Source organism: Deinococcus grandis (genome assembly GCF_001485435.1).
Classification (GTDB): domain Bacteria; phylum Deinococcota; class Deinococci; order Deinococcales; family Deinococcaceae; genus Deinococcus; species Deinococcus grandis.
Genome location: NZ_BCMS01000001.1, coordinates 2145203 through 2201331, shown reverse-complemented (window position 1 = coordinate 2201331; position 56129 = coordinate 2145203). Strand labels below are relative to the sequence as shown.

51 protein-coding genes and 3 pseudogenes (2 of these 54 running past the window's edge) are annotated in these 56129 nt (G+C 68.8%); 25 read left to right on the top strand and 29 right to left on the bottom strand.

The features are described from left to right. Nucleotides 1–442 carry the 5' end (the start) of a branched-chain amino acid ABC transporter substrate-binding protein gene (locus tag DEIGR_RS10775; protein WP_058977151.1) on the bottom strand. It extends 716 nt beyond the left edge of the window, so the window shows 442 of its 1158 coding nt (coding positions 1–442); the start codon lies at nucleotides 440–442; its stop codon lies off the left edge, out of view. 334 nt (nucleotides 443–776) lie between these two features. Here DEIGR_RS10775 and DEIGR_RS10770 point away from each other — a divergent pair, with 334 nt between their 5' ends. Next, on the top strand, nucleotides 777–2312 hold the full coding sequence (locus DEIGR_RS10770) for a M1 family metallopeptidase (RefSeq protein ID WP_083524016.1): 1536 nt from the start codon (nucleotides 777–779) through the stop codon (nucleotides 2310–2312). 66 nt (nucleotides 2313–2378) lie between these two features. After that, nucleotides 2379–3137, top strand: coding sequence for a BON domain-containing protein (locus DEIGR_RS10765; protein ID WP_058977147.1), 759 nt, complete (start codon nucleotides 2379–2381; stop codon nucleotides 3135–3137). A gap of 84 nt (nucleotides 3138–3221) precedes the next feature. Here the strand turns inward: DEIGR_RS10765 and DEIGR_RS10760 are convergent, their stop codons facing one another. Beyond that, nucleotides 3222–4349, bottom strand: a complete 1128-nt coding sequence (locus tag DEIGR_RS10760) for an FtsW/RodA/SpoVE family cell cycle protein (RefSeq protein WP_058977145.1) — start codon at nucleotides 4347–4349, stop codon at nucleotides 3222–3224. Then, nucleotides 4346–5635 (bottom strand): UDP-N-acetylmuramoyl-L-alanine--D-glutamate ligase, encoded by a 1290-nt coding sequence (gene murD / locus DEIGR_RS10755; RefSeq protein WP_058977144.1) that lies wholly within the window; start codon nucleotides 5633–5635, stop codon nucleotides 4346–4348. Before murD ends, DEIGR_RS10760 begins: the two co-directional genes overlap by 4 nt. Before the next feature lie 92 nt (nucleotides 5636–5727). Here murD and DEIGR_RS10750 point away from each other — a divergent pair, with 92 nt between their 5' ends. Both DEIGR_RS10750 and DEIGR_RS19655 read left to right on the top strand, forming a co-directional pair. Next, nucleotides 5728–6903, top strand: a complete 1176-nt coding sequence (locus DEIGR_RS10750; protein ID WP_058977143.1) for a hypothetical protein — start codon at nucleotides 5728–5730, stop codon at nucleotides 6901–6903. 194 nt (nucleotides 6904–7097) lie between these two features. Then, nucleotides 7098–8213: pseudogene (locus DEIGR_RS19655) on the top strand (IS701 family transposase); the annotation flags it as partial. Nucleotides 8214–8222: 9 nt separating this feature from the next. Here the strand turns inward: DEIGR_RS19655 and DEIGR_RS10740 are convergent. Then, nucleotides 8223–9394, bottom strand: a pseudogene (locus tag DEIGR_RS10740) (IS3 family transposase). Nucleotides 9395–9454: 60 nt separating this feature from the next. Here DEIGR_RS10740 and DEIGR_RS21670 point away from each other — a divergent pair. Continuing rightward, nucleotides 9455–9652 (top strand): annotated as a pseudogene (locus DEIGR_RS21670) (IS701 family transposase); the annotation flags it as partial. Nucleotides 9653–9749: 97 nt separating this feature from the next. On the opposite strand, the gene trmFO reads toward DEIGR_RS21670, so the two are convergent. The 3 genes from trmFO to DEIGR_RS10720 all read right to left on the bottom strand — a co-directional run bounded on the left by trmFO (nucleotide 9750) and on the right by DEIGR_RS10720 (nucleotide 12455). Continuing rightward, the gene (trmFO, locus tag DEIGR_RS10730; RefSeq protein ID WP_269083796.1) at nucleotides 9750–11138 is read right to left on the bottom strand and encodes a methylenetetrahydrofolate--tRNA-(uracil(54)-C(5))-methyltransferase (FADH(2)-oxidizing) TrmFO; all 1389 of its coding nucleotides are present in this window, start codon (nucleotides 11136–11138) and stop codon (nucleotides 9750–9752) included. A gap of 80 nt (nucleotides 11139–11218) precedes the next feature. After that, a complete protein-coding gene (locus DEIGR_RS10725) occupies nucleotides 11219–11590 on the bottom strand; it encodes a hypothetical protein (protein ID WP_058977134.1) in 372 nt (123 codons plus the stop codon). A gap of 70 nt (nucleotides 11591–11660) precedes the next feature. Beyond that, entirely contained in the window at nucleotides 11661–12455 is a 795-nt protein-coding gene (locus tag DEIGR_RS10720) for a YdcF family protein (RefSeq protein ID WP_058977132.1), read from the bottom strand. A gap of 67 nt (nucleotides 12456–12522) precedes the next feature. On the opposite strand from DEIGR_RS10720, the gene DEIGR_RS10715 reads away from it, so the two are divergent. Beyond that, complete coding sequence (locus DEIGR_RS10715; protein WP_236704723.1) at nucleotides 12523–13137, top strand: DUF305 domain-containing protein; 615 nt, start codon at nucleotides 12523–12525, stop codon at nucleotides 13135–13137. Between the two features lie 61 nt (nucleotides 13138–13198). Here DEIGR_RS10715 and DEIGR_RS10710 read toward each other — a convergent pair whose 3' ends face one another. The 3 genes from DEIGR_RS10710 to DEIGR_RS10700 form a co-directional block, all read right to left on the bottom strand. Next, entirely contained in the window at nucleotides 13199–13591 is a 393-nt protein-coding gene (locus DEIGR_RS10710; RefSeq protein WP_058977130.1) for a hypothetical protein, read from the bottom strand. Next, nucleotides 13588–15102, bottom strand: a complete 1515-nt coding sequence (locus DEIGR_RS10705) for a glycine--tRNA ligase (protein ID WP_058977128.1) — start codon at nucleotides 15100–15102, stop codon at nucleotides 13588–13590. Before DEIGR_RS10705 ends, DEIGR_RS10710 begins: the two co-directional genes overlap by 4 nt. A gap of 313 nt (nucleotides 15103–15415) precedes the next feature. After that, nucleotides 15416–15871 carry a hypothetical protein gene (locus DEIGR_RS10700; RefSeq protein WP_058977126.1) on the bottom strand — a complete coding sequence of 152 codons (456 nt, stop codon included), beginning with the start codon at nucleotides 15869–15871 and terminating at the stop codon, nucleotides 15416–15418. 84 nt (nucleotides 15872–15955) lie between these two features. Between DEIGR_RS10700 and DEIGR_RS10695 the strand changes: the two genes are divergently transcribed. The 3 genes from DEIGR_RS10695 (at nucleotide 15956) to DEIGR_RS10685 (ending at nucleotide 19103) form a co-directional block, all read left to right on the top strand. Next, on the top strand, nucleotides 15956–16579 hold the full coding sequence (locus DEIGR_RS10695) for a hypothetical protein (protein ID WP_058977124.1): 624 nt from the start codon (nucleotides 15956–15958) through the stop codon (nucleotides 16577–16579). Between the two features lie 66 nt (nucleotides 16580–16645). Next, nucleotides 16646–18808 (top strand): HelD family protein, encoded by a 2163-nt coding sequence (locus DEIGR_RS10690; protein ID WP_058977120.1) that lies wholly within the window; start codon nucleotides 16646–16648, stop codon nucleotides 18806–18808. Nucleotides 18809–18875: 67 nt separating this feature from the next. Further along, nucleotides 18876–19103 (top strand): hypothetical protein, encoded by a 228-nt coding sequence (locus tag DEIGR_RS10685; RefSeq protein WP_058977119.1) that lies wholly within the window; start codon nucleotides 18876–18878, stop codon nucleotides 19101–19103. A gap of 129 nt (nucleotides 19104–19232) precedes the next feature. Here DEIGR_RS10685 and glnA read toward each other — a convergent pair whose 3' ends face one another. Next, nucleotides 19233–20591, bottom strand: coding sequence for a type I glutamate--ammonia ligase (gene glnA, locus DEIGR_RS10680; protein WP_058977117.1), 1359 nt, complete (start codon nucleotides 20589–20591; stop codon nucleotides 19233–19235). A 321-nt stretch (nucleotides 20592–20912) separates the two neighbouring features. Between glnA and DEIGR_RS10675 the strand changes: the two genes are divergently transcribed. Both DEIGR_RS10675 and DEIGR_RS10670 read left to right on the top strand, forming a co-directional pair. Next, nucleotides 20913–23069 carry a glutamine synthetase III family protein gene (locus tag DEIGR_RS10675; RefSeq protein ID WP_058977115.1) on the top strand — a complete coding sequence of 719 codons (2157 nt, stop codon included), beginning with the start codon at nucleotides 20913–20915 and terminating at the stop codon, nucleotides 23067–23069. 263 nt (nucleotides 23070–23332) lie between these two features. Continuing rightward, nucleotides 23333–24145 (top strand): AAC(3) family N-acetyltransferase, encoded by an 813-nt coding sequence (locus DEIGR_RS10670; RefSeq protein ID WP_058977113.1) that lies wholly within the window; start codon nucleotides 23333–23335, stop codon nucleotides 24143–24145. A 54-nt stretch (nucleotides 24146–24199) separates the two neighbouring features. On the opposite strand, the gene DEIGR_RS10665 is transcribed toward DEIGR_RS10670, so the two are convergent. From DEIGR_RS10665 to gyrA, 3 genes are all read right to left on the bottom strand, one after another. After that, nucleotides 24200–25561 carry an FAD-dependent oxidoreductase gene (locus DEIGR_RS10665; RefSeq protein ID WP_058977108.1) on the bottom strand — a complete coding sequence of 454 codons (1362 nt, stop codon included), beginning with the start codon at nucleotides 25559–25561 and terminating at the stop codon, nucleotides 24200–24202. Between the two features lie 147 nt (nucleotides 25562–25708). Further along, nucleotides 25709–26323: a helix-turn-helix domain-containing protein gene (locus DEIGR_RS10660; RefSeq protein WP_046844569.1), complete on the bottom strand. Its 615-nt coding sequence runs from the start codon at nucleotides 26321–26323 to the stop codon at nucleotides 25709–25711. Nucleotides 26324–26637: 314 nt separating this feature from the next. Continuing rightward, the gene (gene gyrA, locus DEIGR_RS10655; RefSeq protein WP_046844570.1) at nucleotides 26638–29073 is read right to left on the bottom strand and encodes a DNA gyrase subunit A; all 2436 of its coding nucleotides are present in this window, start codon (nucleotides 29071–29073) and stop codon (nucleotides 26638–26640) included. A 475-nt stretch (nucleotides 29074–29548) separates the two neighbouring features. On the opposite strand from gyrA, the gene DEIGR_RS10650 reads away from it, so the two are divergent. The 9 genes from DEIGR_RS10650 (at nucleotide 29549) to DEIGR_RS10610 (ending at nucleotide 34039) form a co-directional block, all read left to right on the top strand. Next, entirely contained in the window at nucleotides 29549–30127 is a 579-nt protein-coding gene (locus DEIGR_RS10650; protein ID WP_236704722.1) for a tyrosine-protein phosphatase, read from the top strand. Between the two features lie 93 nt (nucleotides 30128–30220). Further along, nucleotides 30221–30571 (top strand): roadblock/LC7 domain-containing protein, encoded by a 351-nt coding sequence (locus DEIGR_RS10645; protein WP_046844572.1) that lies wholly within the window; start codon nucleotides 30221–30223, stop codon nucleotides 30569–30571. Continuing rightward, on the top strand, nucleotides 30568–30903 hold the full coding sequence (locus tag DEIGR_RS10640; RefSeq protein ID WP_058977100.1) for a roadblock/LC7 domain-containing protein: 336 nt from the start codon (nucleotides 30568–30570) through the stop codon (nucleotides 30901–30903). The genes DEIGR_RS10645 and DEIGR_RS10640 overlap by 4 nt, the downstream gene beginning before the upstream one ends. Further along, nucleotides 30900–31220, top strand: a complete 321-nt coding sequence (locus tag DEIGR_RS10635; protein WP_046844574.1) for a roadblock/LC7 domain-containing protein — start codon at nucleotides 30900–30902, stop codon at nucleotides 31218–31220. Before DEIGR_RS10640 ends, DEIGR_RS10635 begins: the two co-directional genes overlap by 4 nt. A gap of 95 nt (nucleotides 31221–31315) precedes the next feature. Next, nucleotides 31316–32317, top strand: coding sequence for a porphobilinogen synthase (hemB, locus tag DEIGR_RS10630; RefSeq protein ID WP_058977099.1), 1002 nt, complete (start codon nucleotides 31316–31318; stop codon nucleotides 32315–32317). Next, entirely contained in the window at nucleotides 32314–32853 is a 540-nt protein-coding gene (locus DEIGR_RS10625) for a cyclin-dependent kinase inhibitor 3 family protein (protein ID WP_058977097.1), read from the top strand. Before hemB ends, DEIGR_RS10625 begins: the two co-directional genes overlap by 4 nt. Before the next feature lie 13 nt (nucleotides 32854–32866). Next, nucleotides 32867–33169, top strand: coding sequence for an antibiotic biosynthesis monooxygenase family protein (locus DEIGR_RS10620; RefSeq protein ID WP_058977095.1), 303 nt, complete (start codon nucleotides 32867–32869; stop codon nucleotides 33167–33169). Nucleotides 33170–33197: 28 nt separating this feature from the next. Then, nucleotides 33198–33692, top strand: a complete 495-nt coding sequence (locus DEIGR_RS10615) for a hypothetical protein (RefSeq protein WP_058977092.1) — start codon at nucleotides 33198–33200, stop codon at nucleotides 33690–33692. A 26-nt stretch (nucleotides 33693–33718) separates the two neighbouring features. Next, nucleotides 33719–34039 carry a hypothetical protein gene (locus DEIGR_RS10610; RefSeq protein ID WP_236704721.1) on the top strand — a complete coding sequence of 107 codons (321 nt, stop codon included), beginning with the start codon at nucleotides 33719–33721 and terminating at the stop codon, nucleotides 34037–34039. A 4-nt stretch (nucleotides 34040–34043) separates the two neighbouring features. Here the strand turns inward: DEIGR_RS10610 and DEIGR_RS10605 are convergent, their stop codons facing one another. From DEIGR_RS10605 to sdhC, 5 genes are all read right to left on the bottom strand, one after another. Continuing rightward, a complete protein-coding gene (locus DEIGR_RS10605) occupies nucleotides 34044–35426 on the bottom strand; it encodes a cytochrome P450 (protein ID WP_058977089.1) in 1383 nt (460 codons plus the stop codon). 82 nt (nucleotides 35427–35508) lie between these two features. Next, a complete protein-coding gene (locus DEIGR_RS10600; protein ID WP_046844580.1) occupies nucleotides 35509–36273 on the bottom strand; it encodes a succinate dehydrogenase iron-sulfur subunit in 765 nt (254 codons plus the stop codon). Between the two features lie 19 nt (nucleotides 36274–36292). After that, nucleotides 36293–38050, bottom strand: coding sequence for a succinate dehydrogenase flavoprotein subunit (sdhA, locus tag DEIGR_RS10595; protein ID WP_058977086.1), 1758 nt, complete (start codon nucleotides 38048–38050; stop codon nucleotides 36293–36295). A 52-nt stretch (nucleotides 38051–38102) separates the two neighbouring features. Next, a complete protein-coding gene (locus DEIGR_RS10590) occupies nucleotides 38103–38480 on the bottom strand; it encodes a succinate dehydrogenase hydrophobic membrane anchor subunit (RefSeq protein ID WP_058977084.1) in 378 nt (125 codons plus the stop codon). After that, nucleotides 38480–38836, bottom strand: a complete 357-nt coding sequence (sdhC, locus tag DEIGR_RS10585; RefSeq protein WP_058977082.1) for a succinate dehydrogenase, cytochrome b556 subunit — start codon at nucleotides 38834–38836, stop codon at nucleotides 38480–38482. The genes DEIGR_RS10590 and sdhC overlap by 1 nt, the downstream gene beginning before the upstream one ends. Before the next feature lie 199 nt (nucleotides 38837–39035). Between sdhC and DEIGR_RS21490 the strand changes: the two genes are divergently transcribed. Continuing rightward, nucleotides 39036–39437, top strand: a complete 402-nt coding sequence (locus tag DEIGR_RS21490; RefSeq protein WP_058977081.1) for a hypothetical protein — start codon at nucleotides 39036–39038, stop codon at nucleotides 39435–39437. A 62-nt stretch (nucleotides 39438–39499) separates the two neighbouring features. Here the strand turns inward: DEIGR_RS21490 and DEIGR_RS10575 are convergent, their stop codons facing one another. From DEIGR_RS10575 to DEIGR_RS10560, 4 genes are all read right to left on the bottom strand, one after another. Beyond that, the gene (locus DEIGR_RS10575) at nucleotides 39500–42025 is read right to left on the bottom strand and encodes a COG1361 family protein (RefSeq protein WP_058977079.1); all 2526 of its coding nucleotides are present in this window, start codon (nucleotides 42023–42025) and stop codon (nucleotides 39500–39502) included. Nucleotides 42026–42303: 278 nt separating this feature from the next. Next, a complete protein-coding gene (locus tag DEIGR_RS10570) occupies nucleotides 42304–42858 on the bottom strand; it encodes a YcjF family protein (RefSeq protein ID WP_058977078.1) in 555 nt (184 codons plus the stop codon). A 269-nt stretch (nucleotides 42859–43127) separates the two neighbouring features. After that, nucleotides 43128–44606: a cysteine--tRNA ligase gene (gene cysS, locus DEIGR_RS10565; protein WP_058977076.1), complete on the bottom strand. Its 1479-nt coding sequence runs from the start codon at nucleotides 44604–44606 to the stop codon at nucleotides 43128–43130. Between the two features lie 117 nt (nucleotides 44607–44723). Further along, on the bottom strand, nucleotides 44724–45692 hold the full coding sequence (locus tag DEIGR_RS10560) for a LysR family transcriptional regulator (protein ID WP_058977074.1): 969 nt from the start codon (nucleotides 45690–45692) through the stop codon (nucleotides 44724–44726). Nucleotides 45693–45849: 157 nt separating this feature from the next. Between DEIGR_RS10560 and DEIGR_RS20360 the strand changes: the two genes are divergently transcribed. Both DEIGR_RS20360 and DEIGR_RS10550 read left to right on the top strand, forming a co-directional pair. After that, nucleotides 45850–46152, top strand: coding sequence for a hypothetical protein (locus DEIGR_RS20360; protein WP_058977072.1), 303 nt, complete (start codon nucleotides 45850–45852; stop codon nucleotides 46150–46152). A gap of 192 nt (nucleotides 46153–46344) precedes the next feature. Continuing rightward, a complete protein-coding gene (locus DEIGR_RS10550) occupies nucleotides 46345–46932 on the top strand; it encodes a phosphate signaling complex PhoU family protein (RefSeq protein WP_058978663.1) in 588 nt (195 codons plus the stop codon). Between the two features lie 66 nt (nucleotides 46933–46998). Here the strand turns inward: DEIGR_RS10550 and DEIGR_RS10545 are convergent, their stop codons facing one another. The 4 genes from DEIGR_RS10545 to DEIGR_RS10530 form a co-directional block, all read right to left on the bottom strand. Further along, complete coding sequence (locus tag DEIGR_RS10545) at nucleotides 46999–48126, bottom strand: LLM class flavin-dependent oxidoreductase (RefSeq protein ID WP_058977070.1); 1128 nt, start codon at nucleotides 48124–48126, stop codon at nucleotides 46999–47001. A 79-nt stretch (nucleotides 48127–48205) separates the two neighbouring features. Further along, nucleotides 48206–49057 (bottom strand): carbohydrate ABC transporter permease, encoded by an 852-nt coding sequence (locus tag DEIGR_RS10540; protein WP_058977069.1) that lies wholly within the window; start codon nucleotides 49055–49057, stop codon nucleotides 48206–48208. Then, nucleotides 49054–49977, bottom strand: a complete 924-nt coding sequence (locus DEIGR_RS10535; RefSeq protein ID WP_083524010.1) for a carbohydrate ABC transporter permease — start codon at nucleotides 49975–49977, stop codon at nucleotides 49054–49056. Before DEIGR_RS10535 ends, DEIGR_RS10540 begins: the two co-directional genes overlap by 4 nt. Nucleotides 49978–50110: 133 nt before the next feature. After that, nucleotides 50111–51346 (bottom strand): ABC transporter substrate-binding protein, encoded by a 1236-nt coding sequence (locus DEIGR_RS10530; protein WP_058977067.1) that lies wholly within the window; start codon nucleotides 51344–51346, stop codon nucleotides 50111–50113. A gap of 323 nt (nucleotides 51347–51669) precedes the next feature. On the opposite strand from DEIGR_RS10530, the gene DEIGR_RS10525 reads away from it, so the two are divergent. Further along, entirely contained in the window at nucleotides 51670–53439 is a 1770-nt protein-coding gene (locus DEIGR_RS10525; protein ID WP_058978661.1) for a M3 family oligoendopeptidase, read from the top strand. 76 nt (nucleotides 53440–53515) lie between these two features. Here the strand turns inward: DEIGR_RS10525 and DEIGR_RS10520 are convergent, their stop codons facing one another. Both DEIGR_RS10520 and DEIGR_RS10515 read right to left on the bottom strand, forming a co-directional pair. Then, on the bottom strand, nucleotides 53516–55126 hold the full coding sequence (locus tag DEIGR_RS10520; RefSeq protein ID WP_058977066.1) for a S49 family peptidase: 1611 nt from the start codon (nucleotides 55124–55126) through the stop codon (nucleotides 53516–53518). Nucleotides 55127–55178: 52 nt separating this feature from the next. Further along, nucleotides 55179–55535: a hypothetical protein gene (locus DEIGR_RS10515; protein ID WP_058977064.1), complete on the bottom strand. Its 357-nt coding sequence runs from the start codon at nucleotides 55533–55535 to the stop codon at nucleotides 55179–55181. A 330-nt stretch (nucleotides 55536–55865) separates the two neighbouring features. On the opposite strand from DEIGR_RS10515, the gene rbfA reads away from it, so the two are divergent. Further along, nucleotides 55866–56129 carry the 5' portion of a 30S ribosome-binding factor RbfA gene (rbfA, locus tag DEIGR_RS10510; protein ID WP_058977062.1) on the top strand. It continues 27 nt past the right edge of the window, so only the first 264 of its 291 coding nucleotides appear in the window; it begins with the start codon at nucleotides 55866–55868; its stop codon lies beyond the right edge, outside the window.

Below are 56129 nucleotides of genomic sequence, written 5' to 3'. Positions count from 1 at the left end.
CCTGCGCGTCGTCACGGGCGACGATGCGGTTCATGTTGCTCAGGCCGCGGTCGGTCACGCCGTTGGCGGTGTTGGCGGGGGAGACCATGGCGACCTTGCTGGAGACCAGCGCGGCGCTGGCGGGGATGGCCACGCCGCTGTTCAGGGTGCCGACGACCGCGAGGATCTGGCGGTCAGCGGCGATCTTGCGGGCGGCGGCGGTGCCGGTGGCGGGGTCGGCCTGGTCGTCGTAGGGCACGAGGACGAGGTCGAAGCCGAGTTTCTTGAACTGGGCCTTGTACTCGTTGACGGCCAGCTGGGCGCCGTTGCGGATCTGGGTGCCCAGGTCGCTCTGGCCGCCGGACAGCGGGCTGAGGCTGGCGATCTTGATGGTCGTCTGCGCGGAGGCGGTGCCCAGGGCGAGGGCGGCGAGAACGGTCAGGCTGAGCGCGGATTTCTTCATGTGTCCTCCGGATATGGGTCACCCTCAGGCCACGCTGGGCCCGGGGTTAGGTGTAGAGATGCCGCAATTCTAGGGTCGCCTTGATGGTCTGTCAATGCGTTGCTCATGAATGAACTTGAAATCTTTCCCGGAAATCCACGCCCACCTGTCTATATCATTGCTGAAAAGGTGGTCAAAATAGCAATCCGATTGCGCTTTCTTGAAAGTCGCGTGAGAGAAACAGCATGACCCGGCCAGTGCGGCGCAAGCCACTACCCCCCCCATCACGGTCCCTACCGCCCGCACGCTGCCCCCCTGCCGGGCCGCCGCGCCCGCCGCCTATCCTCGGGGGACCATGACCCCATCCCGCCGGACCGCCGCCACCACCCCGGTCCTCCTCGCCAGGACACTGCCCAGACCGATGCTGCCCACACTGACGCTGCCCACACCGATGCTGGCCACACCGATGCTGCCCACACTGACGCTGGCCGCCCTGACGCTGACCACCAGCCCCCCCAGCCACGCGCAGACCCACCCGGCCGCCGTCACCGCGGGGGGCGCGGTGGGTGCGCGGGCGTACGTCCTGCCCGACCCGCTGTACCCCACGCTGGGTCAACCCGGACTGGACGTCCAGCACTACGACGTGCGCCTGACCGTCCCTGCCCCCGGCACCCCCGACCTGCGCAGCGACACCACCCTCAGCGTCCGCGCGGACCGTGACCTGAACGACGTCCGGCTCGACTACAGCGGCCCGCGCGTCCTGAACGTCACCTGGAACGGCCAGCCCGTCCCGTACCGCCACACCACCGGGCAGGACATCACCCCCGACAAGCTGATCGTCCAGCGTGCCCTCCCCGCAGGCCGGGACGCCCGCATCCGCGTCACCGCCGCCGGACCCGCCGGGGGCGTCCCCGACCCCACCCTGAACATCACGCTGGGCTGGCAGAGCGTGCCCGCCACCCCCACCCAGCCCGGCGCGAACTTCACGTTCAGCGAACCCGACGGCACCCACAGCCTCATCCCCTGCAACGACCACCCCTCCGACCCGGCCACGTTCACCACCACCCTCACCTTCCCGCGCGGCGTCACCGCTGTCGCCAGCGGCAGCCGACTCACCGACCGCGCCCACCTGAACGGCACGCACAGCGTCACCTTCACCCTGACCACCCCCGTCCCCACCTACGCGCTGGGCATCGGCGTCGGCACGCTCGACACCGCCGCCCGCCCCGCCGTGGAGACCGCCGGGCAGCGCGTCACGCTGACCGACTACTTCCCCACCAGCGTCCCCGACACCATCCGAGCCCCCTACGCCCGCACCGGCGACATCCTGACCACCCTGAGCGGCTGGTTCGGTCCGTACCCCTTCGGCACGTACGGTTCGGTCGTCGTCACGCCCGACCTCCCCGCGCTGGAAACCGCCACCCTGAGCACCATGCCGGTCCGGTCCAGCCGCGAACGCGTCATCGTGCACGAGATCGCCCACCAGTGGTTCGGGAACGCCGTCCCGCTGGCCAGCTGGACCGACACCTGGCTGAACGAGGGCTTCGCCACCTACGCCGAACTCCTGTGGACACAGGCGCAGGGCCAGGACACAGCCCCGCTCCTGCGCGGCTGGCGCGACCGCCTGCGCCCCGGCACCCGCCCCCTGACCGCCACCACCCGCACCCAGATGTTCGACGCCACCGCCTACGCCAGAGGCGCCCTGGCCCTGCACGCCCTGCGCACCCAGGTCGGCGACGACGCCTTCCGCACCTTCCTGCACACCTACACCCGCACCCGCGCCGGACAGCCCACCCGCCCACAGGACCTGCTGCACCTGACCCGCACGGTCCTCGGCCCACAGGCCGCCGACCTGCTGAACACCTGGATCACGCAGCCCGACCTGCCCTGACCCGCGCACTTCACCAAACCTCAATCCAGCGCACCACGTCCGAGCGCTACAGGGTACGCTCGGCGCATGTGGCCATTCGGAAAGAGCACAGCGGACCGCGTCAAAGACGCGCTGAACGAGCAACCCCGACTGAAGGACCTGGGCCTGCAGGTGCAGGAACGCGGCGGCACCGTCAGCGTGAGCGGCATGGTGCCCAACTCTCGCTACATGAATCTGATCCGCGTGATCGCCGAGGGGATCAACGGCGTCAAGACGGTTGACCTGTCCGGCGTGACCGCCCAGGAAGAGGCCGCCGCCCCCGCCCAGCCTGCACCCGCCGCGCCGCAGGCGACCGTCACCGAGATCGCCCCGACCACCGGCAACATGAACGCCAGCGCGGACAGCACCGATATGGACACCGAGATCAAACAGGCCGAGGACCGCAGCCGCGTCGCCAAGGCCGTCCTGAGCGCCATCCGCAGCAACGGCGAACTGGCCGACGACCCCATCGACGTCCTCCAGAGCGGCAGCAGCGTCATCCTGCGCGGCGTGGTCGACAACGACCACGAGAAGCGCCTGCTGGAACAGGTCGCGCGTGGCGTGGACGGCGTCAGCGGCGTGGACATCAGCGGCGTCCGCGTCGCCCAGGGCGCCAAGGAACTGGCCAAGGAGAAGGACCAGGACTCCGGCGACACCGTGTACACCGTGAAACCCGGCGACAGCCTGTCCGCCATCGCGCAGAAGTTCTACGGCGACCCCATGCAGTACAAGAAGATCGCGCACTACAACAACATCAGCAACCCCGACCTGATCCACCCCGGCGACCGCCTGCGCATCCCGGGCTGACCCCGGAAACGTACAGGGCCCCCTCCAGAGCGAGGGGGCCCTTGTTGTACCTGTGCGTCATACGGGATTCAAGTGAATCCCCTATCAGTCGGTGGCGGGGGCCGGTGCGGGCAGGGGCGCCTGCGCGTCCTGGGCGTCCAGCCCACTCAGTTGCCGCCGCACCTCCCGCATCGCGGAGTGGATCACGGCCAGCGCGACACTCATGGTCAGCATGCTGGAAAAGCCGTAACTGACCAGGGGCAGCGGCACGCCCGTCACCGGGAACAGACCCGCCGCGACGCACAGGTTCACGAACGCCTGCCCGACGATCATGAACATCGCCCCGATCGCCAGGATGCTCGCCCCGTGAATCTCGGGCGTCATGGGCCGCACCCGGCTGGCCAGATGCGCGACGTCCAGCGCCGTCACCACGATCAGCCAGTACGCGAACAGCAGCATCGCCACGCCCAGCAGGCCCGACGAGAAGCCCACCGACGCCACGATCAGGTCGGTGTGATCCCCGAAGTACACGTACCGCAGGCCGTCCGGACCCTGACCGGGAATCCCGCCGAAACTCAGGTCGCGGTGCGCGAGGCCGATCTGCCCCAGGCCCGCCTCGCGGACCTCCTCGGCGGAGTAGTGCTGGTTCCAGCGGGACAGGATGTACGGGTGTTTCTCCAGGTACAGGCCCGCGGCCGGGATGGCCAGCAGCACCAGGGCCAGCAGGAACCCGCTGATGTTGCTGATCCGCACGCCCGCCGCGTACATGAGCACCAGCCCCAGCCCGAACATCAGCACGCTGGTGCCCAGGTCCGGCTCGATGAACACCAGGAACGTCGTGAGCATGATCATGGCCGTCGCGCTGATCAGTTTGTTGTGCACGCCGCGCCGCGCGAAGAACGACGCCAGCATGAGCACCAGCCCCAGCTTGGCCATCTCGGACGGCTGGAACCGCACCGGGCCGAACTGCAGCCAGCGTTTTGTCGCCTCGCTCTCGGCGGTGCCCACCCCGATGAACGGCACGAGCAACAGCAGAAACAGCGTCACGCCCCACACCAGCGGACCGAGTTTCAGGAACGCGCGGGGGCGCAGCCGCGCGATGGCCAGCGTGAACCCCAGCGCCAGCAGCGCCTTCAGACCGTGATCGGCGATCATGCCCGGTTCGGCGGTCGCGACGCCCAGCACGCCCAGGCACAGCAGCATGACCTGCGCGATGATCAGCTGGATGCTCATCCCTGCACCTCCGCGCCCGCCAGGGTCAGTGCTGCGCGGCGGAACGCCTCGCCCCGCGCCCTGTAATCGCGGAACTGATCGAAACTCGTGCCGATCGGGGCGAGCAGCACGGTGCCCTCGCCATTCAGCGCGTCCAGTCCAGCCTGAGCCGCGGCGCGCATGGTCGCCTCACCGTCCGCACCAGCGACCACCCGATAGGGAAGACCCAGAGCCCGGGCGAGCGCCTCGCCGTCCTCCCCGAACGCGATGACCTGCGCCACCCGCCCGGCCGCCGCCTCACGCAGAGGGGCGAGGTCGGCACCCTTGTCCCGGCCGCCCACCAGCCACACGACCGGCGGCACGGCGCGCTCCAGGGCCGCCTGCACGGCGATGGTCCGCGTGGCGATCGAGTCCTCCACGAAACGAACGTTCCCGATCCGCGCGACCGTCTCGAAGCGCCCGGACACCGGCTGCGCCGCGCGCAGCGCCCCGGCCAGCACGCCCGCGTCTACCGGGCGGCCCAGGTGAACCAGCAGGGCCTCGGCCGCCAGCACGGCTGCCGCCGCGTTCGCCGGATGCACCCCCTCGGGCAGCTCGGAGCTGAGCAGCACCGGCGTCCCATCGGCCAGCGCGATCCGGTCCGGCGAGAAGGGCCGCACCTGCGCCCGGGTCGGCACACTCAGCCCTTCCGGCACGACCAGCACGTCCCCAGCCTCCTGACCTGCCGTGATGTTCCGCTTCGCTGCGTGGTACGCCTCCACTGTCCCGTGCCGGTCGAGATGATCCACGCCCAGGTTCGTGACCACCGCCACCGGCAGCCTCAGCCCAGGCACGCGCTCCAGCTGGAAGCTCGACAGTTCCACCACCGCCACCTCGGCGCTGTCCACGACGTCCAGTAGCGGCGGGTCAATGTTGCCGCCCTCGCGGGCGTTCAGGCCCGCCGCGCGCAGCAGCCCCGCCACCAGCACCGTCGTGCTGCCCTTCCCGGCCGTTCCGGTGATCCCCACCATCGGCAGCGCCGGGCGCAGGCGGGCGGCCAGGACCACCTCGCCGATCACCTCCGCGCCGCGCGCCTGCAGGGCCAGCAGGTCCGGATGATCGATCGGCACGCCCGGCGCGGCCACCACCACGTCATACGCGCCGCCCGCGTCCCCACGCGCCCAGCTCAGTTCATCCATGAGCGCTTCGTCCTCCGCGCCCGGACGCGCGTCGAGCCACTCCCCCCGCACGCCCGCGCGCGCCAGGAAACGCGCTGCCCCGCGCCCACTGCGGCCCAACCCGTACACCAGCACCCTGTCAAGCTTCACGCCCACACCATAGAACACCGTCCGCCCCTTGTGGTGCGTGCAGCACGTGAGAAACAATCCGGTCAGCCCACCCCGCCCCCCGGAGGTTCCCCATGACCCGCCCCGCGCGATTCCTGCCTGCCCTGCTCCTCGCCTCCGCCCTGGCCGGGGGTGGCGAGCCCCCCGCCCGGTCCCTCCTGCCGCCGGACACCCGCGCGCCGGTGCGTGAACTCGCGGTCGCCGCGCGGCCGGACGGCACCCTGCTGCTGGCCGCCATCATCGACAACGGCCGCTTCAACAGCGGGCGCGGGACCTCCACCGCCCGCGTGCTGCGCACCTGGGCGGGCGGCCCCGGCGGCTGGACGCCCATCGGCGACATCCTCAACTACCGGCAGCCGCGCCCGATCGCCAGTCTGAACCTCGCCACCGACGCGCAGGGCGGCGCGCTGCTCGCCTGGAACGAGAACTACGGCGACAACGACGTGGTGGAATTCCGCGCCCTGAGCGGCGACACCTGGACCGACTGGGGCGACCGTTACCTGGGCGACGACCTCCCGTACGCCGCCCGCACCCGCGCCGTCGCCCTGTGGAAGGGCCAGCCGCTGCTCGCCTGGGGCGAGTGGCTGCGCGACCCCGGCGGCAGCCAGCTGACCGTCCGCACCTGGAACGACACGCAGGAGAGCTGGGTGCGCGGCCCGCGCTACAACGACCGCACGCAGTTCTCCCGCACGCCCGCCCTGACCGTCACCCGCGCCGGGCAGCCCATCGTCGCGTGGCTGCAGGGCGAGGTCACCGCCAGCCGCGTCCTCGCCGCCCGCTGGAACGGGCAGACGTGGCAGCCGCTCGGCGGACCGCTGAACCGCCACGCGCCCGGGTACGTGGCGGCCACGCGCCTCGTGCTGGACGGGCAGGACCGCCCCATCGCCGCGTGGATCGAGGACCACGCCGGGCAGGACACCCTCTACGCCGCCCGCTGGAACGGGCAGAACTGGCAACCCATGGGCTCGCAGGTCAGCCAGGGCTTCGCCACCGCCCCCAGCCTCAGCACCGACACGACCGGGCACGCCGCCCTCGCCTGGGTGGAGGAAGTGAACGGGACCGGGCAGGTGCACCTCGCCCGCTGGACCGGCCAGTCATGGACCCACAGGGGCGTCCAGAACCGCGACCCGCGCCGCGACGCCCGCAGCCCCAGCCTCACCACCGCGCCCGACGGGACCCTCACGCTCGCATGGCGAGAGGACGAGGCGGGCACGTACCGGATCGAACTGCGGCAGTACCCGGGGCTGTAAGACGGAATCCGTCTGTTTCGTTCACAACCCGGAACCACACCGGGTTGCCAACTCCACGCCCGGAACCCGTTTTTCTCCTGCTCGCTCTGCTGCGCAGCTCTCCGAGTCCGCTCGGGTTGAGAGATTTTGCAAACCTTTCAACCGGAGGCCGTATAATGGTAGTCCGTTGACTGGCCGAAAGCGCACACTGGGTCATGACCCAGGATCGCGTGGTGCCTGATCCACTGGACGCCTACTGCACCCAGTTGGATCATGTGTTTCATCGGCCCACGCAGCGCGAAGCGCTGCGCCTGTACCTGCAAGGACTTCTCCTCGGTACCGAGCGACACACAACAGCGACGGGCATCGCCCATACAGCCCCAGGGAAGGCCGGAAGCCAGCACAAAGCAGCTCAGCGACTGCAATGGTTCCTGTCCGAAAGCACCTGGAATCCGGATGAGCTCCATCACGCTCGTCTGGAGCTCATGCGTCGCGGATCGGCAACGGCACCCTCAGCTGATGCTGTTTTGGTCATCGATGAGACGGGTGACCGGAAGTACGGAACCCACACCGCCCATGTCGGGCGGCAGTATCTGGGCAGCCTGGGCAAAGTCGACTCGGGCATCGTCTCTGTACACGTGCTGTATGACACGCCGCAGGCCTATTTCCCTCTGCAATTGCGTCCCTACACGCCCGCGCATCACTTCCCGCGCAAGACCAATGACCCGGCTTTTCGCACCAAGCCTCAACTGGCGGTGGAGTTGATTGAGGCTGTTCGGCATGATTGGCCGTACCGCGCGGTCGTGGCGGATTGCCTGTATGGGCGGAACGAGCTGTTCGTGAAGTCACTGCTCACCTCTGCGATCCCATTTGTGCTGTCTTTGCCGAGTTCGTATGCGTGGTGGCATGAGCAGGGTCAACCTGGAGGGGTGGAAGACTTGGCGCTGCGGGCAGTGCCAACCGACTGGCAGCCGTTCAAGAGGACGTTCGCTGACGGTACAGAACGCGTGTTCTGGCGGGCAGAAGTGAGCGGTGGGCCGTACGGGCCTGGACGCGCTCTTCGCCTGATTGTGGTGACGCCTGACCCAGTCAAACTGCCGCATGAGACGACGGAATACCTCATCACCAATGTTCGGGAGAGCGAGAAGGACAGGTCACCGGGACGCGTCCCGGTGACTCCGGCGGCCTCACTGGAGGTGGCACTGCTGTATGCCCGGCGCCCCCGGATTGAGCAGGCGTACCGAGAGGTGAAACAGCATCTGGGGTGGACGCACTGTCAGGCCCGGTCAGACATGGCTCTTCGCCGACATTGGATGATCTGTCAAGGGTTTGGTGGAGCCTCAGTTCAGGATGTAAGCCTGCTCCTCGAAGGCCGTCGGTGACTGATACCCCAACGACGAGTGACGACGGCGACGGTTATAGAACACTTCAATCCACTCGAACACCTCTGTCCGTGTCTGGGCACGGTCCCACTGCGCTTCGCCAAGCCCCATCTCCGTCTTCAATGTCGCAAAAAAGCTTTCCTGGACAGCGTTATCCCAGCATTCTCCTGCCTCGCTCATACTCTGAACGGCCTGCAATCTGTCCAGCGCCTGCTGGTACACATCGCTCGTATACTGGCTCCCTCGATCCGAATGATGCAGGAGTCCGCCTGGTGGGTTCCGACGAGCCACCGCCATCTCCAACGCCGCTGTGACCAGCGGCGTCTGAAGTCGCTCATTCAGCGCCCAGCCGACAATTTTCCTCGAGTACAGGTCCATGACCGTCGCCAGGTACAACCAGCCTTCACGGGTGGGGACATACGTGATGTCCGTGACCCACTTCTGATTCGGGCCGTCCGCAGTGAACACCCGATCAAGAATGTTTTCTGCGACTGGGCGCGAAGATTTCGCCTTCGTCGTCGTCCGGAACTTCCGCTTTCCACGCGCGACAAGCTGTGCTTGTCGCATGAGCCGCCTGATCCGCTGACGACTGACCTGCTCTCCCTGTGCCTTCAGGTCGGCTTGGATGCGCAGCGCCCCGTATGTTCCCCGGCTTTCCTCGAAGCTGGTCCTGATTTTCTCGATCAGCACGCGGTCTTTTGAGATCCTCTTGCTCTCCGGCCTTCCCCGCGCAGCGTAGTACCCGCTGATGCTCACGTCCAGAATCCGGCACATCAGCTCGACTGGAAACTCGTCGTGGTGCCGCTCGATGAACCTGAAGATCAGGGTTGCTTGGCGAAGAAGGCCAGCGCTTTTTTCAGGATATCCCGTTCCTGTCGTGCAATTTCCAGCTCCCGCTCCAGTTCCTTAAGGCGAGCCTCCTGTGGTGAAAGGGCGGGGATTCCCCGCCCGGTGAAGGCTGGGCGGCCGGAGGCCGTCTGGGTGTCCTGCTGCTGCTTCCACCGGACGACGTAGTGAGGGGGAACGCCGAGATCGCGGGCAATCTGGGCGCAACTCTTTCCGGTCGTGCGAACCAACCGGACGGCTTCTTGTTTGAACTCAGCGGTGAATTGCTGCTTGGGTACGGACATTCTGTCCTCCAGTGTGGATCACACTGAACTTACCCTCCACCAAACTCTATCCAGTTCAGTGAGACATCTCAGCGGGCGGATGCACGGCATCCGCCCAAGTGGAGCACGCTGCTGCATCAGGTGCGATTGTGGTTGGAGCCGTTCGTCTGGGTGTGGCAAGCCTGGCGGGCCTTTTCCACGGAGCGACCACCTCGGCCACTCTTCCTGTTGCTGGATCGGGTCGGCCAGGGTCGACCACTCCCGATGTATGTAGCCTGAATACCGTCTAGGACAGCAAACTTTGCCCGAGTCAACGGACTACCAATAAGACGCGGAAGCCGGAGCAGTCGCCCCGGCCTCCCTGACGGTCTGGTGATCAGCCCTCTGCGCCCACGACCTCCGCTTCCCGCACCTGGGGAGGCGTGACCGTCAGGCCCGCCTCCGCCTGAGCCCACGTCATGAACGCGTTCAGGCCCCGGCGGAACATCACGGGGCGTTTCTCGCGCTTGCCGAGCTTGCGGGGCTTGCCGGTCTTCTCGTTGATCTCGGCGGGCAGTTCCGGCACGAGCGCCCAGTTCACGTTCATGGGCTGGAAGCCCTTCGGGTTCGCACTCGCCAGATAACGGGTCAGGCCGCCCAGCATGCTCTCGGCGGGCGGCGTGAGGGGCTGGAGGCCCAGCGCGAGGCGCGCCGCGTTCGTCCCCGCCAGCCAGCCGGTCGCTGCCGATTCCAGGTACCCCTCGGTGCCCGCCAGGACGCCCGCGACCAGTTTCGTCGGGTCGGCCTTCAGTTGCAGCGTGGATTCCAGGACCAGCGGGGCGTTCAGGTACGTGTTGCGGTGCATCACGCCGTACCGGACGATCTCCGCGCCCTCCAGGCCCGGGATGAGGTTCACGACCGCCTTCTGATCCCCCCACTTCAGGCCCGTCTGGAAGCCCACCAGCGACCACATGCGGCCCTCGCGGTCCTCCTGACGCAGCTGCGCGACCGCGTACGGCCAGCGCCCGGTCTTCGGATCGTCCAGGCCCTTGGGGGACATCGGCCCGAAGCGGGGCGTGTCGATGCCGCGGCGGGCGATCTCCTCGATGGGCATGCAGCCCTCGAAGAACTCCAGCTTCTCCCAGTCGTGCGGCGTGTGACTGCGCGCCTGCTCCAGCGCCCCGAAGAACGCCAGGTACTCGTCCTTCGTGAACGGGCAGTTGATGTAATCCGCGCTCTGCTCGTACCGCCCCGCGCGCCACGCCACGTCCATGTTGATGCTGTCGAACGCGATCACGGGCGCCGCCGCGTCGTAGAAGCTCAGGCGCTCACTGCCGGTCAGGCGTGCCACGTCCGCTGCCAGCGCGTCCGACGTCAGCGGCCCCGACGCGATCACCACGATCCCGTCCGGCACGGCCTCCACCTCACCCTCCACGACCTCGATCAGTGGATGCTCACGCACCGCCGCCGTCACGCGCGCACTGAACTCGTCCCGTTCCACCGCCAGCGCGTTCCCGGCGGGCAGCTTGGAGGCGTCCGCCGCGCCCACGATCGCGCCGCCCACACTGCGCAGCTCGGCCTGCAGCAGACCCTTGCTCTGCAACTCGCCCTCGCCGCCCAGGGAATTGCTGCACACCAGCTCCGCGAAATTCCCACTGCGGTGCGCCGGCGTCATCTTCACCGGCCGCATCTCGTGCAGGCGCACCCGCACGCCCAGCCGCGCGGCCGCCAGCGCCGCCTCCGACCCCGCCAGACCCCCACCGATCACCGTCACACGCTCACTCACAACCGCGCAGTGTACGGGAAGCAGGGGCGGGCAAGTGTGCGCTGGGGCTTCACGGAGCCAGTCACCTCACGGACGGCCTATCAGTCACGACCCCGGGCCCGGCCCGACCAGAGCAACCCCAGTTCCCACAGGGCGCTTCCCAGCACGCCGAGGGCCGCACCCCCGAGAGGAATCGCGTAGATCCACACCATGAACGACGTGGACGCCGCTCCCTCACCGAACAGGGCCGCACCCCAGATCAACGCGACCCCGCCCAGCGGCGAGAACGGGATCACCACCGCCCCGCCAACGCACAGCAGGACCGTCCGCAGCCACGACTTCAGGATCATCAGCAGAGGATCGTCCTCCACAGGGGCCGCCCCCCGCGCGGCGCGACCTGCACGGAAGAACGGCAGGAGCAGGGCCAGGATCAGTGTCGCCAGTGTGGCGAGATGCGTCGGGGTTGCCACCATGACAGCCGCACCCTACACGTCCCGCTCCGCAGCCGAGACCGCACCTGATGCAGACCCGCCGAACCGAAGGTCAGCGTTCCGGCGTGCCGCCCAGCGCGGCCTTCACGCGCGACAGACTCTCGTACAGCAGGACGCGCAGGGCCACGAGGCGGTCACTGGGTTGTATGAGGGCCTGATCGAAGCGCCACTCCTGGGCGGGCACACTGACGACGGTCACCCCCTGTGCGCGGAACAGCGCGGCAGCGCGGCGCGAGTGACTGGGTGACGTGACGAGCAGCACCCGTGTCCAGCCGCGCGCCCGGGCCAGGTCGCGCACGCGGGCCGCCTCGTCACGGGTGGTCGTGACGTTCCTCAGCGTGACCAGGGTGGGGCCGCCCGAGGGGTACAGCGCGCGGATCATCTCGCGTTCCAGCGCGTCGATTTTCGGGCAGTCGCGCGGCCCGATCAGCCCGGATTGCTCCGAGAGGGTCAGGACGGGGGCGTACCCGGCCCGCCACAGCTCCAGGCCACGGAGCAGGCGTGCCTGACTGCTGACCTCCAGCGTGCGGCTACCGCACTGCACGCCGCCGCCCAGCACCACGATGGCGTCCGCCTTCACCGGGGACTCGCGCAGGGTCAGGGACGCCAGCGGCCCGCGCAGCACGGGCGTGAGCAGGCAGGCGGCGATCAGCACCGCCAGCGCGCCCGCCCCGACCCGCAGGACTGCCCAGCCGGGCCGGAACGCCCCCGCCACGCCGCCCGCCACGATCACGCCCAGCAGCACCCCTGCCGGGGCGCGGACCTCGCCCAGGAACGCGGCCAGCACCGCCAGTCCCGCGCCCACCGCCACGCCGCCCGCCACGTTCCGCCACCGCTCCCCAGTCATCCGGGGCAGTGTAGCGGGCCGCATGGAGAGCACTGGGCCTCATGAACGCGCCCCTATACTCGCGGGCGTGAACCTGCGCCGCGCCCTCCCGTTCATTGCCGTCCTGCTCGCCGCCGTCGCGGCCGCGCTGCTGCTCGCCCCGCGCCTGATCAATCCCGCCGAGGACAGCCGCGAGGTGCGCTTCGTGCGCGAGATGATCCAGCACCACACGCAGGCCATCGACATGGCGACCCGCGTCCGCGACACCACCACAGACCCGGAACTACGCAGCCTGGCGCTGGACATCATGCTGGGCCAGCAGGAGCAGATCGGGCAGATGCGCGGCTGGCTGACCCTCTGGGGCCGCCCCTGGGCCGGGGACGGCATGAGCGCCGAGCACGCCCGCATGATGGGCATGGCCACCCAGGCCGAGGTGGCGACCATCAGCACCCAGCCCGAGAAGCAGGCCGAGGTGACCTTCCTGCAACTCATGACCCGCCACCACCAGGGCGCCCTGGCGATGGTCCCCCCCGCACTGGAAAGCGGCGTGCGGCCCGAGGTACAGGCCCTCGCCCGGCAGATCCAGGCCGCGCAGAGCGCCGAGATCACCCTGATGACCCGCCTGCTGAAGGACCGGGGCGCGCAGCCGCTGCCCGCGCCCGGCGGGATGGGTGGCATGGATATGGGCGACCACCAGCACTGACCCCAGACAGTCAGAAGAGGGGGGGACGGCCAGTGGCGCGTCCCCCTCTCCCGTGCTGCCGTTACTCCTCGTCGTCGACGCTCAGGTCGCCGATCTCCCGCTCCAGGAAGTGCAGGTACCCCTGCCGCCCACCGGCGCGCGTCCAGGTCTTGACGCTGCTGCGCAGGCGACCCACCGCCAGACGCAGTTCCTCCGGGCCCGGATGATCGCCGGGCTGCGACAGGCGCAGCGTCAGGCCGCGCAGCGCCGCGTCGTGCACCTCGGCGCGCAGACCGTCCAGTTTCCCCGGCGTGAAGGGGTAGTTCGTGGCCTCGGCGCGGTAGCGGCGCACCAGTTCCTCGTAGGCGCTGTCCACCATCGCGTCCGTCAGGTCCGGGTGGACGGCGTACACGCCCAGCACCGCCAGTTCCACGGCGCTCAGGTACGGCACGAGGTGATCGGCGGGGACGCTCACCGCAGCTTCGCCTGCAGGTAAGCGCTGAGCTCGCTGATCTTCACGCGTTCCTGCGCCAGCGTGTCGCGGTCGCGGATGGTGACGGTGTCGGTCAGGCTGGCGTCCTCGCCCTTGCCGACGGTGTCGAAGTCCACGGTGACGCAGTAGGGCGTACCGACCTCGTCGTGGCGGCGGTACGCCTTGCCGATGTTCCCACTGTCCTCCAGCAGGATGCGGCCCAGCCCGAGCTTCTGCAGGTCGTTCTTGATGGAGCGGGCCAGGTCGACCAGTTCGGCCTTGTTGCGCGCCAGCGGAATCACGGCCACCTTGATCGGCGCGAGGTGCGGCCTGAGTTTCAGCACGATGCGTTCGTTGCCGTTCTCCAGCGTCTCCTTGGTGAACGCCTCGCTCAGGACGGCCAGCATGGCGCGGTCCACCCCGGCGGACGGTTCGATCACGAACGGCACGACCGGCTTGTTCGTCTCCGGGTGCGGAATGGTCAGCTTGGCGATGGAGTCGAGGTTCTCCTCCACGCGCGCCACGAGCCCCAGTTCGCTCTGGTTTTTCGTGTGCGACCCGAGGTCGTAGTCGCTGCGGTTCGCGATGCCCTCGATCTCCTCGTGCCCCAGGGTGGGGTAGTCGTACATCAGGTCGTAGGTGCGCTTGGAGTAGTGCGCCAGATCCTCCTTCGGCACGTCCAGGATCTCGATCTTGCTGCGCGGCACGCCCTGCGCCTCCCACCAGCTCAGGCGCCGCTCCAGCCAGTGTTCGTGCCACTCCTCGTCCGTGCCGGGCGTGCAGAAGAACTCGATCTCCATCTGCTCGAGTTCCCGCACGCGGAAGATGAAGTTGCGGGGCGTGATCTCGTTGCGGAACGCCTTGCCGATCTGCGCGATGCCGAACGGCAGGCGGCGGCTGGTGCTGTCCACGACGTTCTTGAAGTTCGTGAAGATCCCCTGCGCGGTCTCGGGACGCAGGTAGCCGTAGCTCTCGTCATCCGCGACCGGGCCGATGGTCGTCTTGAACATCATGTTGAAGGGTTTGGGCTCGGTCCACTCGCCCACCTCACCGCTGAACGGGTCACGCACGCCCGCGTCCCTCAGCGCCTGCGATGCCTGCGCGGGGTTCGCGTTCAGCGCCGCCACGACCGCCGGGAAGTTCTCCGCACTCTGCCCCATCGCCTCGGCCACCTTCGCGATCACGTCCGCCTTCTGATCCTTCACGAGGTGGTCCAGACGGTACCGCTTGTTGTTCTTCTTGTTGTCCACCATCGGGTCGCTGAAGGTCGCCTCGTGCCCGCTGTGCCGCAGCACCTGCCGGTGCATGATGATGCTGGCGTCCAGGCCCTCCATGTCGTCCCGCTCGTACACGTTCGTGCGCCACCACGCGGCCTTGATGTTGTTCTTCAGTTCCACGCCCAGCGGGCCGTAATCGTAGAAACCCTGAAGGCCCCCGTAGATCTCCGAGCCCTGGAAAATGAAGCCCCGGCGTTTACACAGGCTGACGAGTTCTTCCATCGACGTTGCAGGCATCACGTGCTCCTTTCGGGCAGGCGACGGAAAAAAGCCCCAGACGGCGGCCAGTTCCCGGCACTCGCTCGTCTGGGGACGCATGAGGACACGCGCGGTTCCACCCCAGTTCCAGCCCCGGCATCCCCGGCCGACTGGCACTTTTGTCTGTGATCAGCTCCCCGCTGCCCTTCCCGCGCCGCCTCACCGCCCGACTCTCACCGTCACGGGCTCGCTCACTGGCCGCTGCGCGCGGTACTCCTGCGGATCAACACCTGACGCACAGTGTGGAACACGGCAGGGGAGAGGGTCAAGGGCGCCGCGGACGTTCGGTGCATCAGCGCAGTGGCACGTCCACGCGCACGCCGACGCCGGACAGCCCGCCGAGCCGCAGGAGGCCCTCGACGTTCACGCCGCTCACGTGGACGCCGTACACGCCGTGCACGTTCGCGCCCAGCAGCGGACTGTACACGAACAGGGGGACGCCACCGGCTGTGCCCTCGCCCGACAGCAGGACGCCGCTGCCCACGCCGAGGCCCGCGTACTGGTTGCCCGGCAGGGCGCGCAGGTACGTCACGTCCGCACGGACCCACGGGGTGAGCGTGGTGGGCGCCCACACCTCCAGGCCCAGGGTGCCGCGCCACGCCCCGCCGCCCCGCCAGTCGGACCGGACGGAGGCGTGCGCGCCGCCCTGCGCGACGCCCGGCCCGGCAGCGGCACTCAGGCCCAGGGTGACCTCGGCGGAAGCGGTCGAGCAGAGGAGACACGCGGCGGTCAGGAGGCGTCGGAGCACGCGCCTACCTTAAGGCTTCATAAACTGGGGGCGTGCTTCATGTGAGGCAGGCAAGAACCATGAAGGCTGCTAACCTCCGCCGGTATGCGCACCATCGCCCTGACCGCCGCCCTCCTGACCACCCTGACCGCCTGCACCGCCATGCAGCGTGGCGATCAGGAGAACTACCCCGTCGAGCTGACCTCGCCGTACGCGGCGGCCCCCGTGCTGCCGGGCAAGACCGCGTTCGTGCAGGTGACGTACCCCCGGACGGCCTTCGAGGACGGCAGCGAACTGGACCGCTACTACGATCAGGTCACCTTCGATTACAGCACGGTTCGTTCGGACGGCGACAAGGTGCCCGACCCCTATATCGGCGCGTCCTGGATCAAGCTGGACTCGGTGGACGCACCGAAGGGCATCAGCGTGGTGCTGGTCAAGTCCGAGATCGGCCGCGCCGTCATCAAGACCCGCCTCGTGGGGAGCAGCGTCGACGTGCAGTACTACGACAAGGTCCGCCTGACGTACAAGGTGAGTGTCGCGGCGGATTTCACGCCCACCCAGAAGAAGGTGACGTCGAGCAGTTCGACCCTCAGCAAGTACCTGCCCAGCCTGAGCGACGTGCTGCCCCTCGATGCGGAAGCGGCGCAGCTCAAATTCTCGGTGAACGGTGCCGTGCAGAGCGCCGCGCTCGCCGTGCGGACCACGCCCGAGAAGAGCAGCAAGTAAGGTCGGGCGGCGTGAGGGCACCTGTTGCGGGTGCCCTCTTTGTTGTTTTCCCGTATCCTGTGCGTTATGCCTGTTGCGGAATTGCGTCCGGAAACCCACCCGGATTTTGAACTGGAGAGGGATCACCTGTCGGGGACGGTGGCGGCCATGATCCGTCAGATCGAGTTCTGGGAGGACCGTGACCGGCAGATGGGCGCGGACCTGGAGACGAGCATCATCCTGGGGGATCAGGCCGAGGAGTTCGCGGCGATGCTCTCGCCGCACGTGCATCAGCCGTACTTCGGGAGCCTGAAGGTGCGCGTGGCGGGGCGTGAGCAGACGCTGTACGTCGGCAAGCACGGCTTCCGGGACGTGAAGGGGCCGCACACGGTGGTCAGCTGGGACAGCGAGGTCGGCAGCCTGTTCTACTCGCAGGCGCTGGGCTGGACGCCCCGGCGCGGCAGTGCGGGCGTGATCCGGCGGCGGCGGCAGCTGGACGTGAGTCAGAAGACGCTGCTGCGCGTGACGGACCTGTACGACGACGAGCAGGGCGGGGACACGGGTGGCCGCGAGGAGGTGCTGCTGCGCCGCCTGCAGGAGGGCAGCACCGCCGGGATGCGGGACGTGGTCGAGACGCTCCAGCCGGAGCAGAACGACGCGATGCGGCACCCGGCGGGCGTCCCGGTGATCATCCAGGGTGCGGCGGGGTCCGGGAAGACGACCATCGGCTTCCACCGGCTGGCGTGGATGACGAACGCGGACCGCGGAGCGCACCGGGCGCGGCCCGAGGCGTGCATGGTCCTCATGCCGAACCGGGTGCTGGCGACGTACGCGGCGCGCATCCTGCCGGAACTCGGGATCGAACGCGTGGTCGTCACGACGCCGGAAACCTGGGCGACCGGGCTGCTGGGCCTGGAGAAGCTGGAGGTCACGGACCGCACCCTCAGCCTGCTGCTGACGGACCGGGACAACACCCGCCGGGCGCTGGCGTGGCGCAAGGCGAAACTGCTGGGCGACGCGCGGATGCTGGACGTGGTCCGCACGCACCTCTGGAACCGCTTTAACGCGGCGCTGGCCGGACAGGGCCTGCGCGAAGCGGTCGCGCTGCGCGGCCGGGAGGATCAGGTGTTCACGCTGGACGAGGCGGCCCTGGCTGCCCTGCTGCGCGACGTGTTCGCCGCCGATCCCCTGGACGGGTACCGGGCCGGGATGCGCCGCGCGATCGAGGCGCTCGCGCTGTCAACCCTGAACGTCCCCGAGGACGAGGAGGCCAGCGTCCGCCGCCAGCTGGCCACGCCACTGACGACCCTGCTGGGCCGCATCTTCGCCACGACCACGCCCATCACGGAGGCGCGCCGCCTGCTGGGCAGCCCGGCGGAACTCGCCGCGAGCGGCCTGCTGACCGAGCGGGAGATCGCGCTGCTGGGCACCGATCCCCTCAGCGGGATTCCCACCCCGCGCCGCGCGCACGCGGACGTCACGGAGATCCCTCTGATGCTGGCCGTGCAGGCCTTCACGGGCGGCATCGGGCGGCTGGACGGGCGCACGCTGGAACCCTTCGATCACGTCGTGCTGGACGAGGCTCAGGACTACTCGCCGCTGCTGTACGCCCTGCTGGGCCGCGCCACCCGTCCCGGACACATCACGGCGCTGGGCGACATGAACCAGGGCATGCACGGCTACAAGGGTCCCAGCTCCTGGGAGGCCGTGCAGGCGCAACTGCCCGGCGCGCAGGTGCTGACGCTGGGCCGCACGTACCGCTCCACCCGGCAGATCACGGAACTGGGCGCGCGGATCGCCGCGACGTACAACCGCGCCGCCGCCGTGCAGGGCGTCGACCGTGACGGCGCCGAGGTGCAGCGCTACACGGCGCCCGCCGGGCCGGACGGGGAACTCCCGCTGATCGCGCGGGCCGTGAAGGACGCGCAGGCCGCCGGACACACCAACATCGCCATCGTCACCCGCCGCGGCGTGGACGCCGAACGCATGGCCGAAGCCCTGCGCGAGTTCGACACGGACGCGCAGCCCATCACCACGCAGGAGCACCGCTTCCGGGGCGGACTGGTGATTTTGCCCGTGAACCTCGCCAAGGGCTTGGAGTTCAGCGCCGCGATCGTCGCCAGCGCGAACGCCGACACGTACGACGAGAGCACCGAGTACGAACGCCGCCTGCTGTACGTGTCCGCCAGCCGCGCGCTGCACTGGCTGGCCCTCGTCAGCACGGGCGACCTGCACCCGCTGATCGCCTGATCCCGGTCTCAAGGTTCCCGCACGCCCCGCTCATCCCCGCCCCGTCACTGGTGGGGGAGAGTGGGGCATGAGCGACGACACCAAGCAGGACAGCGCGGGGCAGGGCGGCCTACCCACCGACGCCGGGAACGGCATGAGCGACCGCAGTGGCTATGCGGACAACTCCGAGAGCGGCATGACCGAGACGGACACGGCCACCGCGCACGTCACCGACGGGCAGGATCAGGCGGACGCGACCACGCCCGCGACCGGCACCAGCTTCGGCACGACCGGCAACGACGACACCCGTCAGTAAAAGAGAAACAGGGGACACCGGGTGCCCCTGTCTCTCTGCTGCACCTTTCACTGATCACGACGAAGGACGTCGCCCGAGTTCCACTCTGCCCCTCCCCCTTGAGGGGGGAGGATGGGAGGGAGTGGTCTATCAGATCAGGTCGAGGTACCGTTCCAGTTCCCAGGCGTGGACGGTGGCGTTGTACTCGCGCCATTCTGCGCGTTTGGCTTCCACGAAGTGATCCAGGACGTGTTCGCCCAGTGCGCGGCGCAGCACGTCGTCTTTTTCCAGTTCGTCCACGGCTTCGCGCAGGTCGCTGGGGAGTTCCTTGACGCGGTGGTGGCGTTTTTCGCGCACGGTCATCTTGAAGATGTTGCGCTGGATGGCGGGGGCGGGTTCCATGTCCTGTTCGATGCCGTCCAGTCCGGCGGCCAGCATGACGGCCAGCGCGAGGTACGGGTTGCAGCTCGGGTCGGGCATGCGGACTTCGGCGCGGGTGGAGTTGCCGCGCTTGGCGGGAATGCGGATCAGCGCGGAGCGGTTGCTGGTGCTCCAGGCGACGTTCACGGGGGCTTCGAAGCCCGGTACGAGGCGCTTGTAGCTGTTCACGAGGGGGTTCGTGATGGCGACCATCGCGCCCGCGTGGTCGAGCAGGCCCGCGATGAACTGCTGCGCGGTGCGGGACAGGCCGTGCTCGCCGCCGGGGTCCGCGAAGGCGTTCGTGCCGCCCTTGAACAGGCTGAGGTGGCAGTGCATGCCGCTGCCGTTCACGCCGGGGAGGGGTTTGGGCAGGAAGCTGGCGAGCAGGCCGTATTCCAGCGCGACGCGTTTGACCACGAACTTGAAGGTGGCGATGCGGTCGGCGGTTTCCAGCGCGGGGGCGTAGCGGAAGTCGATCTCGTGCTGGCCGGGGGAGACCTCGTGGTGGGCGGCCTCGATCTCGAAGCCCATCTCGACGAGTTTGTTGGTGATCTCGCGGCGGATGCGTTCGCCCTTGTCGATCGGGGCGAGGTCGAAGTACCCGGCCTTGTCGTGCGTGACGGTGGTGCCGACGCCGCTGGGGGAACGTTCGAACAGGAAGAATTCGGGTTCGGTTCCGACGAACATCTCGAAGCCCATGGCCTGCGCGCGCGCGATCTGACGCTTGAGGACCTGCCGGGGGTCCCCGTCGAACGGGGTGCCGTCGGGCAGGGCCACGTCGCAGATGAGGCGGGCGACCTTGCCGCGTTCGCCTTCCTCGCGGGAGAACTGCGGGTAGATCAGGAAGGTGCCCAGGTCGGGGCGCAGGAGCATGTCGCTCTCCTCGACGCGGGTGAAGCCTTCCACGGCGCTGCCGTCGAAGGTGACGTCGCCGTTCAGGGCCTTGGCGAACTGGCTTTTGGGCACCTCGACGTTCTTGGTGGTGCCGAGGATGTCGGTGAACTGGAGGCGCAGGAACTTGACTTCCGCTTCCTGCAGCTGCTGCAGGATCTGGTCGCGGGTGGGGGGCGTGGTGGACTGGGGCGTCATGACTGGGAAACCTCCGGTGGCGCTGGGCAGCGCGTCCAGAAATGCTACGACCTCCGGCCCGTGCCGGGGTGGCGGTGCAGAGTGTTGCGCGTCGGATTCCAGTGTGGCAGATCCGCGGTGTACAAACTGCACGTCACTGCGTGTCAAGCCCTGCCCTGTCCCGGTATTCCGGCATGTTGTGCAGAAGTATTCGTTGACCGCCTTCAGGCTGGGCTCATATACTCCGGGCGTAGTGATGCCCGGTGGAACCACGGGAGCGGCGTGAAATCAGGGATGCCAAGCGCGCCGCGCACCCCCCAGCCACCGCGCACAGGGAGCGACATGAACCATGACTTCGACGTGATCTCCGCCGCCCGCAACTGGCGCACGGACGCCGTGGATACCGCCACGCCCGATCAGATCATCAGCAGTGTGTACTCCAGCGACGTCCTGACCCTGGAGCAGCTCAAGGCCCGCCTGAGCAAACCCACCTTCAAGAGCCTCCAGGCGACCCTGGAACGCGGCGCGACCCTCGACCCCAGCATCGCCGACACCGTCGCGCTCGCCATGAAGACCTGGGCCATGGAGAAGGGCGCCACGCACTACACCCACTGGTTCCACCCCCTGACCGGCGCGACCGCCGAGAAGCACGACTCCTTCGTGTCCCCCAACGGTGACGGCAGCGCCATCGCGGCGTTCAGCGGCAAGGAACTCATCCAGGCCGAACCCGACGCCAGCTCCTTCCCGTCCGGCGGCCTGCGTGCGACCTTCGAGGCGCGCGGCTACACCGCCTGGGACGCCAGCAGCCCGGCGTTCATCATGCGTCACGCCAACGGCGCGACCCTGTGCATCCCCACCGCGTTCGCCAGCTGGACCGGCGAGGCGCTGGACACCAAGACCCCCCTGCTGCGCTCCGTCGAGGCGCTGAACAAGGCCGTCACGCCCGCCCTGAAACTCTTCGGGGCCAGCGAGGGCACCCGCGTGAGCAGCACCCTGGGGGCCGAGCAGGAATACTTCCTGATCGCCGAGGAGTACTACTACCGCCGCCCCGACCTCGTCATGACCGGCCGCACCCTGTTCGGCGCGCAGCCCCCCCGCGGCCAGGAACTCGAAGACCACTACTTCGGTGCGATTCCCGACCGCGTCCTGAGCTTCATGACCGACGCCGAGCAGCAGCTGTACGCGCTGGGTATCCCCGTCAAGACCCGTCACAACGAGGTCGCGCCCGGCCAGTTCGAGATCGCCCCGATCTTCGAGGACAGCAACATCGCCGCCGACCACCAGCAGCTCACCATGCAGGTGCTGCGCAACACTGCCCGTAAGTACGGCCTCGTCGCCCTGCTGCACGAGAAGCCCTTCGCGGGCGTGAACGGCTCGGGCAAGCACTGCAATTGGAGCATGAGCACCAACGCCGGTGAGAACCTCCTGGAGCCCGGCGACACCCCGCACGAGAACCTGCAGTTCCTGTTCTTCACCTCGGCCGTCATCAAGGCCGTGGACGAGCACCAGGACCTGCTGCGCATCAGCGTCGCCAGCGCCAGCAACGACCACCGCCTGGGCGCCAACGAGGCCCCGCCCGCGATCATCAGCATCTTCCTGGGCAGCGAACTGAGCGACATCTTCGACCGCCTGGAAAGCGGCCAGGGTGGACGCGGCGCCGAAGCCGGCCTGCTGGGCCTGGGCACCAGCGTCCTGCCCCCCCTGCCCCGTCACGCCGGGGACCGCAACCGCACCAGCCCCTTCGCGTTCACCGGGAACAAGTTCGAGTTCCGCGCGGCGGGCAGCAGCCAGAGCATCTCCTTCCCGATCACGGTCCTGAACACCATCGTCGCGGACGCCGTGAGCGCCCTGGCCGCCGAGCTGAAGGCCAAGCTTGACGCCGGAACCGATCTGGACACCGCCGTCGCCGAGATCGTCAAGGCCACCTACAGCGCCCACAAGCGCATCGTCTTCAACGGTGACGGCTACAGCGACGAGTGGCACCAGGAAGCCGAGCATGGCCGGAAGCTGCTGAACCTGCGCACCACCCTGGACGCCGTGCACCACCTGACCGACGCCAAGAACGGCGCGCTGTTCGAGAAGTTCAAGGTGCTGTCCGACCGAGAACTGGCCGCCCGTCAGGAAATCATGTACGACATCTACTTCAAGACGGTGAACATCGAGGGCGAGACCACCGAGTACATGGCCCGCACCATGATCCTCCCCGCCGCCGTGAAGTACCTGAGCGAACTGCACGCCGCGGGCGGCAGCAAGGCCGTCAGGGGTGTCGCCGCCGAGGTCGAGGCCGCCGCGGACGAACTGTTCGACGCCGTGCAGGCTCTCAGCGCCCAGAACGCCGCCACCGGCGGGGACGAGGTGCACGAGAAGGCCCACCACATGCGCGACCAGGTGCTGCCCGCCATGAGCGCCGTGCGCAAGGCCGCCGACAAGCTGGAGAAGGTCGTCGCCGAGCAGCACTGGCCGCTGCCGACCTACCGCCAGATGCTGTTCGTCAAGTAACGTACTCCGGCTGGATGGTTCGCCAGAACCGTTCAGTCCGAGCGGAGCGAGCAGGAGGGAACCGGGTTCCGGGCGTGAAGTGGGCAATCCGGTGAAGTTCCGGATTGTCAACGGAACAGACGGAATCCGGATAAAGCCAGCTTTGAAGGGGGGCGGCGCGTGGGGTGATCTGCGCGCCGCCCCCTGTGGGTGGCCCGGCGGGCGGGCAAGGGACTGTGCGCCTTTCCTCCCGCCCAGGAGGCCTGCCGGAGTAGACTGGGGGCGTGCTGAACCTGCTGCGCCGACCCGCCGTGACCCCCGCCGAACTGGACGAGGGCCTGCGCGCGCTGGGACTGGACGGCACCGGGCACGTGATCGTTCACGCCAGCCTGAAATCCTTCGGGCAGCTCGAGGGTGGGGCGCGCACGGTCGTGGACGCCCTGGAACGCGCGAGTGCCACGGTGGTCGCCCCGGCCTTCACGTACTCCACGCTGCTCTCGCGGCCCACCGCGACCGCCCACGCGCGCTTCCACCGGGATTCGCGGGTCAGCCGGGACATCGGGCGGGTGCCGCAGGAACTCGTGGAACGCGCCGACGCGCTGCGCTCCTTCCACCCCACCCTGAGTTTCATCGCGCTGGGGCAGGAGGCGCGCCGCATCACCGAGGCGCAGTCGCTGAGCAGCCCGTACCAGCCCATCGGGGCGCTGTACGACCTGGACGGCTTCGCGCTGCTGATGGGCGTGGATTTCGGCAGCAACACCAGCGTCCACTACGGCGAGCACCTCGCGGGCCTGCCGCTGCTGACGCGGTACGTGCCGCTGGACGGTCAGGTCGTGCCCACCGCGTTCCCGAACTGCTCGGCGGACTTCGACAACCTCGCGCCCGAGGTTCACGCCCGCGCCCGCAGCGTGCAGGTCGGCCAGAGCACCCTGCGGCTGTACCGCGTGCGGGACCTCGTGGACAGCACGGTGCGCCTCCTGAACCGCGACCCGGAAGGACTGTTGTGCACCTACCGGGGCTGCCGCTGCCAGGAGGTCCGGACCCTCGTGCGGCAGCAGGGCCTCAGGCCGCGCGTGCATACCGGCCTGATCAGCTGAAGGTACAGGGAAGGAGGCGGCCCCCGGAACTGGCGGGCCGCCTCCTTCTTCTGGTCAGCTCTTGCGGTGGCCGAGCATCAGCTCGCGGTGAACGACCTTGGCGCGCGGGCGGCCCTGCGCCTGCCCTTCGGCGAGTTCGTGCGCGTCGAGGACCTGCCAGTCGTGGAAGGAGTAGACCTGCACGCCCTTCCCGGCCAGCAGGGCGTCCACGGCCTCTCGGGTGGGGTGGGTGGCGCCGGGCAGCTTGCCGTCCTTCGCGTCGGCCAGCAGGTGGGCGACGGTGTCGGTGGCGTCCTTGCGGTTCGTGCCGACCACGCCGCTGGGGCCGCGTTTGATCCACCCGGCGGTGTACTCGCCCACGCGGCCCTCCACGCGGCCTTCCTCGTTGGGAATCACGCCGCGCCGCTCGTCGAAGGGCACGCCGGGCAGCGCCACGCCGCGGTACCCGACCGAGCGGAGCACCATCTGCACGGGCAGCACCTCGAACTCGCCGGTGCCGACGGCGTTGCCGTTCTCGTCCAGGCGGTTGCGTTCGACCTTCAGGCCGCCCACGCGCCCCTGCCCGTCGTCGAGGATCTCGACGGGGGAGGTCAGGAAGCGCAGGTGCACGCGCCGCGCCTTGCCCTCGGTTTCGCGGGCGGCGAAGTCGCGCAGGACTTCCACGTTCTTCTTCTTGGTGTTGTCGGTGATCGCGGCTTCCTCGGCCTCGCTCAGCGCGATCTCCTCGGGTTTCACGACGGGTTCGGCGGCGTGCAGTTCCCCGAACTCGCGCAGTTCCTTGGTGGTGAAGGCGGCCTGCGCGGGCCCGCGGCGGCCCAGCACCCACACGTCCTGCACGTGGCTGGCGTCCAGCGCGGTCAGGGCGTGCGCGGCGATGTCGCTCTCGTGGAGTTCCTGCGCGGTCTTCACGAGGATGCGGCTCACGTCTAGCGCGACGTTCCCCACGCCGACCACGGCGACGCCGCTGGCATTCAGGACCATCTCGCGCGCGGCGGCGTCCGGGTGGCCGTTGTACCACGCGACGAACTCGGTGGCGCTCATGCTGCCCGTCAGGTCCTCGCCGGGAATGCCCAGGCGGCGGTCGCTGCTGGCCCCGACGGTGTACAGCACGGCGTCGTAGTGGGCCAGGGCGTCCTCGTGGGTGAGGTCGGTGCCGAATTCCACGTTGCCCAGGAAGCGCACGCGCGGGTCGCCGAGGGTCTTCTCGAAGCCGCGCGTGACGCTCTTGATCGTCAGGTGGTCGGGCGCCACGCCGTAGCGCACCAGGCCGTAGGGGGTGGGGAGGCGGTCGTAGACGTCCACCTGGGCGGGCAGGTCGGTCTGTTTCAGGAGGGCCTCGGTGGCGAAGATGCCGCTGGGGCCGCTGCCGATCACGGCGACGCGCAGGGGACGGTCGGGGGTGTAGGTCTGGGTCATCGCCCGAGTCTATGCACAGGCGGGGCGCGCTGGGAATGCCAACCGTCCAGGATTGGTGTCACATGTACAGAAACACGGCTGGACAGGGGAGGGGGCATAAAAGCCGCCGCCCCCAGTCTGGAGGCGGCGGTGCGGCGAAGCTTGGGGTTACGCGGCGGCGATGTCGGCCAGGGCCGATTCGTTCTTCAGGGTGATCTTGCCGTAGCCGGCACTGATCACGCCCTCGCGGGAGAGTTCCCCGACGACCTTGGTGACGGTCTCGCGGACCGACCCGACGGCGGCGGCCAGTTCGTCGTGCGTGGCGTAGATCATGGTCTCGCCGCTGTCGAGCTGGGTGGCCAGCGCGGTGTCCTTGAGTTCCAGCAGTTCCCCGGCGATGCGGGCGCGCAGCCGCTTGCCGACGAGACGGTAGATGCTCTCGTAGGCGCGTTCCAGGGTCCGCACGAGGTGGGTGGTGACGTGCAGGTTGTCCTCGGCGCTCATCAGGGCGGGGTTGATCACGTCGATGCTGGAGTCCGTGACGGCCTCCGCGAAGTAGGCGCGGTTCACGCCGGCCAGGGCTTCCTCGCCGAAGTACTCGCCGGGCTTGACGTAGCGCAGGGTCAGGCCGTTGCCGTCGTCGTCCATGGTGTGCACGCGCACGAGGCCGGTGGAGACGCGGTAGAGCATGTCGCTCTTGCCGGGGTAGAGGATGACGGCGCCGGGGCGGTAGGTCACGGTGTCCACGAAGGTCCGGGTGCTGGTGCGGGTGTTGGTAAGCATTCGTTTCGCCTCCTTGGGCGGGTGTGAGGTGTGGTCGCGGGTGCCGGGTGATGGGGTGGTGCCCCTTTCCCGACGTGCTCACAGTGTAACCCAATCTCACTTTTTTGTAAACAGTTTTGTTTCTTTAATCTGGCTTTAGATTACAGATCCTCGCTCGTGCCTCCGTCTCGCGGGCCTGCACCAGCACGGCGTCCACCGCCGCAGTGTGCGCCGCCGCGCCTCACCGACCCCTCACCGCGTGGCGGATAAAGACAGCGGGAATAAAGAAACCGGGGTGCGGCGTCACCGCCCACCCCGGCTCCGGCGTCAGGGGGTTACAGTTCGTCCTCGCGGCGGATCGGGAAGGCACTGATCACGCAGTCCTTGTCCCCGATGTTGATCACCTTCACGCCCTGCGCGTTGCGGCCCGTCACGCGGACCTCCTCCACGCGGGTGCGGATCACGGTGCCCTTCTCGGTCAGGACCATCAGTTCCTCGTTGCCGCCCACGCGGGCCAGGGTCACGAGCTTGCCGGTCTTGTCGGTCACGTCCAGCGTGATCACGCCCATCCCGCCGCGCCCCTTGGCCGGGTAGTCGCCCACCGGGGTGCGCTTGCCCAGGCCGCACTCGCTGACCGCGAGCAGTTCGCTGTCCACGTCGCTGCCGGGCACCAGCGCCATGCTCACGACCGCGTCGTCCTCTCCATCACGCAGGCGGATGCCGATCACGCCCTGCGTCGCGCGGCCCGTCTCGCGCACCTCGCCGCTCTCGAAGCGCATCGCCTTGCCGTTGCGGGTCGCCAGGACCACGTGGTCGCCGTCCTGCACGATGCCCACCCCGATCAGCTCGTCACCGGGCTGGAGGTTGATGGCGATCAGACCGGCGGAGGTGATGTTGCCGTACTCGGTGATCAGCGTCTTCTTCACGATGCCGTTCTTCGTGGCGAAGATGAAGCACCCGGCCTCCTCGAAGCCCTTCACGCTCAGCACGCTGGCGACGTTCTCCTCTTCACGCAGGCTGGGCAGCAGGTTGCGGATGTGCGTGCCCTTCGCGTCACGGCCCGCCTCCGGCAGGTCGTAGATCTTCTCGTGGAACACGCGGCCCTGATCGGTGAAGAACAGCAGGTAGTCGTGCGTGGAGCCGACGAACACGCGGGTGTTCACGTCCTCCTCGCGCAGCTTGCCACCGCTCGCGCCGCGCCCGCCGCGACTCTGGGCGCGGTAGGCGTCCAGCTTCGTGCGCTTGAGGTACCCGGCCTTGGTCATGGTGATGACCATGTCCTCCACGGCGATCAGGTCCTCCTTGGTGATGTCCTCCTCCAGCAGCGTGATCGCGCTGCGGCGCTCGTCACCGTAGTTGTCGCGCACGGCGCGGATCTCCTTCTTGATCTCGCGCCACAGCAGCTTCTCGTCACCCAGGATCGACTGCAGGAACGCGATGGTCTTCTGCAGTTCGTCGTACTCGCCCTGCAGTTTCTCGCGTTCCAGGCCCACCAGACGCTGCAGGCGCATGTCCAGGATCGCCTGGGCCTGCACCTCGGTCAGGCCGAAGCGGGCCATCAGCGAGTCGCGCGCCTCGGCGCCCGTGTTGCTCGCGCGGATCAGCGTGATGACCTCGTCGATGTGGTCCAGGGCCTTGAGCAGCCCTTCGAGGATATGGGCGCGTTCCTGCGCCTTGTCCAGGTCGTACTGCGTGCGGCGGGTCACGACGTCCTGGCGGTGGTCCAGGAAGTAGCGCATGGTGTCGATCAGGGGCAGCACGCGCGGCTCGCCGTGCACGATGCTCAGGTTGATGATCGTGAACGTGCTCTGCAGCTGCGTGTACTTGTACAGCTGGTTCAGCACCAGCGTGGGAATCGCGCCGCGCTTCAGGTCGATCACGATGCGCACCGGGTCCTTGCGGTCGGACTCGTCACGCAGCGCGCTGATGTCCGGGATTTTCCCGGCCTTGTACATCGCGCTGATCGTCTGGATCAGGTTGGTCTTGTTCACCTGATACGGGATCTCGCTGATGATGATCTGGTTGCGGCCGTTCTTCTCGTCGATGCGGGCCTTGCCGCGCACCTTCAGGCCGCCGTGCCCGGTCGCGTACGCCTCCCGGATGCCCGCGCGGCTGATGCGCCCGCCCGTGGGGAAGTCCGGGCCCTGCACGTGCGTCATCATCTCGTCCAGGCCGATGGTCGGGTCCTCGATCAGCGCGAGCAGACCGTTGCAGATCTCGGTGAGGTTGTGCGGCGGGATGTTCGTCGCCATCCCCACCGCGATGCCCGACGCCCCGTTGATGAGCAGGTTCGGCACGGCGCTGGGCAGCACCGTGGGTTCCTCGGTGGTCTCGTCGTAGTTGGGCTTGAGGTCCACCGTCTTCTTTTCCAGGTCGGCCAGGACTTCCTCGGCGACCTTGGTCATGCGCGCCTCGGTGTAGCGCATCGCGGCGGGCGGGTCACCGTCGATGGACCCGAAGTTCCCCTGGGGGTGCACCATCGGGTAGCGCATGTTCCACCACTGGCCCAGGCGCACCATCGCGTCGTAGATGCTGCTGTCACCGTGCGGGTGGTACTTCTTCATGACCTCGCCCACGACGGACGCGGACTTGGCGTGCTTGACGTTCGAGTACAGGCCCTCGAGCATCATCGCGTACATGATGCGGCGCTGCACGGGCTTGAGACCGTCGCGCACGTCGGGCAGCGCGCGGTCCACGATCACGTTCATGGCGTAGTTGATGAAGTTGGTCTTGACTTCACTGGTGATGTCAACGGGGTGAATTCCAGTCATGTGGCTCCAGTCGTGAGGCTGCTGCGGCCCGGCAGTGGCGCCGCGTCAGCCTGAAATGTCGAGGCCCGGCCTGTCCGGGAATGGATTGATTCTATCACACTCATTATGCTTTTAGCGTAATAGAACCGGCTCCCTCAATGACCCCATTGTACCCCAGAAATCCCGCACCACACCGTCACTCCCGCCACCCCGACCCCGGCAGCCGACCCGCCAGACTGCACCCTCCATGACCACCTCCGAACAGCCACCCGGCGGCCTCCTCAATTTCCGCCGCAGCCTCCCCGGCCTGTGCCGCAGCGACACCCTCAGCCGCCTCACGCCAGACGGTCGGCGCGACCTGACAGCGGTTTCCAGTTCCATTGAGGGGCCAACAGCACGCCCCTCAACTCCACCTCCAACCACTGTCCTTCCCAGGTGCTCGCTCCGCTCGGTTCATCGGGATTGAGAAAGACCTTCAATCCCTCTGAATTCTGCTGTGAAGGCCCTGAACTTCAGCCGCAACATCGACCTGCGCAGCCGCACCGAACGCGCGGCCGATCCACCCCCGTTCCTGGGCCACCCCGCCGACCTGAACCTGCCCCTGCTCCCGTGGCGCCACCGCGCCTTCAACGAAGCCAGCGCCGCCGCCCGCACCAACGCCGACCACATGACCGCCATGCTCGACCACGCGCCCAACCAGATCGTGACGGTCCTGGGCGCGATCCTCGACGCCCCACCCGGCCCGGTCCTCATTCACTGCCACGCGGGCAAGGACCGCACCGGCCTGATCGCCGCCCTGTGCAGCGAACTCGCCGGACAGACCCGCGACCAGACGGCCGCCGACGACGCCGCCAGCGGTCCCGCCCTGCGCGATTTCTACCGCGACCAGCAGGCCCGCCGCACGCCCGAGCAGTGGGCGCACCTCGCCCCGTTCGCCGCGACCCGCGCCGACGACATCCACCTCACCCTGACCCACATCGACCAACACTGGGGCCAGCTGGACGCGTACCTGAACGCACACGGCCTGCCGGGCGGCGACCTGAGCGCCCTGCGCGACCGACTGACCCGGACGTGAAAAACCACGCACGGCGCGGGGGGGGAGGCGCCCCCACCGCCCGGCCGGACAGACGCCACGCCGCGCAGCCCGGCAGCTTATGATGCGGGGCAGATGCTCGATCAACTCACACAACTCGTACGGGACGTGGACGGCGCCTGGGCCGCCGCCATCGCGGGCCTCGACGGCCTGCTGATCGAAGGGCACGCCACGCTCGACGCCGACCTGAGCCTGCTCGTCGCCGAACACGCCGGACTGTACCGCGCCGCGCACACCGTCTACACCGACACCCTCCAGGGCGGCGCGCCCCGCGAACTGTACCTGCGCGGCGAGCGCCTGAGCGTGTACCTGCACCCGATCAAGACCGAGTACTTCCTGCTGCTCGCCGTGGACGGCCGCAGCAACCTCGGGCAGGCCCGCCTGTACGGCCGTGACGCCGCCCGCAAACTGGAGGCCACGCTGTGAAACTCGACCCCCTGCGCACCCTGCCCGGCGTCATCGCCGCCGCCCTCGTCGGCCCGGACGGCCTGGCCGTCGAGGCGCACGGCGACGGCGGCGACGGCCTGGCCGCCGAACTCGCCTCGCTCCGCCAGGGCATGGACCGCACCGGCCGCCGCCTCGGCACCGGCGACGTGACCCGCCTCGCCTTCACCAGCGAACGCGTGGAAGTCGTGGCCGTCACCACCGGCCCCTACACCGTCGGCGCCGCCATGACGCGCGGCAGCGACACCCGCACCGCCCAGCAGACCCTCGCGCGCCTCGCACTGGACATCAGCCTCCCCAGGGAACAGGCATGATCGAGAGCCTCATGGACGTGCGCGGCGTGCGCCACACCGCCCTGGTCGGCCCGGACGGCAAGATCGTCGCCAAGGCCGGCCTGACCGAGACCGACCTGCCCGCCGAACTGACCCTGGTCGCCGCCGGACGCGCCGTGATCGGCAGCCTCCAGAGCAACCTGAACACCCCCGACTGGCAGGAACTGCTGCTCGACGTGGACGGCGGCCCGGTACTGCTCACCCCGCACGGCAACCAGGTGCTCCTGACCGCCTTCGACGACGTGGCGAACCTGGGCCGCGTGCGCTTCGCCGTGCGCCGCCTGCTCGGCACCGTCTGACCCCACCCGGCAGGGGCTCCCCACGCCGGGGAGCTTTTTTCATGCTGCCGAGGTCCGTTGCATTCGTCCCGCCGCCCGCGAGGTAGCGTAGGCGCATGGACCGTCCCCGCCGCCTGCGCCGCACGCCCGCCCTGCGCGCCCTGACCCGCGAGGTGCACCTGCACCCCGGTCAGTTCATCCACCCGATCTTCGTGCATGAACGCGACACGGTGACCGACATCGCCACCATGCCCGGCGTGCAGCGCCACTCCATCGAGAGTGCCGTGCAGCAGGCCCGCGAGGCCCTGGCCCTGGGCATTCCCAGCGTGATCCTCTTCGGCATTCCCGACCACAAGGACGCCGTGGGCACCCAGGCGTACGCCGAGGACGGCATCATCCAGCGGGCCACGCGCGCCATCAAGGCCAGCGTGCCCGGCATCAACGTCATCGCCGACACCTGCCTGTGCGAGTACACCGACCACGGCCACTGCGGCCCGCTGTGCGAGGTGCCCGGCCACAGCGGCGCGGACGCCTGGACGGTCGACAACGACCCCAGCCTCGCCCTGCTCGCGCAGACCGCCGTCTCCCAGGCCCGCGCGGGCGCCGACGTGATCGCCCCCAGCGCCATGATGGACGGACAGGTCGCCGCCATCCGCGCCGCACTGGACGGGGCGGGCTTCACGCACGTACCCGTCATGAGTTACGCCGTGAAGTACGCCAGCGCCTACTACGGCCCCTTCCGCGACGCCGCCGGGTCAACCCCCAGCGTCGGCAACCGCGCCACGTACCAGATGGACCCCGCCGGAGGCTACCGCGAGGCGCTGCGCGAGGCCCGCCTGGACGCCGAACAGGGCGCCGACACCCTGATGGTCAAACCCGCCCTGGCGTACCTGGACGTCCTGAACCTCCTGAAGCGCGAATTCGACCTGCCCGTCGTGGCGTACAACGTCAGCGGCGAGTACTCGCTGATCAAGGCCGCCGCCGCCGCCGGATTCATGGACGAGCGCCGCACCGTCCTGGAAACCCTGACCGGCATGCGCCGCGCCGGAGCGGACGCCATCATCACGTACCACGCCATGGACGCCGCCCGCTGGATCGCCGAGGACGCGCGCGCGTGACCAGCGCCGTCAACCCCATCCGCGTGGACTGGATTCCCACCGGCCTGTGGCCTGGCCGCCTGGGCCTGACCTTCGCGCCCGGCAAGAAGGGCGGCAGCGTGTACCAGCCGGGCGTCACCCACGACCGCAGCGTCACCGAAGACATGCAGACCCTCGCGCAGCAGGGCACGAACGTCATCGCGCCCCTGATCGAGGACTTCGAGTTCGACCTGCTCGGCATGGACGGCTACCACGACGCCGCCGCCACGCACCTGATCGAGATCGCCCCGTACCCCATCCCCGACCAGCATGCGCCGCACGACCCGCGCGACTTCGCCGCGTACATCGACGAACTCATGACCCACCTGCTCGACGGGCGCAGCGTCGTCGTGCACTGCCGGGGCGGACTGGGCCGCGCGGGCCTGACCGCTGCGTGCCTGCTCGTGCAGGGCGGCCTGAACGCCGAGGGCGCCATCGCCCTGGTCCGCGAGACCCGCAGCCCGCACGCCATCGAGACGCCGCAGCAGGAACAGTTCATCCACGACTTCGCCCGGTGACTGGAGGTTCCTCATGATCAGCGTCGCCAACCGCATCCACGTGAAAGCCGAGTACCACGACACCTTCGAGGCGCGCTTCCGCGAGCGGGCCGGACTGGTGGACGGCATGCCCGGCTTCATCGCCAACCACGTCCTGCGCCCCACCCGCGACGGCGATCCGTTCGTGGTCCTGACCTTCTGGGAGTCTCGCGCGGCCTTCGAGGCCTGGACGACCAGCGACGCCTTCCGGCAGGGTCACGCCCGCAGCGGCACCCTCCCGAGGGACGCCTTCAGCGGCCCGAACATCCTGGAAATCCACGAGGTCGTCGCCCGCTGAGCGGAACCGTCAGGGCTACACTGGGCGTATGAAGCCCCATGCCCTGATTGGCGCGGCCCTGCTCGCCTCCCTCCTCGGTGCGTGCGCGCCGGCCGTGACCGCCCCGCAGACCGGGCGGATCGTGAACGCCGTGACGGGGCAGGAGGGTACCGTGACCTTCACGCGCGGGACGCTCACGCCGCGCCTGGGGGACCCGTTCGCGCCGGACAACGCCACCATCCGCATCGGCGGGCGCACGTACACCGGCCGCACGTACCTGATCGGGGGCGGCGCACTGCCCGGCGGACTGGGCTTCAGCGTGGCGTTCGGCGCGAGCAGTGGCACCGACGGCAGCGCCTTCACGGGCGGCGGCACCCGCGTGGAGGGGGGCCGCCCCGTCCCCGCGTACACCGGGAACCTGATCGCCCGCGCCGAGGGAGCCCCGCCCGCCCTGCTGACCTGCACCCTGACCGTGGACGCGCAGGAACGCGGCATCGGCGAGTGCTTCGACGGCGCAGGCACCCGCTACGCCCTGCAGTTCTGAATGTTCCAGTGGGGGAGAGGCCGCGCGTGGTGTGTCTGTGCGGCAGCGTGCGCTTCCTGGCCGAGTTCGACGCGGCGTCGCTGGCCGAGACGCTGGCGGGCCGGATCGTCCTGAGCGTCGGCAGTCACCGGCAGCGGGACGAGGACGCCCTGGCGCACCTGAGCAGCGCCGAACGCGAGGCGGCCCTGGACCGCCTGGGTGAGCTGCACCTGCGCAAGATCGACCTCGCGGACGAGGTTCTGATCATCAACCCCGGCGGGTACGTGGGAGACTCTACCCGCCGGGAGATCGCGTACGCGCGGCAGACCGGGAAGCCCGTGCGGAGCCTCGAACCGCTGACCGCGTAGGCGTTCAGGCGAGCAGACTGACCGCCGGGTGCCGCACGCTCGTCACGCGCAGGGTCAGGCGGTCGTCGGGTGTGGCGGTGGGGCGGGCGACCTCACGCAGGACGTAGCTGGGGTCGCCGCGCAGGTCCAGGGTCCGCAGGATCGCCGCGAGGTTCAGCATGATCAGTCCCTCGGCCATGCCGCTGCCCGCGCAGATGTGCGTGCCCAGCCCGTAGGGCGCGAACGCACCGGGACGGCGGTGCTCCATGCGGCCCGGCGCGAAGCGGTCCGGGTCGAAGGTGTCCGCGTCCGTGAAGCAGTCGTTCAGGCCGTGCGGGACGGTCGTGGCGATGATCACCCGCCGACCCTGCGGGACCGTGACGTCCGCGAAGTCGAAGTCCTGCGTGACGGTGCGGGTCATGGCGGGCGCGATGGGATGCAGGCGCAGGCATTCCATCACGAAGCGGTGCAGGTGCGGCAGGCCCCCCAGGCTCTCCATGCTGGGCGGCCCGTCCTGGAAGGCCGCGTCAGCTTCCGCGACCAGGGCGGGCACCAGTTCCGGGTGCCGCCCCACGCGGTACAGCACGAACGCCAGGGTGTTCGCGGCAGTGTCCATGCCCGCGATGAACGCCCCGATGGCCGCCATGCGCAGGTCCAGGTCCGACCAGAACGCCGGGTCGGCCGCCTGCGCGGCCAGCAGGTCGTCGATCAGGTCCGGTTCGCGCCCGGCCTGCTCCGGGGGGACGCGGCGGTGCTCGTCGATCAGGGCCTCCACCATGCCCAGGCTCCGCGCCCGCGCCCGGCGGAAGCCCGGCAGGTGCTCGACCAGCGGCGGACGCTGCCGGGTCACGCGGACCATCAGGGTGTTCTGCACGAAGCTCAGCAGGTCATTCAGGTACGGGCGGGCCGTGCCGTTCACGACCACGCGCGCCAGCTGCTCGGTGATGACCGACTTGCACCAGTGCGCCACCTGCAGGTCATCCCCGGCCCGTAGCGGCGCGAGGTCCTCGGCGGTGACGGCCAGCGCGCGGCGCAGGTTCGCGCCCAGGTACGCGCGGGTGTACGTGCGACCCTCCACCCGCCGGAACGCGCGGTGCTCGGCGCCGTCCACGCTGATCATGGACCGCTGCACCCCGAACGCCTGATCGTTCGGCCGCCACGCCTCCAGGGACCGCAGGTGGCGGTGCCCTTCCTTCACGGTCCACACGTTCGCTTCGGGGCCGGCCAGCACCGTGAAGGTCTGTCCCAGTCCCGTCACGTTGAACACCGGGCCATGCTCGCGGTACGCGCCGGTCAGGAAGTCGCGTAGCCGGTGCGGGTACAGCTGCGTGATACTGCCGATCACGGGTGGGCCGGGCACGGTAGGAATGACACGCGGGGAGGACGGCAGGGGCAGGGCGTCGGTCATGATCCACAGTACACGCTCCGGCGCCGCCCATGAGAAAGCCCCGCCGTCCGACGGGCGGGGCGGGGCGTTCAGGGGTTTGGTCTTACGCCTGGCCGTACATGACGGCGCGTTTGACTTCCTCGATCAGCTGCGTGATGGGGATGTCGCGCGGGCAGGCTTCGGTGCAGTTGTACGCGGTGCGGCAGCGCCACACGCCGGTGTTCTGGTTCATGATGCCCAGGCGCTGCTGCGTGGCTTCGTCGCGCGTGTCGAAGATGAAGCGGTGGGCCTGCACGATCGCGGCGGGGCCCAGGTACGAGCCGTTCACCCAGAAGATCGGGCAGGAGGTGGTGCAGCACGCGCACAGGATGCAGTTGCTGGAGTGCGCCATGCGCTCGGCTTCTTCCTCGGACTGGATGCGCTCGGCGGCGGGGGCCGGGGACTCGTTGATGAAGTAAGGCATGATCGCCTTGTACGAGTCGAAGAACGGCTCCATGTCCACCAGCAGGTCCTTCTCGACCTTCAGGCCGCGGATGGGTTCCACGGTGATGGTCCCGCCGCTCTTGGCGACGTCGCGCACCAGGGTCTTGCAGGCGAGGCGGTTGCGGCCGTTGATGAGCATGGCGTCGCTGCCGCAGATGCCGTGCATGCACGAGCGGCGGAACGTCAGGCTGGGTTCGAGGTACCACTTGATGTGGTTGATGACGTCCAGCACGCGGTCGCCCGCCTGGGCTTCCACGTCGTACGTCGTCCAGTACGCCTTCTTGTCCTTTTCGGGGTCGAAGCGCAGGACTTTGACTTTCAGTTGCAGCATGGGCACGCTCGCGCTGACGGGCGCGCTGCTGGCTTGTGCATGGGTCTGGGTCATGGAGATTCCTTCCGCCGCGTCAGTACACGCGGGGTTTGGGTTCGAAGGCGCGCGTGAAGCCTTTCAGCGCCACGGGCTTGTACCCGATGATGACGTCGTCGGCCTTGTTCAGGTTCTTGTACGCCATGGTGTGCTTCAGCCAGTCCGCGTCGTTGCGCTCGGTGTAGTCCTCGCGGTCGTGCGCGCCGCGCGACTCGGTGCGGTTCAGGGCACTGGCGGTCATGGCCTCGGCGCAGTCGAGCATGAAGCCCAGTTCCATCGCCTCGACCAGTTCGCTGTTGTAACGGCGGCTCGGGTCGGAGACCGTCACGCCCTGGTAGCGGGCCTTGAGTTCCTTGATGATGTCCACCTGCGCGGCCATGTCCTTCCCGTTGCGGAAGATGCCCACGTTGTTCATCATGGATTCCTGCAGTTCCTTGCGGATCGCGGCGGCGTTTTCCTTGCCGCTGCCGTTACGCAGGCGCTCGAACAGGTCCACGCTCTCGCGCTGGGCGTCCCCGGCTTCGGGCATGTCGGGGTACTCGACCTGACGGGCGTACTTCGCGGCGGCGATCCCGGCGCGGCGGCCGAACACCACGAGGTCACCCAGGCTGTTCGTGCCCAGGCGGTTCGCGCCGTGCAGGGACACGCAGGCCTGCTCACCGGCCGCGTACAGCCCTTCCACCGTGCCGCCGGACCCGTCGCTCAGGCACAGGCCGTCGAGGTTCGTGGGGATGCCGCCCATCGCGTAGTGCGCGGTCGGCTGGATCGGCACGAGGTCCTTGACGGGGTCCATGCCCAGGTACGTGCGGGCCAGGTCGGTGATCTCCGCGAGTTTCCCTTCGATCACTTCACGCGGGAGGTGCGTCAGGTCGATGTTCACGGCGTCCTTGTCGCGGCCCACGCCGCGGCCCTCGCGGATCTCGGTGATGATGCTGCGCGACACGATGTCACGCGGCGCGAGGTCCTTGATGGTCGGCGCGTAGCGTTCCATGAACCGCTCGCCGCTGTCGTTGCGCAGGATGCCGCCCTCGCCGCGGATGCCTTCCGTGACCAGGATGCCCAGCTTCGCCAGACCGGTCGGGTGGAACTGGTAGAACTCCATGTCCTCCAGCGGCAGGCCCTTGCGGTAGTAGATGCTCATCAGGTCGCCCGTCAGGGTCAGCGCGTTACTGGTGATCTTGAACACGCGCCCGTAGCCACCTGCCGCGAGGATCACGGCCTTCGCGTGGAAGGTGTGAAGCTCGCCGGTCGAGAGTTCGTACGCGACCAGACCCTGGCAACGCCCGTCCTCGATCAGCAGGTCCGTGACGTGGAACTCGTTGAAGAACGTCGTCCCCGCCTTCACGTTCTGTTGGTACAGGGTCTGCAGGATCATGTGACCCGTGCGGTCCTTCGCGTAGCAGCTGCGCTCCACGGCGGCCTTCCCGAAGTCACGGGTGTGCCCGCCGAACTTACGCTGCGCGATCTTGCCTTCCGGCGTGCGCGAGAAGGGCAGACCCATGTGTTCCAGTTCGTACACGGCGTCGATGATGTCCTTGGCGAACACCTCGGCGGCGTCCTGGTCGGTCAGGTAGTCGCCGCCCTTGACGGTGTCGAACATGTGCCATTCCCAGTGGTCTTCCTGCACGTTCCCGAGCGCCGCGCCGATCCCGCCCTGCGCCGCGCCGGTGTGCGACCGCGTGGGGTACAGCTTGCTGATGCAGGCCACGCTCACGTCGCCTTTCGCGGCGTACAGCGCCGCCATCAGGCCCGCGCCGCCCGCACCCACCACCAGAACGTCATAACGATGATGCATAGTCAACTTCCTTTACGGGCTGCGCCGCATGGCGGCAACCCAGAACAAGAACTCAGATGGAGAACAGGCCCACCGTACCGAACGTGAACAGCAGCGCGATCACGGTGTAGAACACGCCCTTCACCCACGCGCGGTTCGGGCGGCTGCGGACGTAATCCTCGATGGAGTACCGCGCGCCGTTCGCGCCGTGCAGCAGCGACAGGGCCAGGATCAGCCAGTCGTAGAACTTCCACGCGGGGTTCGCCAGCTTGTTCACGACCGCGTCGAAGGTCGCGTCGGATTCACTGACCTGGATGAACGTCATGTAGATGTGCCCCAGGATCAGGAACACCAGGATCAGGCCGCTGATCCGCATGAAGATCCACCAGTTCAGCTCCGCGTTGCTGTGCGCCTGCTGACGCGCGTCCGTGAAGGTCCGGGCGCGGATCATCAGTACCCCCCCAGGATGCGCGGCACGACCACCCACGCCGCACCCACGAAGGCCAGCACGCTGATCGCCAGCACGCCGTACCACATCTGCCGCTGGTACGCCACGCCGAAGCCCGTGAAGTCCATCATGATGATCCGCAGGCCGTTGAACGCGTGGTACACCACGCCCGCCGTCACGAACAGCAGCCCGATCCGGAACGGAACGAGGTCGTACGTCTCGTGAATCGCCATGTAGAAGCGCTCACCGAACATGAACGACCCGATGCTGAACACGTGCAGCATCAGGTAAAACAGAATTGCCAGCCCCGACAGGCGGTGAAGCAGGAACGCCCACTGCCCCTCTCTTCCTCGGTACATCCAAACCTCCTCGACGTCTCAGCCCCGTCTCGCCAACACAGTAGGGCGAACGTTACGCCGTGTGGGTGACCATTCACACCACGCTTTCAGACAGAAAACAGAATACCACCCGTGCGGTAAGCTGCGCCCCCTCCCGGCCCGCAGCGCAGAACGCCCGATGTCACCGCGTGGGGAGCAGCCGCGCGCTACCCTGCAGGGCATGACCGGCCCCCGCAAGACCCCCCCTGCCCCCAAAGACCCCGCCGTGGAAGCCGAATTCCTCCGCAAGACCGTCCTCGGCATCCTCAGCGTCCTGGAAACCAAGGGCCTGCTGAGCACCCAGGAGGTCGACGGCATCCTCCGCGCCGCCCGCGCCGCCGCCACCCCACCCCCCACCCCCCGCCTCGGCGGACCCGCCGCCACCGCACAGTGGACCCGCCCCGGCCAGCCCCACCAGCCCATGGACCGCAGCGGACCGGTCGTCATCCCGAACGTCCTGCGGGCCGCGCCCGCGACCGCCGCACCCAGTGCCGCACCGGCCGAAGCCACCGCCCGGCAGGACACCCCCGACGAGCCCGGCGCCGCACAGAAACTGCCCGTCATGGACTTCGACCTGCAGTAAGCGGCATGCGAGATGCGAGAAGGCGCGCCGCTGATCAGCGGCGCGCCTTCTGTGTTCCCGTGTTACTTCAGCAGGCTGATGTAGTACTGCGTTGACCCGCTGGAGTTGTACTCGGAACTGACCAGCAGCAGGCCACCCTGCGCCGCCACGTACCCGGTCACACTCGAAGACACTGGGATGATCCGGGTCTGCATGGTGCTGACGTCGATCCGCAGGACGGCGCCGCCGGTCGAGGCCCACAGGATGCCCGGCACCTTCTGGTCGAAGCCGTACAGCGTCCCCACGGAGGGACCGTTCTGGAAGGTGGTGACGGACCCGTCCGCGTTCAGGCGGGACAGCGACCCGTACGATCCGATCCACAGCGTGCCGTCGCTGGCGAAGGCTACGCTGCTGGCAGTCGCGTTCGTCACGGCGTCCAGCGTGGAGCTCTGCCCCGTCGCCGTGTCGATCTTCTTCAGGGGCGTGCCGTAACTGGAGTAGGGAAAGACCAGCACACTGCGGCCATCCGGACTCAGGCGCAGCGTGGAGGCCGAGCTGGACGTCGCTTCAGGCTGCCTGAACGATACGGCGCCCGTGACCGGGTCCCACGCGAAGACCTGCGTCTGGGCGGCGCCGACACCCCAGGTGATGCTGGACAGCCACAGGCGACCCTGGGCGTCCAGGGCGTTGGCGGCGCCCTCGGTGCTGGTGTTGCTGGGCAGTGCAGCGAGCACCGTCTGCTTGCCGTCCTGGGTGATCCTGACGGCCGTGACGGGGGAGCCGCCCAGTGCGATCACGTCGTTCCCAGCCGAGACGAGTCGGCTGAACGAACCTGTAAGGGTCACGTCGGCTAGGACGGCGCCGTTGGGACTGATGCGCTGAACACGCGTGACCATGCCCTGCGTCGCCGTGTCGTACGTGCTGCCCGCGCTGATCCATATGCCCTCGGGTGCGGCGGCGGACAGGCTGACCGCGCCGGGCAGCGCTGCCCTGGCGGGGCTGACCTGCACCTGGCGCTGGGTGCTGGCGGTGCTGTTCAGGTCGGGACTGCTGACATTGACCGTGTAGGTGCCGGGCGCGGCGTCGGCGCTGGCGGTCAGGGGAATGTTGACGGTGGTGGTGGCCCCGGGCTGCACGTTGACGGTTCTGGGCGTGGCACTCACGCCGGCAGGGAGGTCCTTGACGGTGACAGTCGTGGATCCGTTGAAGGTGTCGGGCGTGATCAGCTTCACCTGCAGATTGCCCGTACCGCCCTGGTACAGGGTGACGCTGCCGTAGGAATCGACCAGGGTCACGGTGGGCGCCTTGACGGTCAGCTTGAGTTTCAGGGTGCTGCTGCCCACGTTGGTCTTCGCGCGGACCGTGACCGTGTAGGTGCCGGGCTGAGCGCTGCTGGCGGCGCTGACCGGGAGCGTGACGGAGTCGTAGCCGGACGTCATGTCGCGGGTGACCGGGGGCGCCGTGAGACCGGCTGGCAGGTTTTCCAGGCTGTAAGTGACGGGCCCGCTGAAGCCGCCGACCGCGTTGCTGTACAGCGACAGGGTGCCGGTACCACCGGAGGTGACTTCAAAGGTGCTGTACGAGCTGCCCAGGCTCACGCCGGGCCGCGTGATGTTCACGCCAATCTGGCCGCCACCGACGATCTTGCCGCCGGCGTCCTTCACGAGGATCCTCACCGGACCGCTGTAGTTGTCGGTGCCGCTGTACCGGAAGGTCAGGGTAGTGTCGACGCGCTGCTGGCTAAGCCCCAGGGCGCGGACGAGTCCCTGCTGCTTCACGGCGGCGCTGCTCAGAGTGGCGGCGGACAGCTCGACGGAGCCTGGTTCGATGGTGAGGCCGGGCAGGTCGGTGCTCAGGGAAACCGTACCGGTGTATCCGCCCTCCTGATACAGCCTCGCTTCGGTGCTGGCGGTGTCGTTGCTGGAGAATTCCAGGGCGGCCGATCTGGTGGACACGGCGACGCCTTTGGGGAAGGGACTGGTTTTGAGGGTCGACGTCGCCCCGGTGCCGAGGTTGCTCAGCGTGAGGCTCTGGCCGGATTCCAGCCATTCCAGAGCGTTCCAGCCCTGATTCAGCGTGAATTTCAGATACACGGGGCTGCCCTGGCAGTCCAGGGTGCCGTTGATGGTGGCGGCGCGGTCGCTGTACAGGCGGGCGACCAGGGTGCCCTTGAGGGTCCCGCCGGTCACGACCTGTTCCTGCACGAGGGCCAGTCCGTCGATGGACTTGCTGGCTACGTACACTGCGTTGTACACGGCGATGTTCGGGTAGGCGGACGCCTGACCACTGAAGGGGCAGCCGCCCGTGATCGGGAACAGCGCGTCACTGGGCACCCGGCTGAGGTTCATCGTGAGCTGCCCGCCGGTGACTGTGCCCTCGTTCGCCACGTCGAGCCCGTCGCCGTCGTTCACGAGAAGGGCGCGGTGCGTGCCGGTCGGGAGGCCACTGACCGTGCCGGTGATGGCGGTCGCCTGAATGACGGTGTTGGCGGGGGGCTGGTTGTCCGTCGGGGGCTGATTGCCGGGCTGGGGAGTTTCGCCCCCGCCACCACCGCAGGCGCTGAGAAGGGCTGTCAGCGCGAGTGAACTGCAGATGAGTGTTTTCTTCATAACCGCCCGGGAGTCTACCGGACGGCGCGGATATCAGGGTGTCGATTCGAGCGCCGCAACGGGGGAAGTAAGGGAGAGTGGGGAGGCGGGCGTCTCTCACAGCTATCACGACAGATTGACTGGCGGGGTGCCATGCACGGCTGTGCATCGCCGCAACAGCGTCCATACTGCCTTCAGGACAGGTAGATGGGTTGCGCCTATGTCGCTCATAAACCCGGACAGCAGTGCGCTGCCCACGCCCAGAACGGTTTGTGCTGGCCGGTCAGGTCGGGTGCGCCTTATTTCTTCTGCTCGGCGCGTTTTCTGAGTTCGCTGGCGAGGTCGCTGAAGTCCTGCGCGGTGGGCAGGGCCTTCTTGGCGTCGCGTTTGGCTTCCTGCACGACCTGCACCTGCGCCTGTCGGCTGTCGGGGAGGCCCTGGAGGCGGCGTTCGAAGTAGTTCTGCGCGAGGCGGCCCAGTGCGAAGGTCCAGCCGTACACGGCGGGCGCGGTGATCAGACCGCCGATGACCGGCAGGGCCAGTTTGGCGAGGCCGCGCATGACCTGCCGCGCGGCGATGCCGTACGCGACGGTCACGCCGAGTTCCCGGGCGATTTCCAGGGCGCGTTCGGGGGTGATGTCGTGCCCGTAGATCTTGCCGATGTGGAGGACCATCTTGGCCTGGACGGGCGTGATGAGCAGGATGTCCGCGAAGGGGATCGGTTCGACGCTGATCGCTCCGGCGAGCAGGGCGGCGCTCTTGATGACGTCCTCGGTGTTCTCCTCGCGGCTGAGGTCGGGGTCGACGTCGAAGTTGAAGTTGTCGAGCACCTGTTTGACGAGCGGGGGCAGCATGATCCGGAGTGTACCGCTCGCCCCTGCGGGCGGGTGAGGGCAGGCTGGGTGCGGGTTTACCTTCCGGGAGCGGCATGAAGAAGGGCACGCCCAGGGGGGGAGGTGGCGTGCCCGTCGGAGGGAAGGATGAGGGTGGTGTTGGTCACCGCTCGCCTTTCATGGTACGGGAGCAGGCTTGCAGATTCCTGACAGTCGGGTCAGCCCGGATGGGGGGGTTCTGTCATAGCCGGCTCATGCGCTGAGCGGTCCCTTCAGGAATGACCGTGCGGTTAACGTTTCCAGCGCACGCCCTCCTTGGTGTCCTCGACGGTGACGCCCACCTTCGTGAGGGTGTCACGCAGTTCGTCGGCCTCGGCGTACTGCTTGTTCAGGCGGTAGTTCTGCCGGGCCTTCAGGACCAGGTCCATCAGGGCGCTGACGACCTGCGAGTCGTCGCTCTGGGCGGGACCGCTGCCGCCCGCGAAGAGGCCCAGCACCTCGCCGCCCAGGTCACGGTAGGCGGCGCGGGCGGCTTCCAGCGTGCCGCGCGGCACCTCGCCGGTGTTCAGGGCGGCGTTCAGGTCGGTGGTCAGGCCGAACAGCGCCGCGACGGCCTTGGGCGTGTTGAAGTCGTCGCGCAGGGCGTCCTCGAACGCCTGGACGTGCGCGGCGATCTTCGCGTCCAGCGCGGCGTTCTGCCCGGCGGGCGCGTTCGGGAGGCGGCGTTCGACCTCGTGCAGCGCCTCGGTCAGGCGGCGGTAGCCGCTGCGGGCGGACTCGAAGGCGGCGTCGCTGAACTCGGTGATCGAGCGGTAGTGACTGCCCACCAGCAGGAAGCGCACCACCATCGCGTCATGCTGCGCCAGGACGTCCTGGATGGTCAGGAAGTTGCCCTTGCTCTTGCTCATCTTCTCGCCGCCGATGGTCAGCATGTTGTTGTGCATCCAGTAGCGCGCGAACGCGTGCCCGGCCGCCTCGGCCTGCGCGATCTCGGCCTCGTGGTGCGGGAACTGCAGGTCCAGGCCGCCGCCGTGAATGTCGAAGCCCTCCCCCAGGTACTTCAGGCTCATCGCCGAGCACTCGATGTGCCAGCCCGGAAAGCCCACGCCCCAGGGAGACTCCCAGCGCATGATGTGGCCGGGCTCGGCGTTCTTCCACAGCGCGAAGTCGCGCGGATCGCGTTTCTCCTCGCGCACGGCCTCGCGCACGCCTTCCTCCTGATCGTCCAGTTTGCGGCCCGACAGCTTGCCGTACTCGGGCCAGGAGCGCACGTCGAAGTACACGCTGCCCGCCGACTCGTAGGCGTGGCCCCGCTCGATCAGTTCCTCGATCAGCGCGATCTGCTCGCCGATGTGCCCGGTCGCGCGGGGGTTGATGCTGGGCTTGAGGACGTTCAGGGCCTCCATGTCCTTCACGAACGACCACATGTACTTGTCCGCGACCTCCATGGGTTCCAGCTGCTCCAGGCGGGCGCGGGCGAGCATCTTGTCCTCGCCGTCGTCGGAGTCGTTCTGGAGGTGGCCCACGTCCGTGATGTTCGCCACGTACCGCACCTTGTACCCGAAGTGCGTGAACGCGCGGCGGATCACGTCGAACGCCACCTCCTTCTTCGCGTGGCCCAGGTGCGCGTCGCTGTACACGGTCGGTCCGCACAGGTACATGCCCACCCGGCCCGGCGTGGTCGGTTCGAAGGTCACCTTCTGGCGGGTCAGGGTGTCGTACAGGACGATGTTCGGATCGGGCAGGCGGGGTTCGGGACGCTGGGTCATGATGTCTCCTCGTTCAGTAGGCAATAAAAAGACCGCGCCACACAGATCAGGGGCGCGGTCACGGACGCTGGGCTGCGCGTGGGCCGCTAGCGGAGGCAACACAGGGTCGTCATACGTTCAATGTAGCAGAGAAGCCCCGCCCGGCAACGCGGCCGCCGGGTCCGGCGCGGGCGCGTGGGGCCGGTGCAGCGCCGCGAGCAGCGCGCCCAGTAGAGTCTCCGTGAACGCCCGGATCACCGGCAGGTTCGCGCGGTGCGGCAGGGTCGCCAGCGCCAGCGGCCGCATCAGCCGCTCGGGCAGGGGCAGGGCCACCAGCCCCTCGGGCAGCGGCTCCAGCGCCAGGCGGGGCATCACGCTGACGCCCAGCCCGTGCGCGACCATGCCCAGGATCACGCTGTCCTCGCCGATCTCGGTCACGCGTTCCGGCTGCACGCCGCAGCGGCGCAGGTATCCCATCACGCGCAGGTTGCAGGAATTCGGCCCCGGGGCCAGCAGCAGTGGTCCCCCCAGGTCGTCCGGCGTGACCGGGTGCGAGCCGCGCCGCGCGGGCGCCACGAACAGGTACTCGTCCATGACGAGCGGGGTCAGGCGCAGGTCGCCCCAGTTCTCCTCGATCACGATGGCGGCGTCCGCCTGACCGCGCCGCACGAGTTCCTGACCGCCGCTCCCCGTCTCACCGTCCAGCAGGCGCACCGTCACGCCCGGATGCTGCGCCCGGAACGCCGCCAGCGCGGGCGGCAGCAGGTGCGTGGCGGTCGAGCGGAACGACGCCACCCGCAGCACGCCGCGCAGCTGCGTGTCCTCCTGCGCGGCCAGCAGCGCGTCGCCTGCCGCCTGCACCGCCGCGCGCGCGTGGACCAGCATCCGCTCGCCCGCCGGGGTGGGGACCGTGCCGGTGCGTCCCCGGCGCAGCAGGGGCCGCCCCGCCAGCGCCTCCAGTTTGCTGATCGCCTCGCTGAGGGTGGACTGCGACACGCCCAGTTCCGCCGCCGCCTCGCTGAAGCCCCCGGCGTCCGCCACCGCCAGCAGGGCGCGCAGCTGCGCCAGGGACGGCAGACCGACTGAGGTGGGGCGCGCGGAGGTCATACCCCCAGTGTAGGCCGCGCCCACCCCGGCAGGCATCGGGAAAACCGATGCAAGGGCGCAGCGGCAGTGTCCCCCCCGATGGTCAAGTCCCCCTGCACAGGCGCACGCTGGAGGCATCACCGGCCACCCCGGCCGCGCCCCCGACGAGGTCCCCCCCATGACTGCCACCCTGCGCCCCACGGCCCGCTTCCCCCTCACGCCCGACCTCCAGCCCCTCGCCCGGCAGGCTGACCCCACCGCGCCCCTGTACAGCCTGCCCCTGTACAGCCTGGAAGTCATCGCTCCCAGTGGACGCGCCCCGCAGCTCGACGGCTGGACGGTGCAGAGCTGGCCCGTCGCCAGCCTGGGCGACCTGACCATCCAGGCCCGCCCCCACCACGCCGCCACCCCGGACGACCTGCGCGCCGCGCTGACCCACGCCGGGTTCACGCCCCTGGGACCCGTCCGCGCCCACCGCTGAGCACCCGCCCCTCCACCCCCGCCATCAGGGGAGGTCCGCATCGGTGAACGCCCCGTCACGCCCGCCTTGACCACCTCATCACAACGCGGCAGGATACTGGGCGGCATGGACGGCGGCGCACTCCCCACCCCCCACCCGACCAGCGCACCCGCGACCGGCCCGGTGGCCACCATCACCGCGCGCTTCCTGCGGATGCTCAGCATCACCCTCGAGCAGCTCGACGCTGTCCGGGACGCGAACGAACGCGCCGAATTCGCCGGGCTCACCGCCCGCGCCGAACGCCTCGAAGCCGAGACCGACGCCCTGGAACGCGAACTGGAAGACCTGTGCCTCCAGGCCTTCAGCACCCCGCTGACCGAGGACGACCTCGCATTCCACCTGATGGTCTTCCGCAGTCTGACGAACCTCGAACGCGTGGGCGACTACGCCTTCAACGTCGCCCGCGACCTGGAGACCATCGCGCCCCGCACCCGCAGCGCCACCCTCCAGGACGCCCTGCCCCTCGTGCGGCTCCTGACGCAGATGCTCGAACGGCTCTCGTACGCCTTCGCGGAACGCGACCTGCCCGCCGCCCGGGACGTCATGCGCCTCGACTTCGAACAGGTGGACGCGCTGTACGAACAGATGCAGCGCGCCAGCCTCACCCGCCTGCTCGAACGGCCCGAGGACACCGACGTCGCCCTCACCGCCGGCCGCATGGCCCGCAACCTCGAACGCCTCGGCGATCATCTCGTGAACGTCGCCGAACGCCTCGAACACATCATCCTGCGCGCCAGCTGAACCCAGCGGGCGCGGCCCGCCACCCCCCACCCGACCTCCCCCACAAGGGGGGAGGAGCAGGGCAGGTCAGGCGACCGGCGCGACCTTGTCCGTGTGAATCGCGCGTTCCTCGCGCGCGCCACCCTTCAGGAGCGGCATGACCAGCTCCCCGAAACGGCGCGCTTCCTCCAGGTGCGGGTAGCCGCTGAAGATGAACGAGCTGAAGCCCATGTCCTCGTAGCGGCGGATCTTCGCGGCCACCTGCTGCGGATCGCCGACGATGGCGACGCCCACGCCGCTGCGGGCCATGCCCACGCCCGCCCACAGGCCGGGTTCGACCATCAGGTCCGCGTCCAGGCCCTTGATCATGTCGATCTGGCGTTTCTGGCCCACGCCGTCCACGTGTGCGTGACTCGCCACGAACGCCGCCCGCACGTCCGGGTCCACGCGGCTGATCAGCCGCTCGGCGGCCTCGCGGGCCTCGGCTTCCGTCTCGCGGACGATCACGTGTGTGCGCAGCCCGTAGCGCAGCGGGCGGCCCGTCTGCGCCTCCAGCGCCCGCATCTGGCTCAGGCGCTCCTGAAGCATGTCCTCGCGCTCACCCCACATCAGGTACACGTCCGCCAGATCCGCCGCGATCCCCTGCGCCACCGGCGACGCCCCCCCGAAGTACAGCGGAATCGGCTGCACGGGCGCCGGGTCCAGCACGGCATTCTCGAAGGCGTACAGGTCACTGCGGAACGACTGCGGCGGCGGCGCCGTCCACAGCTGCCGCAGGATCTGCATGAACTCCCGCGTGCGCTCGTAGCGCCTGCCGTGATCCTCCCGGTCGCCGTACATGGCATTCTCGGCGGGACTGCTGCCGGTCACGATGTTCACCCGCACCCGCCCCGGGAAGAGGTTCTGCAGCGTCGCGAGCATCTTCGCGTACATCGCCGGGTGGAACATCCCGGGCCGCACCGCGATCAGCAGCGCCGGATCGGTCGGCGCGCTGCGCGCCAGGGCCGCCACCGCCGCCGTGTAGTTCTCGTGCTCACTGTGATAGTTCGTGGCGGTCAGCAGCCCCTCGAACCCCGCCTCGCCCGCCGTGCTGATCAACGACTGCAGGTACGCCAGGGTCGGCTTCCGCGGCGGTTTCTCCTTCGTGCCGATGAACTCGCCGTCACGCGACAGCTGAAGAAACCACAGAAATTCGGACTGGGAAGGATTGGTCATAGGTCACCTGAAGGGGAGGGCAGTGGGTTGTGGGCAGTGGGGAGTGGGGTGGGTCCATCGACCATGAACCATCACCCGTCTACGCTTTGACGCCGCCGGCGGTGAGGCCCGCGACGAAGCGGCGCTGGAAGATGGCGATCAGCAGCACGAGGGGCACGGTGGCGACGACGACGGCGGCGGCGATCAGCGGCCAGGGGAACGCGAATTCGCCCTGGTAGAGGGTCACGCCGACGGACACGGTGCGCATGGAGAGTTTGGTGTTGAAGCTCAGGGCGAGCAGGAATTCGTTCCAGGAGTTCACGAACACCAGCAGCGCGGCGGTGACGACGCCGGGCGTCGAGAGGGGCAGGACGACGCGGGTGAGGGCACCGACGCGGGTGGTGCCGTCCACCATGGCGGCCGCTTCGAGGTCGCGGGGAATGGCGCTGAAGAACGCCACGAGCGTCAGGATGCCGATGGGGAGGCTCAGGGCGGCGTAGGGGAGGATCAGCGCGGGGTAGGTGTTCAGCAGGTTCGCGCCGCGCATCAGGCGGAACATGGGCACGAGCAGGCTGACGACCGGGAGCATGCTGAACGTCACGACGGCGGTCATGAGCAGCCCGCGTCCGCGCAGGTTCAACCGGGCCAGGGCGTACGCGGCGGGCACGGCGGCGGCGATGCACAGCACGGTGCTCAGCAGGCTGACGGTCATGGAGTTCAGGAAGAACTGCGCGAACGGCTGCTCGCTGAACACGCGGGCGTAGTTGCTGAAGTCCAGTTTCGACGGGAGGTACTGCACCGGGAACTTCTGGAGTTCCCCCTCGGATTTCAGGCTGGTCAGGACCATCCAGATGAACGGGAAGAACCCGCCGACGATCAGCGCGGCCAGCGCAGCGGAGCGTCCGGCGCGCTGCGCGGGCGTGAGGCGCCGGGGGGGTGTGTCGCCGCTCACGAGTTCCCTCCGTCCCGCACGAAGCGGACGTACACGGCGGTCACGGCGAGACTCAGGGCGAACAGCGCGACGCTGAGCGCGGCGGCGTACCCGAAGTCCAGGAATTCGATGCCCGTGCGGTAGATGTACACGCCGAGCGTCTCCAGAAGCCCCTGTGCGGGCGCCTGCTGGATGAACGTGTAGGGGATGTCGAACACCTGCACGGCGCTGATGGTGCGGAAGATGAACGCCACGGCGAGGCTGGGGGCCAGCAGCGGCAGGATCACCCGGAAGAACGTCTGGGTGGGGGTCGCGCCGTCCACCTGCGCCGCCTCGATCATCTCCTTCGGGATGCCCTGCAGGCCGCCCAGGACGATCAGCGCGACGAAGGAACTCGTCTTCCAGACGATGGTGAGGACCATCGCCAGGACGCTCAGGCCGGGCGTGCTGAGCCAGCGCAGCGGCTCCTGAATGACGCCCGCGCGCACGAGCAGGTCGTTGAACACGCCGTACTGCGCGTTGAACAGCCACGCGAAGATCAGGCCCGTGATGACGGGCGGCATCGCCCACGGCAGCAGCAGGGCCACGCGGACCACGTCCCGCGCGCGGCCGGGCAGGTGCGCGGCCAGCGCCATGGGCACGCCCACCAGGAACGACCCGCCGACCGTCAGCACGCCGAAGAACAGCGTGTTGCGCAGCGCCGCGCCGAAGCGGGCGTCGCCGAGCATCTGCGCGTACTGCCCCAGCCCCACGAAGCCCGTCAGCCACGGTTCGGTCAGCTTGTTCAGGTACAGGCTGTCGCGGAAGGTGGTCAGCATGGGGAACAGCAGCACGCCCAGCAGCAGCGCGGCCGCCGGGAGCAGCAGGAAGAAGGCCAGCAGGCCCTCGCCGGGTTCACGGCGAACCCGGCGGGAGGGAGTGGGATTCAGGGGTGGGGTCATACGGACTCCGATTGAACGGTCTGTAACAACCGTTCAATCCGAGCGGACGCGAGCAGGAGCGGTGAGGATTCCGGGCGTGGAGTTGACAGGTCGGTGTAGTGCCGATCTGTCAATGAAACAGACGGAATCCGAATCACTTCAGCAGGGGTTCCAGGTCACGCTTCATGTCGTTCAGGGCGGCGTCCACGCTCTTGCTGCCCGCGACGGCGGCCGAGACGTTGTTGCGGATGATCTCGCTGACGCGCGGGTAGGCGGGCGTGACGGGGCGCGGGCGGGCCTTCGTGACGATGGGGTACAGGGACTTGAAGTGCGGGTTGGCGGCCAGTACGGCCTTGTCGTTGTACAGGCTCTTGCGGACGGGCAGGTAGGCGCCCTTGACGGCCATCTCGCGCTGCACGTCGTTGCTGGACATGAACTGCAGGAGTTTCACGGCCGCTGCCTTGTTGCGGCTGTAGGCGTTCAGGCCCCATTCCCAGCCGCCGGTGCAGGTGGCGCTGGCGTTCTTCCCGAAGGCGGGCAGCGCGGCGACGCCCACGTCGCCCTTGACCCTGGTGGGCTGGGGGCTGTTGCCCTGGAAGTGCGCCCAGGCGTAACTCCAGTTCAGGCCGAACAGGACGTTCCCGGCCTGGAACTGCTGGCGGGAGTCGTCGGTCTTCATCTCGGCGCTGGCGGCGGGAGCCAGCTTGGTCTTCACGGCGTTCACCAGGAAACCCAGGCCCTGCTTCGCGGCGGGGCCCGTGACGTCGCCCACGCTGCCGCCGCCGGTCCAGGTCATCTCCAGGAAGTTGCACACGGTCCCTTCGATGGGCGCGCCCTGGAAGTTGAAGCCCTGCAGGGTGCCGCCCTCGGCTTTCTGGATGCGCGCGGCGGTCGCGGCGAGTTCGTCCCAGGTCCTGGGGACCTTGGCCTTGTACTTCTCGAGGAGGTCCTTGCGGTAGTACAGGAACTGCGCGTCGGTGAAGGCGGGCATGGCGTACAGCTTGCCGCCCACGCTGGCGGCGGCGACCGGGCCGGGCAGGAAGGCTTTCAGGTACGTGTCCTTGCTGGGCAGGTACGCGTCGAGAGGTTCGGCCCACCCGGCGGCGGCGAAGGTGGCGGTGCGGACCACGTCGATCAGGAAGAGGTCGAGGGTGTTGTCCTTGGCGGCCAGCACGGTGGTCAGGTACTGGTTCTGCGCTTCGCTGGTGGCGCCGCCGGTCTCGATCTTGATCCGCACGTTGGGGTTCTGCTTCTCGAAGCGGTCGAAGATGGGCTGGAAGATCTCGGGGCGCTGCTGGCTGCCCATGAACACGGTCAGGGTGGTGGCGGCGTGGACGCTGCCGAGCGCGGCGAGGGCCAGGGTGGCGGTCAGGGTGAGTCGGGTACGCATGGGAACCTCCGGAAAAAGTGGACTTGTTTTATCAACTAATAAGGACTCCGGTTGAAAGGTTTGCAAAACCTTTCAACCCGAGCGGAGCGAGGAGGAGAACAACGGGTTCCGGGCGTGGAGTTGGCAGATCGGTGATTTTCCGATCTGTTAACGAAACAAACGGAATCCGTATAATGCCCCGCTGTTCCAGTCGCCACCGGCGACGCTGTACAGATCACGAACTGAAGACCCCACCAGCATGGCACGCCCGCTCCCGGTGCGCCAATTGGCTTACCGCCGCGCCAGGGGGGCGCCGTACACTCCGGAACGTGACCACAACCGAGATGCCCCGCTGGCGCACCGACGACCTGTACGCCAGCCTGAACGACCCGCAGCTGGAGCGCGACCTGAGCACCCTGGGCGAGGACGTGCAGGCCCTGGAGGCCCTGTTCGACGCCCACGCTGTGCGCGCCGGATCGCCCGTCACCCCGGGTGCGGTGGACGCGGTGATGGGCGACCTGAACGCGGTCCTGACCCGCGCGGGCCGCGTGCGCGCCTTCGTGTACGCCTTCGTCACCACTGACAGCCGCGACGAGACCGCCCAGGCCCGCATGGCCGCCCTGACCACCCTGAGCCTCCCGCTGGGCCCGCTGGGGTCGCGCCTGACCGCGTGGCTGGGCGGCCTGGACGACGCGGCCCTGACCCACCTGTTGGCAAGCAGCGAGGTCGCCCGCGCGCACGAGCACCGACTGCGCCGCGCCGCGCAGCTTGCCCGCTACCAGATGACCCCGCCCGAGGAGGACCTCGCCGCGCGGCTGCACCCCGCCAGCGGCGGCGGCTGGGGCAAACTGCACGGCAACGTCTCCAGCACCCTGACCGGCGAGTACCGCGGCCAAGTCCTCCCCGTGACCGCCCTGCGCGCCCTGGCCAGCGACCCCGACGCGCAGGTGCGCGAGGACGCCTACCACGCCGAAGTGGCTGCCTGGAAGACCCAGGAGACCGTGTTCGCCGCCTGCATGAACGGCGTCAAGGGCGAGGCGGGGACCCTCGCCGCGCGGCGCGGCTTCACGGACGTCGTCGCGCCCAGCCTCCTGAGCAACGGCATCGACCGCGAGACGCTGGACGCCATGCAGGCCGCCGTGATCCGCGCCCTGCCCGACTTCCGCCGCTACTTCCGCGCCAAGGCCCGCCACCTCGGCAAGACGCAACTCGACTGGTGGGACCTGTTCGCCCCGGTGGGCCAGAGCGACACCCACTGGGACTACGCCGCCGGAGAGGCGTTCGTGGAACGCCAGTTCCGCGCGTACAGCCCCGCCCTGGGCGACTTCGCGGCCCGCGCGTTCCGGGAGCGCTGGATCGACGCCGGACCCCGCGACGGCAAACGCAGCGGCGCGTTCTGCATGAAATGGCAGGGCGCCGACAGCCGCATCCTGATGAACCACGACCCCAGCCTCGACTCGGTCAGCACCCTCGCGCACGAACTGGGGCACGCGTACCACAACGTGCAGCTCGGCGGCCTGAACCCCCTCCAGCAGGAGACGCCCATGACCCTCGCGGAGACCGCCAGCATCTTCTGCGAGACCATCATCCAGAACGCCGCGCTGCAGAGCGCGCAGGGCCCGGAGCGCCTGTACGTCCTCGAAACGCAGCTGATGGGCCACGCGCAGGTCGTCGTGGACATCCACAGCCGCTTCCTGTTCGAGAAGGCCGTCTTCGAACGCCGCGCGGGCGGCGACCTGAACCCCTGCGACCTGAACACCCTGATGATCCAGGCGCAACGCGACACGTACGGCGACGCCCTGAACACCCCCCACCCCTACATGTGGGCCGTCAAGCCGCACTACTACGGCCGCAGCTTCTACAACTACCCCTACACCTTCGGGCTGCTGTTCGGCCTGGGCCTCTACGCCCAGTACGAACAGGCCCGGGCCCAGGGGCAGGAAACCGACTTCCAGGCCCGCTACGACGCCCTGCTGGCCGCCACCGGGCAGGCCACCCCGCTGGACCTCGCCGCGCGCTTCGGCATCGACCTGCACGCCCCGGACTTCTGGGAAGGCAGCCTGAACGTCATCCGCCGCCAGATCGACGCGTACGAGGCGACCACGCAGGCGTAAACGGGGAGTAGGAAGTGGTGAGTGGACGGGCGAAACCCCCGACCCGGTCACCACTTCCCACTCCCTACTGCCCGCGTCAGCGCACGCGCACGTCCTGATCGAACCACGTCAGCACGCGTTCCCCGCCGAACGGCCAGACGGTGACGCGGGCGGCCTGCGCGGCCTCCTGCGCGAATTCCGGGAGGGGACCGTGGTTCTTCGGCGTGACGTTCCACGCGGGCGCGTCACCGGGGAGTCCCGCGAGTTCCCGCGCGCGCGCCAGGCCGGTGCGGAGGTCGCCCAGTTCGTCCACCAGCCCGCGGTCCAGCGCGTCCTGTCCGCTCCAGATGCGGCCGCGGCCCAGTTCGTTCACGCGCTCCTTGCTAAGCTTGCGGCCCTCGGCGACGCGGGTCGTGAAGCGGTCGTACACCTCCAGGATGCCCTTCTCGACGTGCTCGCGCTCGTCGTCGCTGTAGGGGCGGGCCGCCGAGTACATCAGGGCGCGGTCGCGGCCCACCCGTTCGGGGTTCAGGCCGTGACGGCGGTTGAATTCCGTCAGGACCGGCTTGCCGCTCACCACGCCGATGGAGCCGGTCAGCGTGTACGGCGAGGCCACGATCGCCTTCGCGTGCGTGGCGACGTAGTACCCGCCGGACGCGGCGTACTCGCCCATGACGACCACGACCGGCTTCTCACTGGTGGCCACCTCGCGCCAGATCAGGTCGCTGGCCAGGGCGCTGCCGCCCCCGCTGTTCACGTACAGCACGATCGCCTTCGTGGTCTTGTCCTGTTTAGCGCGGCGCAGCGCCGCCACGACCGTGTCCGACCCGGCCATCGGGCCGCCCAGCAGCGGCAGCGGCACGGGATTGGTGCGGCTCTTGCCGGTGATGATCGCCCCGACCAGCGGCACGACCGCCACCCGCCCCGCCTTCGCCGCCTTGCCGGGCCGCGCGGGCAGCAGCAGGTCGGCGACCGCCGCGAAGGGACGGCTGGCCGGGCCGATCAGTTCGTCCTCGTACGCGACCTTCGTGATCAGGCCCGCCTCCAGCGCCGCCTGCGCGCTCGTCAGGTCCGCCGCGAGCCACCCGGCCGCCACGTCCTCGGAAACGCCGCGCGCCGCCGCGAGGTCCCGCACCCACGCGCCCTCCAGGCCCGACAGGTACGCCTGCAGCTGCTCGCGGTTGTGGTCGTCCATCCGCTCCTCGGAAAAGCGCGTCAGGGCCGCCTTGTACTCGCGGATGCGCAGGTTCTCGAACTCGATGCCGCGCTTCTTCAGGAACTCGCCCAGGAACGTACTCTCGATCCCGAAGCCGCTGACGTTCACCTCGGCGGACTCCGGCGACACCAGTTCGCCCGCGCCGCTCGCCGCGATCAGGGACAGCATGTTCAGCTGCGGCAGGTACGCCACCACCCGCTTCTCCCGCTGCAGGTCGGCCAGCAGCCCCCGGATCGCGTGCGCCGTCGCCGGAGAGGCCGTGAACTCCCCGAACCGTACCAGCACGCCGTGCAACCACGCCGCGCCCCGCAGCTTCTCGACGCGCGCTGCCAGCGCCTCCAGCGACTCGGTGCGGCTGAGCAGCCCCGCCACCGGATTCGTCGGCTGACGCTCCGGGTAGGGGCCACTCAGGTCCAGCACCACCCACGTCGGGCGGGTCACGCCGCCGGGCAGCGCGTCATCACTTTTCAGGAACGGCAGGTTCAGGTTCATGCCCCACGCTACGCGCGCCCCGGCTGAGAAGTTCCGGGGCACCGACGGTTACCTACTCGGTCAGCAGCCACCCGCCCGGCAGGGCCAGCGTGCCGTCCGTGACCCTCACCTGCACCGGATTCAGGTCCCACACGAGCGCCGAGTGGCGGCCGTCCACCTCGCGGTACACGCGCACCGCCCGGCCCCGCTTGTCCTCCCCGGCGAGGCTCAGGATCCACCCGGCCCGCTCCAGGACGGCGCAGGCGTCGGCGTGGCTGCCCGGCACGGACAGGCGCCCCTCGCCGCTCATCAGCGCCGCCATGATCTGCCCCCCGGGTTCGCTGATGCTCTGGGCCCCTCCTGCCGGCATGCCCAGCAGGGCAGTGAAGAGCAGCGCGGCCTGACAGGCGGCACGGTTCAGGATGTTCATGTCTTCCCTCCGATCACCGCGCCTGAAATGTGGTGCGGGCGGTGACTGCGCCCAGGGTGCGCGCCGGGGCGTGACCGCACCGTGCCCGGACCGTGACCGCGAGGCGCGCATGAAGGTCAGGGCAGACCCGGATGCCGTAGCATGCCGGGATGCCAGTCCCCACCCCCCACCCCCTCGACCGCCGGAGCGGCACGTGAGACGGATTCCGTCTGTTCCGCTGACCACCCGGAACACCACCGGGTTGTCAACTTCACGTCCGGAATCCGTCCTGCTCCTTCTCGCATCCGCTCGAACTGAACGGTTCATGCAAACCGTTCAGTCGGAGTCCATATGAAACCCGAACAGATCCAGTCGCAGCTGACCCGCGTGATCAGCGACGCGATCGGCGGTCTGCGCGACCCGCGCGTGCCCATGATCGTGACCGTCGAGCGCGTGACCGTCACCGCCGACTACTCCCTGGCCCGCGTGTACGTGAGCGCCATGACCGGCGACATGGAGGAGCTGCTCGACGCGCTGCGTGGCGCGCGCGGGTACCTGCAGCGGCAGGTGGCCGACCACGTCAAGCTGCGCCGGACGCCCGTGCTGGAATTCCAC

Bases quoted from the DNA above. Each gene is read 5' to 3' on its own strand.
- DEIGR_RS10770 (WP_083524016.1), top strand. From the start codon at position 777: ATGACCCCATCCCGCCGGACCGCCGCCACCACCCCGGTCCTCCTCGCC.
- DEIGR_RS10765 (WP_058977147.1), top strand. From the start codon at position 2,379: ATGTGGCCATTCGGAAAGAGCACAGCGGACCGCGTCAAAGACGCGCTG.
- DEIGR_RS10760 (WP_058977145.1), bottom strand. From the start codon at position 4,349: ATGAGCATCCAGCTGATCATCGCGCAGGTCATGCTGCTGTGCCTGGGC.
- DEIGR_RS10750 (WP_058977143.1), top strand. From the start codon at position 5,728: ATGACCCGCCCCGCGCGATTCCTGCCTGCCCTGCTCCTCGCCTCCGCC.
- DEIGR_RS10725 (WP_058977134.1), bottom strand. From the start codon at position 11,590: ATGGTGGCAACCCCGACGCATCTCGCCACACTGGCGACACTGATCCTG.
- DEIGR_RS10720 (WP_058977132.1), bottom strand. From the start codon at position 12,455: ATGACTGGGGAGCGGTGGCGGAACGTGGCGGGCGGCGTGGCGGTGGGC.
- DEIGR_RS10705 (WP_058977128.1), bottom strand. From the start codon at position 15,102: ATGCCTGCAACGTCGATGGAAGAACTCGTCAGCCTGTGTAAACGCCGG.
- DEIGR_RS10695 (WP_058977124.1), top strand. From the start codon at position 15,956: ATGCGCACCATCGCCCTGACCGCCGCCCTCCTGACCACCCTGACCGCC.
- DEIGR_RS10690 (WP_058977120.1), top strand. From the start codon at position 16,646: ATGCCTGTTGCGGAATTGCGTCCGGAAACCCACCCGGATTTTGAACTG.
- DEIGR_RS10685 (WP_058977119.1), top strand. From the start codon at position 18,876: ATGAGCGACGACACCAAGCAGGACAGCGCGGGGCAGGGCGGCCTACCC.
- glnA (WP_058977117.1), bottom strand. From the start codon at position 20,591: ATGACGCCCCAGTCCACCACGCCCCCCACCCGCGACCAGATCCTGCAG.
- DEIGR_RS10675 (WP_058977115.1), top strand. From the start codon at position 20,913: ATGAACCATGACTTCGACGTGATCTCCGCCGCCCGCAACTGGCGCACG.
- DEIGR_RS10665 (WP_058977108.1), bottom strand. From the start codon at position 25,561: ATGACCCAGACCTACACCCCCGACCGTCCCCTGCGCGTCGCCGTGATC.
- DEIGR_RS10660 (WP_046844569.1), bottom strand. From the start codon at position 26,323: ATGCTTACCAACACCCGCACCAGCACCCGGACCTTCGTGGACACCGTG.
- gyrA (WP_046844570.1), bottom strand. From the start codon at position 29,073: ATGACTGGAATTCACCCCGTTGACATCACCAGTGAAGTCAAGACCAAC.
- DEIGR_RS10645 (WP_046844572.1), top strand. From the start codon at position 30,221: ATGCTCGATCAACTCACACAACTCGTACGGGACGTGGACGGCGCCTGG.
- DEIGR_RS10635 (WP_046844574.1), top strand. From the start codon at position 30,900: ATGATCGAGAGCCTCATGGACGTGCGCGGCGTGCGCCACACCGCCCTG.
- hemB (WP_058977099.1), top strand. From the start codon at position 31,316: ATGGACCGTCCCCGCCGCCTGCGCCGCACGCCCGCCCTGCGCGCCCTG.
- DEIGR_RS10620 (WP_058977095.1), top strand. From the start codon at position 32,867: ATGATCAGCGTCGCCAACCGCATCCACGTGAAAGCCGAGTACCACGAC.
- DEIGR_RS10615 (WP_058977092.1), top strand. From the start codon at position 33,198: ATGAAGCCCCATGCCCTGATTGGCGCGGCCCTGCTCGCCTCCCTCCTC.
- DEIGR_RS10605 (WP_058977089.1), bottom strand. From the start codon at position 35,426: ATGACCGACGCCCTGCCCCTGCCGTCCTCCCCGCGTGTCATTCCTACC.
- DEIGR_RS10600 (WP_046844580.1), bottom strand. From the start codon at position 36,273: ATGACCCAGACCCATGCACAAGCCAGCAGCGCGCCCGTCAGCGCGAGC.
- sdhA (WP_058977086.1), bottom strand. From the start codon at position 38,050: ATGCATCATCGTTATGACGTTCTGGTGGTGGGTGCGGGCGGCGCGGGC.
- DEIGR_RS10590 (WP_058977084.1), bottom strand. From the start codon at position 38,480: ATGATCCGCGCCCGGACCTTCACGGACGCGCGTCAGCAGGCGCACAGC.
- sdhC (WP_058977082.1), bottom strand. From the start codon at position 38,836: ATGTACCGAGGAAGAGAGGGGCAGTGGGCGTTCCTGCTTCACCGCCTG.
- DEIGR_RS21490 (WP_058977081.1), top strand. From the start codon at position 39,036: ATGACCGGCCCCCGCAAGACCCCCCCTGCCCCCAAAGACCCCGCCGTG.
- DEIGR_RS10575 (WP_058977079.1), bottom strand. From the start codon at position 42,025: ATGAAGAAAACACTCATCTGCAGTTCACTCGCGCTGACAGCCCTTCTC.
- DEIGR_RS10570 (WP_058977078.1), bottom strand. From the start codon at position 42,858: ATGCTGCCCCCGCTCGTCAAACAGGTGCTCGACAACTTCAACTTCGAC.
- cysS (WP_058977076.1), bottom strand. From the start codon at position 44,606: ATGACCCAGCGTCCCGAACCCCGCCTGCCCGATCCGAACATCGTCCTG.
- DEIGR_RS10560 (WP_058977074.1), bottom strand. From the start codon at position 45,692: ATGACCTCCGCGCGCCCCACCTCAGTCGGTCTGCCGTCCCTGGCGCAG.
- DEIGR_RS20360 (WP_058977072.1), top strand. From the start codon at position 45,850: ATGACTGCCACCCTGCGCCCCACGGCCCGCTTCCCCCTCACGCCCGAC.
- DEIGR_RS10550 (WP_058978663.1), top strand. From the start codon at position 46,345: ATGCTCAGCATCACCCTCGAGCAGCTCGACGCTGTCCGGGACGCGAAC.
- DEIGR_RS10545 (WP_058977070.1), bottom strand. From the start codon at position 48,126: ATGACCAATCCTTCCCAGTCCGAATTTCTGTGGTTTCTTCAGCTGTCG.
- DEIGR_RS10535 (WP_083524010.1), bottom strand. From the start codon at position 49,977: ATGACCCCACCCCTGAATCCCACTCCCTCCCGCCGGGTTCGCCGTGAA.
- DEIGR_RS10530 (WP_058977067.1), bottom strand. From the start codon at position 51,346: ATGCGTACCCGACTCACCCTGACCGCCACCCTGGCCCTCGCCGCGCTC.
- DEIGR_RS10525 (WP_058978661.1), top strand. From the start codon at position 51,670: ATGCCCCGCTGGCGCACCGACGACCTGTACGCCAGCCTGAACGACCCG.
- DEIGR_RS10520 (WP_058977066.1), bottom strand. From the start codon at position 55,126: ATGAACCTGAACCTGCCGTTCCTGAAAAGTGATGACGCGCTGCCCGGC.
- DEIGR_RS10515 (WP_058977064.1), bottom strand. From the start codon at position 55,535: ATGAACATCCTGAACCGTGCCGCCTGTCAGGCCGCGCTGCTCTTCACT.